This window comes from Cupriavidus basilensis, from assembly GCF_029335485.1.
GTDB classification, from domain to species: Bacteria; Pseudomonadota; Gammaproteobacteria; order Burkholderiales; family Burkholderiaceae; genus Cupriavidus; species Cupriavidus basilensis_E.
This window is the reverse complement of the sequence record NZ_JARJLM010000464.1, coordinates 57,672-115,342: the sequence shown is the minus strand read 5'-3', so window position 1 is coordinate 115,342 and position 57,671 is coordinate 57,672. Positions and strand designations below refer to the sequence as shown.

The following is a 57,671-nucleotide window of genomic DNA, read 5'->3' as shown; positions in this document are numbered from 1 at the left end:
CGGTATGAAACTGTTGCACGTGCCTGCCGGCATTGCGCTGACGGCATACACTTCCCAGTTCCCGGCGGCGTTCTCGCCATGGAACGCGTAGCTGCCGAGACCATAGTTCTTCACTTCCGGGACCCCCGTGCCGTAATAGCTGTTGTAGGGGACGGCGAGCGCGGATATCGTGCCGGAGGGCGATCTGACAAAGAATCCAACGCTGCCGATGCAGATCGAGCCGCTCAGCCTGAGCTGGAGGGCATCGACCTTGTCGCTGCCGCTGACGGTGAACTGCCCCAGCTTCTGGACCGATCCATACCTGAGTTGCGCGTTGTCGGCAAAGGCCTTGGTAAAGGCGGGAATGGACAGGGCTGCCGCCTTGTAGCTGCTGTACGTCTTAGCCATCCGGACCGCGGCCGCGGCGTCGGCGAGGCCGAAGCCGTACCAGTTGGAGTAGTCATTGCCCGCCGCATTCCTTTGCCAGCCAAAGTCCAGCCGCGCGGTCGGGCTGCCATCCGCGAGGCCGGCATCCTGGCTGGCGGTCAGTGTTCCCGTCCTCAGGTCGACCCGGAGATTGCGGCTGTCGCGTGACCCGTAATCCGGATCGATCCTGCGCGCGGTCAGCCGCAGGATGTCGCGGACATCCCGCCAAGTCAGGTTCGGGTTGGCTGCCAGCATCAGGGAAACGACCCCGGTAATGGTGGGAGTCGCCGCCGAGGTGCCGTTCATGCTGGCGTAGTCGCAGTTCGCGTTCTCTTTCTTGTTGGTCGCGGTGCCGCCAATGGAGAATGCATTGGTCAGCTCGAGGAAATTGCGGCTATAGCCCCTGGCGCAACCAGTCAGGTCGGTCGAGAAGATCTTTGGCCCGGAACCGGTTTCCCCGTATTGCCCCTGGTCGCCGCGTTCACCGCCGAGTCCCGTGATCCAGTTCACCGCCCCGGCATTGGAATAGCTTGCCTTGATGCCCTTTGCATTGGCCGCGCCCGCCACGATGACCCCGGGTTCGAGTGCTTCCGTGTCGTTGGCGGGATTCTCGCAACTGACGATTCCCGCGATGCCGCCGATGGCAGGACAAAACCTGCTTGCTTTGTCATAGACGTATTCGTACTCGTTGCCGGATGCCTTCACCATCACCAGGCCCTTGCCGTTTCTCAGGTTGGGGAAGGCCCGGATCACGGACTGCTGCCCGGTTTCCGTATCGTATTCGTTGGGCTCAGGGGGATTCTCACCGTAGGATGCATTGATGACATGGGCATGCTTCGACCAGTCGGCGCCACCGTAGGCCTTCACCGTATCCGCATTGGCCGCGCCGATGTAACGCGCGCCACCCAGGGTGCTGCGGGGGGCGATGCCAATCACGCCCCTGCCGTTCTGCGCCGCGCCGATGATGCCGGCGACATGCGTGCCATGCGCCTCGTCGATATTGGCCGGGACATCGGCGGGCGTGGGATTGCTGGTGCCGTCGTCGAAGTTGTAAGTCATCGACCGGTTCACATTGGCGGCCAGGTCTTCATTGTCGATATCGACGCCGTCGTCGAGCACCAGGACGTTGACGCCCTGGCCCTTGACGCCCGCGGCGTGGACGGCCTCGACGTTGAGATCGGTGGCGCCATCCGCCACGCCGGAGAATGACTTGAAGAAGCTGGTGGCTTGCTTGAGCGCCCACTGGTAGGCGTAGAGCGGCTCGGTGGCGCCGGTCTGGCAGGCAAACTTCGCATCGACGCCGGTTTCGGCGCAGGTGGATGCGGTGGGCGCGGGAGATGGCGTGGCGGGCGTCTGGGCGCTCGTGCCCGCGTTCTCCGGGCTGTCGCCTCCGCACGCGGCGAGCGCGGCCGTGGCCAGCAGCGCCAGCGAGATGGATCTTGTTCCTGTTTTCAGCATGACTTCCCCGGTTTCGAAATCGAGTTATTCGAGTTATGGCTTTCGCCGGACACGAGCTTTGCAGCGCTGTTGTTATCGGGACCCCTCGGGGTGATCCGGTCTTGCGCGGCCGGCGCCGGCAAGCGTCCCATGCCTGCCATCCGGACGTACTGTCCGCGCGGGCCCGGGAATGCGCGCTTCCTGACGCGTGAGCGCATGCCCGCAGCCTGCCCGGAATTCTTGCAGGGTTATCGTTTCGTCACTTGACGCTGCGTCTCAGAAAATACGGCGCTCCGTCTCACGGCGAAGGCAGGGCAATCCACCCGAGCCAGGTTGGCCCAATGACATTGAAGACAAGCTGCGCCCCAGCATGCGATCATCGGTACCCCGGATGTCACGCAAAGCCACGTGCCACGCCAGCGGCATGCAGCGGTGTTTACCCTGCTGCCAATCCCCCAACGCCAGCGAAGGAAGACTCGCGCTCATGACGCAACAAACCACTTTCAGCCTCGAACCCAATCCGAACGCGCTCGACGCGGCCACCCGGGATGCACTGATGCGCGACCCCGCATTCGGCCGCGTCTTCACCGACCATATGGTGACGATCACCTGGCGCGAAGGACAGGGTTGGCAGGACGCCAAGGTGACCGCACGCAAGCCGTTCTCGATCGATCCGGCGTGCTCGGTGCTCCACTATGGCCAGGAGATCTTCGAGGGCATGAAGGCCTTTCGCGGCGCGGATGGCGCCGTGACGCTGTTCCGCCCGCTCGAGAATGCGCGCCGCTTCCAGGCGTCGGCCAAGCGTATGGCCATGCCGGCGTTGCCGGAATCTCTCTTCCTGGAAGCGATCGAGCAGCTGGTGCGCGTCGACCAGGCGTGGGTGCCGCACGGCTCGGGCAGTCTCTACCTGCGTCCCTTCATGTTTGCGAACGAGGTGTTCCTCGGCATCAAGCCCGCCTCCGAGTTCATTTTCTGTGTGATCGCCTGCCCGGTGGGCCCGTATTTCAAGGGCGGCGACAAAGCCGTCTCCGTCTGGGTATCCGAGAACTACACGCGCGCGGCGCCCGGTGGCACCGGCGAGGCGAAGTGCGGCGGCAACTATGCCGGCAGCCTGGTCGCGCAGAGCGAGGCTACCGCGAACGGATGCGACCAGGTGGTCTTCCTGGATGCCGCGGAGCACCGCTGGGTGGAGGAACTCGGTGGCATGAATATCTTTTTCGTGATGGACGATGGCACGCTGGTCACGCCTCCCCTTAGCGGCTCGATTCTTCCGGGCATCACCCGGGCTTCCGTGATCGAACTGGCCAGGGAGATGGGCATGACGGTGGAAGAGCGCCGGTACTCGTACCCCGAGTGGGAGGCGGATGCCCACAGCGGACGCCTGGCCGAGGCCTTTGTCTGCGGAACGGCGGCGACGCTGGTGGCCATCGGCGAAGTACGGTCCGCGCGCACGCGCTTTGCGATCGGGGACGGGGCCGCCGGCCACACCGTCAAGGTGCTGAGGGAGCGGCTGGTGGAGATTCAGCGCAACCAGGCCGCTGGCCCTGCCGGCTGGGTCCATCACGTCGATTTGTGAGCGTTCCCCGCGCAGGCCGCCCGCCGTCATGCTTATTCCTCGCCGTCGTCCACCCCGCATGACACGCTGATCCTCTCGATCAGACCGAGCAGCAGCGGCGCATAGCGCGCCACGTCACGTGGTTTTTCGCTGGGCTTGTGCGGGAAGCTGATGTTCAGTCCATACCACTGGTGGTCCGGCCCGCGGAACGCCGCGCCGACGGCGGTGAGGTGGCCCGGCTGGTAGTTGGCGGTGCAATAACCTTGCGCCTGGGCCTGGGCTATGCCACGCGACAGTTCCTTGTGCACGGCCGGCCACTCGTCGCCGGCCCTTGCCTCGATCCGCGCGAGGAAATGGTCGCGCAAGCCCGCTGGCACCGCGGCCAGCCACGCCATGCCGATCGAGGTCAGTTCCATCGGAATCCGCGTGCCGGGCGCCACGCGCCGGGTGCGCGACACGCTGTCGCCGCTGTGGCGCACCGCGGCCAGGTAGACCATGGCTGTCTGGTCGGGCACGGCCAGCCCGACATTGACCTTCTCCGCCTCGGCGATCTCGCGCATCAACGGCAGCGCGATATTGGGCACGGCGGTGGATTGGTGGAAGGCGTCCGCCAGGCTCACCACCACGGCCGCCAGCCGGTAGGCGCGCTCGGTGGTGTCATAGCGCAGGAAGCCGCTGTCCACCAGCGAGCGCGTCAGGCGGCTGACCGTGGGACGCGGCAGGCCGGTGCGAGCGGCCAGCTCGGCATTGGTCAGGCTGGAAGAGCCGACGCGAAACGCGCGCAGCAGCAGCAGGCCGCGTTCGAGCGACTGACTGCCTTCGGTCTGGCGCGTAAAGCGGCCGGTACTGTGGGTGAGCTCGCGGGTCGAAGGCATGTTGGTGCTGGAATCCGGTTGGAAGGCCAGGCGGGGATCGGCGCCAGAGCGGGGTTGGGAATCAGGCAAGCGGTTGGCGGCAGTCTCGCCGGTCTGGCCGGGCAGCGCAGCATAATTTCGGTATTCGAAATTGTAGTGTAGCGCGGCAACGCACGTCGGCGAATACTGGGTGCCTTTCCATTTCCCGGAGCCGGTCGCCATGACCTCCGCATCCTCCCCTGAAATCGTCCTGACACGCGACCAGCATGTCGCGCAGATCGAGATCTCCCGCCCGCCCCATAACTTTGTCGACGCCGACGTCATGCGCCGGCTGGCCGAAGCGCTGCTGCAACTCGACGACGACGACAGCTGCCGCGCCGTGGTGCTGTCGTCGGGTGTGGGCGCCTTCTGCGCCGGGGCCGATTTCAGCGGCGCCGGCCAGGGCAGCGTCTCGCGCGATCCATCGGCCTTCTACGCGCAGGCCATGAAGCTGTACCGCAACCGCAAGCCCATCGTGGCGGCTGTTGCAGGTGCCGCGATCGGCGCGGGGCTGGGCCTGGCGCTGGTGGCGGATTTTCGCGTCACATGCCGCGAAGCGCGCTTCAGCGCCAGCTTCAACCGGCTCGGCTTCCACCCCGGCTTTGGCATGAGCGTGACGCTACCGCGCCTGGTGGGAGAGCAGCAGGCCGCGCTGCTGCTGTACACGGGCCGGCGCATCGACGGCGAAGACGCCGTGCGCATCGGCCTTGCCGACGAACTGGTGGCGAAGGCCGAGGTGCGTGCCCGCGCGCTCGCGCTCGCGCACGATATCGCGGCCTCCGCGCCGCTGGCTGTCGAAAGCACGCGCGAGACGCTGCGCCTGGGTCTGGCCGACCGCATCGTGGCGGCCAACCAGCGTGAACTGGCCATCCAGCGCGTGCAATTCGCCACCGCGGATTTCCGCGAGGGCGTCGCGGCCATGGCCGAGCGCCGCGCGCCGGTCTTCCAGCGCCGCTGAGGGGGGCTGCATGCAACAACAGACACCCATCTGCGCTGGCCCGCTCGAGGGCATTCGCGTGCTCGACCTGACTTCGGTGGTGCTGGGCCCCCTGGCCACGCAATCGCTGGCCGACCTGGGCGCGGACGTCATCAAGATCGAAGGGCCGGAAGGCGATCTCATGCGCGCCAACGGCGTGTCGCGCAACGCCGGCATGAGTTCGATCTACCTGGCGCTCAACCGCAACAAGCGCTCCGTGGTGCTGGACCTGAAGACGCCCGCGGGTGGGGCGGCGCTGCGCCGCCTGATCGCCGGCGCCGATGTGCTGATCCACAATATGCGCGTGGCCGCCATCGAGCGGCTGGGTTTCGGCTATGCCGCGGTGGCATCGCTGAACCCGCGCATCGTCTACTGCGTGGCCACCGGCTTCGGCCAGGACGGCCCGCACCGCGACAAGCCGGCCTTCGACGATATCATCCAGGCCGCTTGCGGGCTGGTGTCGCTGGGCTCCGCCGCCGGCGGCCGGCCCGAATACGTACCCAGCCTGATCGCCGACAAGACCACCGGGATGGCGCTGGCCAACGCGGTGATGGCCGCGCTGCTGCATCGCGAGCGCCACGGTAGCGGGCAAGCGGTGGAGGTGCCGATGCTGGAAACCATGGCCAGCTTCGTCATGGCCGAGCACCTGGCCGGGCTGACCTTCGAGCCCGCCACCGGCGCAGCCGGCTATGCGCGCCTGCTGCAGGGCGGGCGGCGGCCGGCGCAGACCGCGGACGGATGGATCTGCGCGCTTCCATACACCGACCGCCACTGGAAAGCTTTTTTCCACGCCGTGGGCCGCGACGACCTCGCCGACAAGTACAACATCGCCAGCCGCGCGCAGCGCAATGCCCATATCCGCGCCTTGTATCAGCATCTCGCGCAGATCACGCCGAGCCGCACCACGGCGGCGTGGATGGCGCTGTTCGAGACGCTGGATATTCCCGCCACGCCAATCTACACGCCGGACGAATTGCCGGCGCATCCGCACCTGGAAGCGGTCGGGCTGTTCCAGCAGACCGAGCATCCCACCGAGGGCCCGTTGCGCGAGATGCGGCCCACGGCGCGCTTCTCCGCCACACCGCTGTCGCTGCGCCGCCACGCGCCCACGCTGGGCGAGCACACCGCCGAAGTATTGCGCGAAGCCGGGCTGGCCCCTGAAGAAATCGCCCAGGTAGCGGGCAGCCGTGACGCCGGCTGACGCGGCACGCAGACAATAAAGGAGACATTGCATGAACTTCGTACTGGAACAAGAGCACCAGATGCTCAAGGACCTGGTGGGGCGCTTTGTGCGCGAGCAGTTGATCCCGCTCGAAGCGGGCGTACTGGCCCGCGAGGCGGAGGGCGGCCAGCTCACGCTGCTGCCGCCGGAGCAGGACAAGCTGGACACCCTATCGCGCGAGCTGGGCCTGTGGGGCCTGGACGCGCCGGCCGAGATGGACGGCGCCGACCTGCCGGTGGTGGCCATGGTCGGCGTCAACGAGGAATTGGGCAAGACCATCACGCCCTACGATCTGCCGCCCGATTCGCCCAACCTGCGCATGCTGCTCAAGACCGCCGACGCGGCCCAGCGTGCGCGCTACCTGGAGCCGTATGCGCGTGGCGAGACCATTTCCGCGATCGCCATTTCCGAGCCCGGCGCCGGCGGCGATCCCGCCATGATGACCACCCGCGCCGAACGCGACGGCGACGACTGGGTGCTCAACGGCCGCAAGATCTGGATCAGCCGCGCTGCCCGCGCCGACTGGACCATCGTGATGGCCGTGACCGACAAGACGCGCGGCGCGCGCGGCGGCATCTCCGCGTTCCTGGTCGACCGCGGCACGCCCGGTTTCAAGGTGGAGCGGCGCATCCCCATGATCGGCGGCGCCTCCACCTACGAGGTGGTGCTGGAAGACTGCCGCATTGCGCACACGCAGATGCTCGGGGCGCAAGGGCAGGGCTTCGCGCCGATGCAGGCACGGCTGTCCAGCCGGCGCGTGCAGATGGCGGCCTGGTGCATTGGCCGCGCCCAGCGCGCGCTCGACATGCTGTGTGAGTACGCGCCGCAGCGCCGCACCTTCGGCGCCGCGCTGGCGGACCGGCAGGCCATCCAGTGGTGGGTGGCGGATGCCGCCACCCGCATCCATGCATGCCGGCTGATGACCTACGAGGCCGCGGCGCGCATCGACGCCGGCGAGGAGGCGCGCACCCAAGTCTCGATGATCAAGGTGTTCGCCACGGAAATGGCCTGGGACGTGATCGACCACGCCATGCAGGCCTTTGGCGCGATGGGCATGACAAAGGAAATGCCCCTGCAGCAGATGGCCAACGAGACGCGGCTGATGCGCATCTACGAAGGCCCGTCCGAAGTGCACCGATGGGTCATCGCGCGGGATCTGCTCGGTCTCAAGCGCTAGCCCGCTGCGAAAGCGGATGACGAAATCCCTGAATTCCTGAATCCCTGAACCACTGACGCACCCGGACTGGCGGAACCCACTGCCAGGCGGAAGACCAAGGAGACAACATGACCCGACCCGTGAACCGTTCCCGGCGCCGCTTCGCCATCCTTACCGGCGCAGCCGCGGCTAGCCTGGCAAGCGTTCCGTTCGCCGCGTGGGCGCAGCCGCAAGCCTTTCCCAGCCGGCCGATCCGCTTTATCGTGCCGTTCCCGTCCGGCAGCGGTACCGACATGACGGCCCGCATGTTCGCCAAGAAGATAGGCGAGCTGACAGGGCAGGGCGTAGTGGTGGAGAACAAGCCGGGTGGCAACGGCTTCATCGGCGTGCAGACCCTGCTCAGCGCGCCAGCCGACGGCTACACGGTGTTTATCGGCAGCAACTCCACGCTTTCCACCAATGCGGCCACCTTCCGCAAGCTGCCCTACGACCCGCTGACCGACTTCACTCCCATCACGCTGCTGTCGCGCGGGCCATGCCTGATCATCGTGCCGGCCAACTCGCCCTACCACACGCTCACGGCGCTGGTGGAGGATGCGCGCAAGCGGCCCGGCGCGCTCAACTACGGCACCGGCTCGGTGTCATACACGCTTTACAGCGAATGGCTGAACGAACAAAGCCGCATGAAGACCACGGGCGTGCCGTACAAGGGCGCGGGCGACGCGATCAACGGCGTCATGGCCGCCAGCGTGGACTTCGCCGTGGTGGACGCCAGCGGTGCGATCGAACTGGTCAAGGGCGGAAGGGTACGCGCACTGGCCTACACGGCGCCCCAGCGCTCGCCGCTGCTGCCGGGCGTGCCAAGCGCGGCCGAGGCCGGCGTGCCGGACTTCCTGGCCTATAACTGGGTGGCGGCGGCGGTCTCCGCCAAGACACCTGCGCCCATCGCACAACGCCTTGGCGAGCTGTTCGCCCGGGCCGGGGCCGCCGACGACGTCAAGGAGTACTATCAGCGCCAGTCCACCTCGCTGATCCTGTCCACGCCAGCGGAACTTCGCGACTATCAGAAGGAGGAGATAGCGCGCTGGAAGCGGCTGGCGGCGATCGCGAAGATCGAGTTGCAGTAGCACCGGACCAGGCGCTGCCAGCCGCAGCCCTGTTGCCTTATGGCCTTATTGCCTTATTGCATCGACTTCAGGTCGCCGATGCGGATCAGCATCTCGGTGAACATCTGCATGTCCAGGCCGAGGTCGGCGACTTCCTTGTACTCCTTGGCGTTGTGCGCGGTGTACTTCTTGCCGGGCATGGCCGGGCCGAAGTTGATGGCGTTCGGCATCAGCTTGGCCGTGGTGCTGCCCGCGGTGGGCACCGGCCTGGATTCCAGCCCGGTGGTGTCGCCGAAGATATTGAGCAGCGTGGACAGCCAGGCGCCCTTGGGGTCGCGCGCCATCCAGTCGCCCTGTTCATGGCTGATGGTCACCGTCTCGTGGTTGGCGCTGGCCCAGGCGCCGATCTTGTCGGCCACTGCCCTGGTGAGCGCCTGCGGCGTGCTGCCGCGCGGCATGCGTACATTGGCGGTGACTTCCAGCTGGCCGTCCTTCTCGCGGACCAGGTTGGGAGACATGGTGAGCGGACCCATGAAATCGTCCTTGTAGGCAACGCCCATTTTCTCGCCCAGGTAGCCGGTGCCGTACAGGTCGTTCAGGTACTTCACCGCCCGGGCGTAGTGGTTGTCCGCCAGCGCCACGCCGGACTCCTGCAGGAACAGCGCCAGGCGCGGCAGCGGGTTGACGCCTTCCTCGGGGCGCGAGCCATGGGCGGAGGTGCCGGTGACCTTCACCTGCAGGCTGTCGGCGCTGGCGCCCTGGCCGATATCGATGGCGAACCTGCCTTGCGGCGCGTACCTGGCGATGAAGGCCGCGCGTGCGGCCTCCAGCCGGGCGCGCACGGCGCCCAGGTCGCCGCCCTTGAGCTGCGCGGCCGCGCTCTGCGGCACGGCATTGGCGGCTGCGGCGCCGCTCAGGGCGACGATGGCGGTGGTCTTGCCATCGGTGGCCTGTACCGGGAAGAACACCTTCAGGCTGCCCGAGCCTTTCTCGGCCACCACGGCGGGGTATTTGCTGTCCAGCACGATGTTGTACTCGGGCAGCGTGGTGTGCTCGCGATAGTATTTCATGCCGTCACCGCCGGTTTCCTCGGTGGTCTCGATCATCAGGCGGATGGTGCGGTCGAGCTGCAGGCCGCTGTCCTTCACGGTTTTCATCGCATACAGCACGGTGGCGATCGAGCCCTTGTCGTCGATGGTGCCACGGCCGTAGAGATAATCGCCCACGCGCGTGACCTTGAACGGATCGAGCCGCGTGCCGTCGTCCAGCACCCATTCTTCCGCAGTCGCGGGCACCACGTCGGCGTGGGTCAGCAGGCCGAACTCATCCTTGCCCCGGCCCGGCAGCGTGACCTCGAACACCCGGTTATCCACGTTGCGGAACGTGAGGCCGAAGTCCTTTGCCATGCCTTCCACCAGCTTGCCGAAGGCGATGATGGCGGGGTTCTCGTGCTGGGGAATCCTGTCGTCGCGCACGGTGCGCAAGGCCACCATCCGTTCGATGGCGGAGATTGCCGCCTGCTGGTTGTGCAGACGGTTGTACACGCCGAGCAGGCGGCCGATATTGGTGAGATCGTCGCCGCTCAGCGCGGCGTGCCGGCGATACGCGTCGACACTGCCCGCGAGCGACGGGTTTGCCTTGACCGCAGCGTTCAGGAAGGCGCCGAAGCCGGCGGGCGGATTGGCCGCGCCGGAGGCGACGAGCGCGTCGAGTTCAGGCTTCTTCAGCGTGCTTGCGGCCGCCGGCTGGCTCAGGATCAGCGAGAGCAGGAGTAGCGGTGCGGCCAGTGATGCGCGTTTCATGGGCGATGCCCCCAAAAAAACAGGCGATGTTCGCACGAGTCGGGGGGCTGGCGCAATTCCGTGGATGCGCGGGTTTGCCCGGGTTACGACACGGTCGAACTCATGCCCGCCGGTGAGGCCCCATTCTTGTCGAAATGGCAGGCGCGCACCAGTATGCGCATCTTGCCCCAGGTTCGCACCGTCCCGTCGCTAATGGCTGGCGGCGGGGCCGCGCGGGCGCTAGAGCATCTTTGTCATGAAGACCCGGCTGGTACCCGGCGGGTCGCAGGGGATCTCGCCAAAGCTGCGCCAGCCATTGCGCGCGTAGAACGCCGGCGCCTGAAAGCTGATGGTGTAGAGCACGGCGGAACGGCAGCCGCGCCGTCGCCCTTCGTCTTCGAACGCCTTCAGTATCCGCGTGCCAAGGCCGGAGCCGCGCAGCGATTCCGGCAGGTAGAACAGATCGAGGAAAAGCAGGCCCAGCGACGAGCGGCCTGCCGCGCCACCGAGCGTCCGTCCGCTGAGCGGATCCTTGACGACCACCGCCAGCGGCCGCCTGTCTCCATATCCGGCGCGCATTTCATTGAAGCGATCGAGGCCGCTGGCAATCACCGCCTCCATCTCTTCGTCGATCCGGTCGGTCACGACGATTTCAGGCTTGCTCCTATCCATTTTCCGCTCCGGGGCCGGGAAGTGCTGGCGAGACTCTAGCATCGAAACCGCACGCTGCCATGGGGGAGGGAGGGGAGATGACGAGCTGGATGGCGGACTATCGCTTTGGGCTGGCCGGCGGCTGGTTGAGCGGTACGCTTTGACGCGTGCCTGCGACGGGGGCGATACTATTCGGCTCACGCCAGTTCCGGCCATGCCGGAGCGCATTGACCCGCATTGACCCGCATTGACCTGCATTGACCTGCACCAGCTTGCCATGACCCAACCCGATATCCATGACCACGCCTCCCTGATCAGCGCTTTCCGGCGAGGCCTGCGGCCCGCCTACCTGTTCTTCTGGGGGCACAGGGGCAAGGCCGGCGCCGCGGTGGGCAAGGAATGCCTGTCGCAGTGGTGGCCTGCGCGGTTCAGCGTGGATGGGCAGGCGTTCGCCAGCGCGGAGCATTTCATGATGGCTGGCAAGGCGCGGCTGTTCGGCGATGAGCCGGCCCTGGCGCGGATCCTGGCGGCGCCTTCTCCCGCCGCCGCGAAGCAGGTGGGCCGCGAGGTGCGCGGCTTCGACGAGGCGCGCTGGAATGCAGCGTGCCTTGGCCTGGTGACACAGGGCAATATCGAAAAATTCCGCCAGAACCCGGCGCTTGCCGATTACCTGCTCGGCACCGGGCGGCGCGTGCTGGTGGAGGCCAGCCCGGTGGACCGCGTCTGGGGCATCGGGCTGGCCGCCGACGATCCCCGCGCGGAAAACCCCGAGCAATGGCGGGGGCCCAACCTGCTCGGGTTTGCGTTGATGGCCGCGCGCGAAACGCTCAGGCGTGGCCCGGCACGCTAGCGCGCAGCGTCCCGGTCAGTCCTCGGCGACGAAGCCGGTCGCCTCCACGATGGGCTTCCAGGCGGCGCGCTCCACCTGGATGCGGTGCCGTGCCTCCTGTCCCGGCCTGGCGGCCACTTCAAGCCCAAGGACCTCCAGCTTGGCGGCGGTCGAGGCATTGCCCGAGGCTGCGATGAACATCTTCTCCACCTTGGCGACCACATCCGGCGGCGTGCCGGCGGGCAGGAAGGCGCCGTACCAGCTCGTCGCGAACTCGTACTGGCTGAAGCCCTGCTCCTTCATGGTCGGCACTTCCGGCAGGGCCTTGGCGCGCCGCGTGCCGCTGACGCCGAGGAACTGCAGCTTGCCGCCCTTGTACAGCGACATCATGCTGGCCACCGCATCCCAGCCGATCGATACCGTGCCGCTGATGACGTCCACCAGCATCGGCGACGCGCCCCGATAGGCCGCGGGCGTGATGGGAACGCCGACGGCCTTGCCCAGCGCCACCGTGCCGAGATGCCCGGCGCTGCCGATGGTCGCCAGGCCCAGGCTGGCGCTGTTGGGATTGCGCCTGGCCCATTCGACGTACTCCTTCATATTCTTGTACGGCTGCTGCACGCCGGCCGCGACCGCGGTGGGCACATCGGTCAGCACCGCGGCGGGCACCAGGTCCTTGTCCGCGTCATAGCCCAGCTTCTTGTAGGTCAGCGGAAAGATGGTGAACAGCGGCGAGGGCCCGATAAAGACGGTCTTGCCGTCCGGTTTGGCGCGCTTGACGTAGTCCAGCGCCAGCCGCGCCGACGCGCCTGGCCGGTTTTCCACGATGACGGTGCCGTGCCCGTCCTGGCGCAACTGCTCGGCGTAGATCCGCGCGAGGCTGTCCGCCGCGCCGCCGGGCGCGTAGCCCACGATGATATGCATCGGGGCATCCGGGTCCGCCGCCGCTGCCGGCCGGGGCAGGGCGAGGACCGCCACGGCGCAGGCCGATAGCGCCAGGGTGTTGAGCACGAGTTTGCGGCGGGATGCGTGGGTCATGGCGGATGCGGTTACGGTCGATGAAAGAGGGGAGGCCGGATCACGGCGAAGCACGGTGTCGAAACAGGGTTGCGCCATCAAAGCTGCGGCCACTGGTCAAGCAGCCCGTGCGCGGCCTCGAACAGCGCCGACACGCGGAGCAGTTCGGCGTCGCCGCGGAACTGCCCCACCAGCTGGAAGCCGATCGGCAGCCCGTCGCCGTCAAAGCCGCAGGGCAGGCTGATGGCGGGATGGCCGGTCATATTGAACGGCATGGTCCACGGGAACCAGTGCGCGCGCACGTTTTCGAAGGACTGGCCGTCGATGTCGATGGTGCCGAACAGGTCCTGCCCGATCGGCAGCGCCGTGCGTGTCAGCGTCGGCATGGCAAGAAGGTCGCCGCGCTGCAGCAGGGCCTGCACGCGCAGGAACAGCTTCGAGCGATCGAACATCGCCTGCTGGTATTCCACGCCGCTGACCTGGGCGGCGGACGCCACCTGCTTCAGGAAGGTGGCGCTGAGCTGGTCGCCGTGTTCCGCCGCGACGGCGGCAAAGCGCGCGCGCCACACCGTATGGTTGATGGCGCGCCAGATGGGCTCCACGTCGAAGCCGTCGCCGGAGAATTCTTCCAGCTCCGCGCCCAGCCCGGCCAGCTTCGACAGGCTGGCCTGGAAGGCCCGTGCCACTTCGGCCGAGACCGGGCGCCCCGGCGGGGCCAGGCAATAGAGGATGCGCTTGCCGCGCAGATCGCCTTGCGGGCGCGCCGCGCCGGCGTAGTCCTGCTTCGGCAGGCCGATCGACCACGGGTCGCAGGCATGCTCGCCGGCCATGACCTGCATCATCAGGCCGGTATCCGCGACCGTGCGCGTGGTGGGCGTGACATAGGTCTGGTTGCCGAACAGGTCCTGCGCCTGGCTATGGGGGATGACGCCGTTGCTCTGCTTGATGCCGACCACGCCATTGCATGCCGCCGGGATCCGCGTGGACCCGCCGCCGTCGGTGGCGACCGCCAGCGGCGCGATGCCGCTGGCCACGGCAACCGCCGCGCCGCCGCTCGACCCGCCGCTGGTGCGCTCGCCGCTCCACGCATTGCGCGTGCGGCCAAACAGGGGGGAATCGGTCAGGCACTTGGAGCCGAACTCCGGCGTGGTGGTCTTGCCGATCAGGATGGCGCCGTGCTCGCGCAGGCGCGCGACGGACACCGCATCGTGGTCCGGCACATTGTCCCGGTACGGCGCCACGCCGAAGGTGGTGCGCACGCCCTTGGTGTTGACCAGGTCCTTGGCGGTGAACGGGATGCCGTGCAGCAGGCCGAGCGGCTTGCCCGCCATCACCGCCTGTTCCGCCTCGCGCGCCGCGGCCATGGCTTCATCCGCGCACAGCGTGATGAAGCAGTTCAGCGCCGGCTGCAGCCGCGCGGCCCGGTCGAGCACGGCTTGCGTGATCTCCACGGGCGAGATTTCCTTGCGCGCGATACGGGCGTGAAGCTCGGCGGCGGACAGAAAGCACAACGCATCGCTCATGGGCGGGCGTCTCCGGAAAAACGTATCGGGGGCTGGGTGCGGCGCCTTGCAAGTCACTCGGCGTCGTCCGGTGCAGATTTGGTTTCTGGATCCAGAATCCAGTGTTTGCGGCTATAGTAGACCCGAGGGCAGCCCTTGTAAACTGCGCCAACCTACCGGGATTACCCTGCGCTCATAGGGGAGGGGCGAAAGGCAAATGACAGAAACATTCGAATGGCAGGGACGGGTGCGGCTGGTCGAGGAAGTCGCGCAGGTGCTGCGCCAGCGCATCTACCGCGGCGTCTATCCGCCGGGCAAGCCGCTGCGGCAGGTCGAGATATCCGAGGACCTGAAGATCAGCCGCACGCCGCTGCGGGAGGCCTTGCGCATTCTCGAGCGGGAAGGCCTGGTGAGCGCGGAGACCGCGCGCGGCGTCACCGTGGTCAGCGCGGACTTCAGGCAACTGATGGACGCCTACGAGCTGCGCGAGGTGATCGACGGCCTGGCCGCCCGCCTGGCCGCGTCGCGCGCCAGCGAACTGGCCGGCGCGCCGCTGCGCGCGGTGATCGACACCCAGCGGGGCAGCCTCGAGCCCTGGCTGCCCGAGGTCTATACGGCGGCCAATGTAGAGTTCCATACCGCCATCATCGGCCTGGCGGCCAACGAGTACCTGGCGCGGCAGGTGCCTATCGTGCACATGACGTCCCAGGTGTTCGCGCCGCGGATCCTGTTCGCCAAGGACCGCGCCCTTGCCGCCATCGGGGAGCACGAGCAGATCGTGGCGGCCATCGAGCGCGCGGATGCCGACCAGGCGGAGCATCTTGCCCGCCTGCATATCCGGAACTCGATGGCCCGGCTCAGGACCCTGGCGCAGTCGGCCACCGGCGACGCCGCGGCAATCGCCAGCGCCTGAGCCGGGGGCAGGGTGCCGTGCGCATCACTGGCACGCCGCGCCTGCCCCGTTCTGTGCGCTGGCGCGCGCGCAAATGCGCCGCACGTGCAGTCTCGGCTTTACTTCCGGCACACCCTGATGGCACACTCGCAACACTGTTGCAACTGTAGATAACCGGGCCGTCGACGGCCCCCGGTCCTTGTCCTCGCAGCCATCTCATGTGGCGCCGCTCCCTAGCCCTTCTGCTTAGTGCTTTCCTGCTCTTCGGTCAGGCGGCGGGAGCTATTCATTCGCTGTCGCACCTCCATGCGCAGCCGGCGGAGAACCCTTGCGCGGCGCCAGCGGATACGGAGCAGTGCGGGCCGGGCCACGATGCCTGCCTGCAATGCCTGGCCTTCGCCGCCGCCGCGGTGGCGATACCGGCGCTGGCCTGCTGCTGGCTGGTGCTCGCCAGCGGACGGCGCTGGCATTACCCGCTGCTCGCCGAGCGGCATGTCTGTCCGGTCTTCTCGCCGCCGCCCCGCAGCCGTGGCCCCCCTCTGGCCAGTGGCTTACCCGCTTGAAGGCGCCGTCCGGATGCGCCTGGCGTCGTGACGCGGCCTTGCCGGTGACTTCCACCGGCGGCTGCCGCGCGATCCGCCGGGACCGCTTCGTCTCCTCCTGACGGCGCCTTGCGCGTGCATTGGCGCGGGCCACCGTGTCCCGATACGTTCCGATACGTCCGATACGTTCCGATACGTTCCGATACGTCCCGCGCGACACCACAAGAACAGTCAGAGGCATTGCCATGTCCAGTTTCAAGCTTCGAGCCATTGCGGCCGGCGCCGCGTCGGCGCTCGCCGTTTCCGTCCACGCGCAATCGTCCGCGCCGGACACCTCTTCCTCCCCGCCGGCGCAATCCGCGCAACCGGCGCCGTCAGGCGACACCAAGGCGCTGAACGCCGTCGTGGTGACCGCCAAGCGTCTCGACACGGTGCGCAATGCCCTGTCGCCCGATACCGGCAGTTCGGTCTACCGTTTCGACAGCGACGACATCAAGGCGCTGCCCCAGGGGGAGAACACGCCGCTCAACCAGGTCCTGCTGCAGGCGCCGGGCGTGGTGCAGGACTCCTTCGGCCAACTGCACGTGCGCGGCGATCATGCCAACCTGCAGTACCGCATCAACGGCGTCATCATTCCCGAGCCCATCAGCGGCTTCGGCCAGATGCTCGATACGCGCTTCGCCGACGAAATCAAGCTGATCACCGGCGCGCTGCCGGCGCAGTACGGCTTCCGCACGGCGGGCATCATCGACATACGCACCAAGGGCGCGGCCACGGACGAGGAGGGCGAACCGAAGGCCTTCGGCGGCGAGATCGGGACGGTGTTCGGCAGCCATGCCGACCACGAGGCGAATGGCTATGTGCAGGGGGCGAAAGGGCCGTGGAGCTATTTCCTGAGCGGCTCCTTCACCGAGAACAACCTCGGCATCGAAAACCCGGCATCCGGGCGCAATGCCATCCACGACCATACCGACCAGGGCAAGGCCTTCGGCATGCTGTCGTACCTGATCAATGCGGATAGCCGGCTCAGCTTCATGTTCGGCAGCGCCGACAACCGCTTCCAGATTCCGAACCGGCCAGGGCTCACGCCCTCGTTCACCATCGACGGCGTGGCCACGCCCGCGTCGGATGCGCTCAACGCGAGCCAGCGCGAGAAGACCGACTTCCAGATCCTCTCGTTCCAGAACAAGGTATCGGCCGCGTTCGACTACCAGGTGTCGCTGTTCCACCGCACCAGCCGCGTCGACTACATGCCCGATCCCATCGGCGACCTGGCCTACAACGGCGTGGCGGCTAGGATCACGCGCCGGAACGAAGCCTACGGCGTGCAGGCCGATGGCAGCTATATACTCAACGCCAGCCATACGCTGCGCTCCGGCCTGTTTATGCAGCGCGAGCGCTACGGCGTCGACAATACCTCCAGCGTGCTGCCCGCCGATGCCAACGGCAACCAGACCAGCGGCGTGCCGTTCTCCATCGTGGACAACACCAGCAATACGGGCACGACGCTGGGCTTTTACCTGCAAGACGAGTGGAAGGCCACCGACAAGCTGACGGTCAACTACGGCGCGCGCTATGACCACGTCAATACGGTGGTCAGCGAGCAGCAGTTGAGCCCGCGCCTGGGTCTGACCTACGAGCTGAGCAACGTCACGCGCCTTCACGCGGGCTATGCGCGGTATTTCACGCCGCCGGCCACCGAGAAGATCGACACCACATCGGTGACCAGCTTCGCCGGCACCACCAACGCCCTGCCTTCGAACGCCAACACCGCGGTGCGCTCGGAGCGCTCGGACTATTTCGATCTCGGCGTCTCTCACCAGGCCACGCGCAACCTGACCCTGGGCCTCGACGCCTACTATCGCAAGGTGCGCCACCTGCAGGACGAAGGCCAGTTCGGCAATGCGCTGATCTTTTCCTCGTTCAACTACGACCAGGGCAGGATCTATGGCCTGGAAGGCACGGCCAACTACCGGCAGGGCAGCTTCGCCGCCTATGCCAACGTGGGCGTTTCGCGGGCCCTGGCCAAGGGCGTCGAAACCGGCCAGTTCCACTTCGGCGCGGACGAGCTGGCCTATATCGCCAGCAACTGGGTCCATCTCGACCACGACCAGACCGTGGCCGCCTCGGTGGGCACCTCCTACCTGTGGCGCGGCACGCTGCTCAGCGCCGATGCGCTGTTCGGCAGCGGCCTGCGCAATGGCTTCGCCAATACCCAGCACCTGCCGGCCTACTTCCAGGTCAATGTTGGCGTGGGCCGCACCTTCGATACGCCGGTCATCGGCAAATTCAAGGTGCGCCTCACGGTGATCAACCTGTTCGACCGCAACTACCAGCTGCGCGACGGCACCGGCATCGGCGTGGGCGCGCCGCAGTACGCACCGCGGCGCAGCTTCTACGTGGCGTTGTCCAAGCCGTTCTGAAGGTTGAAGGCTTGCGCTTATGGGTTCAGCGTGGACAGCGACTTGCCCGCGGCGAACAACGCCTTTACCTCCCTGGCATCGATCTCGCGCGACCAGAAGGCCAGGTCGTTATACTCCGGCGCCACCGCCGTCGGCGTGGTATAGCCGGGGTAGGCGCCGCCGGTCGCGTCCTCGTTGAACACCAGGCGGTTCGCCCGCAGCGCGGCCATGTTCAGCGCGCTCAGGCTGATCGCCGCGCTGCGGATACCCAGCACGGGGTCGGCGATATAGCCGGTCGCCTTCTTCGCGACAGTATCGACAGTCAGCGCCACGTACACCCACTGGTTGGCGGTGAAGGCCATGAAGGCATCCGCGCGGTTGGAGCCGTCGCCGAAGTTGAAGGTCATGGTGCCGACCGAAGACTGCCCGATGATGAAGCCCCGGTTAGCGCCGGAGTTCCAGTCCTTGTTGGTCAGCACCGGCAGCCAAGCCTGCTGTGCATCCGACTTGTACCAGAAGCCAATGGAGAACCGTGCTTGCGCGGGCACGTCGCTTACCAGGTCATAGCTGGTTTTGGCCGGGTTGATCACCAGCGACTTCCCGCCCAAGCCGTCATTGCCGAACAGCGGCGCCGGCGGCGGGGTCTTCATCGCCCGTAGCGTGTCCGTGCTCTTGCTGTCGGTCAGGCCGTTGTCGAAGGAGAAGAAGTGCATCAGGCGATCGAGCAGCGTGGGCAGCAGCACAACCGGGGGCACATAGCTGATCGCTGCGCGGTAGGCAACCGGCACCGCACCGGCCACGACGACATAGTCGAAGCTATAGGTACCTTCTTCCTTGCCTGCCAGGCCGACGTCCGTATCGACATATTCGCTGGCGTCCCCGGCCAGCGAGGCGATCTTCGTCCCGTTGCGGAAGATTTCGATCTGCGCAGGCTGCGGCGCTTCTTGTCCCAGCTTCCAGTTCAGGCGAATGCTGCCCGCATCCCGGCCGGCGCTGGCGCGCAATTGCTGCACGCCCGGCGTACCGAGCAGCGACTGTCCCTCGATCCCATACTGCGCCGGGCTTGCCGGCAGCGCGCCGAGAAAGCCCAACACCGTCGGCGCCACGTCGGCCGTGCTCGGGCGCGTGTAGAGCTCAGCCTTGGACGCCGGCATCGCGTCCTTCGCCGCGGCGGTGAAGACCGCATTGCCGGTGTGGTTGAGCCCGATGAAGCTGGTGTCTTCGATCGCCGCTGCATCGGAGGCGTAATCTTTCGGCTGCATCGGACGGCTGGTGGTGGCAACCACCAGCCAGTCTTCGCCCGGGTTGAGCTTGCTGCTTGCCTGCAGCGCCGACATCAACTGCCCCACCTGCTTGTCCAGGGCGGCAAGCGCGCGCCGGTAGTCGCTATCCATGCCACCGGCCGCGATGGCCGGTGCATGGAAGTTGGCCACCACTACGCCATAGCTGCGGTCGGCCACGGCGCGCAAGGCGGCATCGGTCACGCAAGCGTCCACGCCGGCGCAGTCCACCAGCTGGTCGACCCGATCGGCCCGGACGTCCGCGCTCAACTGCCGCGCGAGCGGGCCCCAGCTCGCCGCCACGGCAATCTTGCCGCCGGCCCCTGCCTGCTTGAGGCGGGAGAACAGGGTATCCGCCCGCATGACATGATCTCCCTGGTCGGACGTGACGCCGTGCCGGTTGGACCAGGCGCCGGTGAGCAAGGTCGCCCAGCCGGGACCGGCCAGTGTTTCCTGCTGCGTGACGGTGCCGCTGACGCCGCCGGTGTAGGCCGGGGCCAGCGTCAGTTGCGCCAGCGCGGGAGCCTGCTTCTGCGTCACCAGGGCGCTCAGTTCGGGGTAATTGACCCCATCCATGCCGATCAGCAGCACCCGGCGTGTACCGGTGCCAGGCTGGCCATCCGCCGGCGGTATCGTGCCGGCAGCCGGTGCCGAGCCGTCTCCACCGCAGCCGCCAAGCAGTCCTGCCAGCGCCACGGCGCCGGCTGCAAGTTTGCGCATTGCGCTCGCTCCAATTCTTTGCATGTGGGTTCCTGTACTGGTGCGCCTCAAAGCATGTCCACTGCCGGACCGCCGATACGCGGATCGGTCAGGCTGTGGCGGCCGGTCTCAACGTGACCGGAGAAGCGGCGCAGGAACCCGTCGCCGGCATCGGTTGTCACGCGCACGTCAAACCACTGGCTGGTTGCGGCAAGGTTCCAGGTATCCTGGTGCGAAGCGCCTGGAGCGAGTCGGAAGGTGCGGGTGTCGTCGCTGTCGTAGCCGTTGGCGGCATACATCACGCATGCCTGCTTGCCCCGGTTGACCAGGGTCAGCAGCAGCTTGCCGTTGCTGATGTCGTAGCAGGCGGCAACCTCCGGACCCGGGGCGGCGACATTGCCCCTGAACTGGTTCAGGAAGCCGTTCGGGCCGTAGACCGATAAGTCATAGCTGCCGTCCTGTGCGCCCGCTTGCTGCGGCTTCCAGGAGTCGGACAAGGTCTTGCCCGCTTCCACCGTGTACTGCCACACGCCGTTGCGGCTGTTGAGCGCATCGAAGGACATGGGCGGGAACACCGTGTCGTCCTGGTCGTGCGGCTTGTCCAGTTCCGAATAGGTGGTGTTGCCGTTGGCATAGACCAGGAAGCCCGCGCCCGCGGTGCCGGTGTTGGCGAAGTCGATCCAGAAACGCTTGCCTTCGGTGTCTACGCGGCCATGCGCGAACAGCTCGTAAGGCAGGGCGCGCGCGCGGCGCTGGCCAAGTTCCTGCACGGGACGCGTGGGATGTGCCGGCACCGCGGGGCCCGGACGGCTCTTGGCAGCGTCGGCTTCCGCCTTGTAGTAGGTGGTGTTCGGCAGGTCCTCCGGCACATCGGCGTTAGGCCTGGTGAAGTCGAAGGCGGAGGTCAGGTCGCCGCAAACTGCGCGGCGCCACGGCGAAATATAGTCGCATTGCACACCGAAGCGGGTTTCGATGAAGCGCAGTACCGATGTATGGTCGAACACCTGCGAGCAGACCCAGCCTCCCTTGCTCCACGGCGACACCACGATCATTGGTACGCGCGGTCCCAGCCCGATCGGCACACCGTTGTAGTTTTCCTCGTCCACCGAGACCGTGCTCAGGCCCTGGTAGCCATACATGCTGGTGTTGACCGGCGGCACATAGGCCGGCATGTGGTCGAAGAAGCCGTCGTTCTCGTCGTAGTTGATGATGAACACGGTCTTGGCCCACACCTTCGGGTTCGAGGTCAGCGCACGCAGCAACTTGTCGACCAGCGCCTGGCCGGCCGCCGGCGATGCGTCCGGGTGCTCGCAGTAGGCGTCCGGGCAGATGATCCAGGACACCTGCGGCAGCGTGTCGTTCCTGACGTCCTCGGCAATGGCGTCGGCCAGCACCTGATCGTAGGCTTCCTCGTTGGAGGCCAGCTTCTGGCCGGCATAGGCACGCCCGCGGCGGTATTCATCGGACTGCTTGTCCAGTTTGCGGAACGCCTTGTGATAGGCCAATGAATTGCAGCCATAGTTGGAATACGCCTGGTAGACCCGCCAGTCGATCTTCTTTTCCTGCAGACGCTCGGCATAGCTCTTCCAGGCCAGTCCTTCCCAGGACTGGTCGAGATCCATGTTGGCGGTCCAGTTGCTGTCCAACTCCTGGCCCTTGAGGCGCTTCTTGCTGCCGGCCGCGTAGCCGCTCATCGTGTAGACGCTGGCGCCGCTGGTGTAGTACTGGCGATTAGGCTCGGTGTTGGCGAAGATCGAACAGTGATTGGCGTCGCAGATAGTGAAGGCGTTGGCCAGCTGGTAGTAGAAAGGCAGGTCCTTGCGGGAATCGTAATAGCCCATGGACATGCGGCTCTTCAAGGGTACCCAGGCATCCCAGTGTTTCCAGATGCCTTGCTCGAGCTTCCAGTTATGGTCGGTACCGCCAAGGTGCTGTGCATTGGTGGTGGTGGTATCCAGCCGGAAAGGCAGCACGTACTTCTGCTGGGCTTGCAGCACCGGGTTGTCCTCGTACCACTGGCTTGTCCTGGGCCAGTTGGCATAGCCCACGTTGGCATAGCCGGTGCGTGCATCGGCATTGCGGCCAACGGGCTGGTACCACACCGGCTTGCCGCTGCGCAGCGGCACCGGCTTCGGATCGCCAAAGCCGCGCACGCCGCTCATGGTGCCGAAGTAATGATCGAACGACCGGTTCTCCTGCATCAGCACCACGATGTGCTCCACATCCTCGATCGTGCCGGTGCGGCGGTTGGCCGACACCGCGAGGGCATCGCGGATGCTTTGCGGCAATACCATCGACGTGGCGGCGACGCCGGCGGAGGCGACCCCGAACTTCAGAAACTGACGACGACTCTTGAGAGGCATGATACGGCGATAGGGTGAGATGATTTACTTGGAGCCGGCGGCGGGCGCGCAGCGGATCACTGCCTCGCCTGCCGGCACCTGCGGCGGCTGCGGTGAGGGCGAGGGGACAGCACCCGCACTCGTGTTGTCATCGCCGCCACAGGCGGTCAGGACGAGCAGTGGCACCAGCAATACAAGCAGATTCTTTGTCATGAGAGGGAGTGGCACAGCCAGTGCCGAACGGGAAAATGCCGGTGGCAACAGGAGGACGCGGGAAACCGGATGGGGTCGAATTGTGGGGTGGTTGTGTGACAACGCTGTTACTTAATGTCCACAATTGAAGATATGGCCGGACCTGAAAACCTCGAACCGCGGGTCCGGCCTGGCTGACACGCGGTGGATTGAATGGATTGACGCATGCGGACAGAAGCCGACCGGCTCTGCGCCGGGCGAATCGAGCCACGGCAGTGAGCAGCATCGGGACGCATGAAAAATCGTCTCGCGCGGCTCACGGCGTGACGGAGCACTTTCGCTGTTGCAGTGGTGTCTGGAGCGACGCTCTCAGCAGGCGCGCTGGCCGCAGGCGTGGGCTCGGCCTCTCAAGATCCGAGGATTGCGGGCGCTGTGCTACCCCTCATCGCGATAGCGCCTCGGGGTCGTCTTGTAAATCTTGTGGAATGCTGTCGAGAAATGGGAGCCGCTCCTGAAGCCGGTCAGGCCCGCAATCTCCGCAATCGTCAACTCCCGGCGGCTGCGCAGCATCTGCCCCGCGCGCGCCAGCCTCAATGTCAGCAAATACCGGTACGGCGTCTGGCCCACCATGTTCCTGAAAGCCCTGACGAAATGGTCTTTCGACATGCAGGCAATGGTCGCCAGGTCTTGCAATTGGATCGGTTGCGAATAGCTCGCCTCGATGTGGCCGATAACCTGACTCAGCCGGTTCGTACTCAGCCGAGCTCTCGCCCCGGCGCATTCGAACGCAGCAAGCCGGTTCGACTGCAGGTTCGAATAGCGCAGGACAAGATGGCGAATCAGCGCATGCTGAAGCTGGTCGAGCAAGAAGGGTTCACTGCTGCCCAAAGGTAACCCGCCGGACTCCAGCTCATCGCGCAGCATCAAGAAAAATCCTGCCAGCCACCGATCGTCGGCAGCGAAAAACGGCCTGATTTCCGGTGTTGCATCTAGTCCGATTTCTTCTGAAGCGAAATCATGCAGCACTGCTTGCGGCAGATATAGATGCATCACTTGCGCCTGACTGCCGATGTGCCAGTCGGTTTCGTGATGGCAGGAGACAAAGGTTGAACTGCCGATCTTCGAGTGTGTTCCCGTCACCCGTCCTTGGCATCTCCGTTCGATCCGCGTACTTCCGCTCAAATGGTGCACCAACACGTGCTCTGCCATGTGGCGGGTAGACAGTTCACATGCCGGATGCTGCCACCGGGCACCGGACAAGCTGCCGTGCTTGCTTTTGAACGTGTAATCGGGCGCGTTCTGCAGTGCACGTGCGATCAGTATTGGCGTTTCAATCAAGGCTGTCATGTCTCCCCCGCGGCCCGATCACGCTTTACCGACAAAGGACAGCCAAAGGTCGGCCCAGCTGTGCGTACAGCCCTGTTCATATTGCCGCTGTCCAAGGCGGGCAGCGCAGGCGCGTGGAGCAATGATGGCCTGCCGATGCAGGATAGCAGATCGATTTCACCCTGGCGACACCGATCCGGTAGATGGAAACCCCATCTTTGATAGCCTTGGCGTCACGCTCGGAAATCAACGACAGCGCGCGTTGCATGCAGATCGTGAGGCTCAGATATCAGTTCACTATTTCAAAAAAACCAGCGTACTTTTGGTAAATCGAGTTTTCATGCGGCAACAAGGAGCAATCTCAAGCCTGCCTGCCTAGAATCTCCGACACGCCCGCGTTGTGGTGCGCATCTCAAGGAGGAGACATGCAGGGATTGCTGAAAAACAAGGTGACGCTGATCACCGGAGCCGGCTCCGGCATCGGCCGTGCCGCCGCGATGCTGTCAGGGCGGGAGGGGGCTCATGTGATTGTCGCTGACATCCAGATGGAGCAGGCCGAAGCCGTAGCGGCAGAGATCGTGCATGCAGGCGGCAAGGCCGTCGCCAGACATATCGACGTGGCACAACGCGACCGGCATGAAGCGCTGGTCGATCAGGTCGTGTCCACGCATGGGCGACTTGATGCCGCCTTCAACAATGCAGGTATTCCGGGTCCGGTTGCTCCGCTGCTCAACTACGACGACGAAGCGTTCTTGCGCGTAATCGACGTCAATCTGAAAGGTGTCTGGTACGGCATGAAGGCACAAATCAGGCAGATGCTTGTACAAGGAGGCGGTGCGCTGGTCAACAACGCCTCGATCGGAGGCGTGGTCGGAAAGGCCGGCATCTGCGGCTACAGCGCGGCCAAGCACGGCGTGCTCGGTCTGACCAAGAGCGCCGCACTGGAATACGCCAGCCAGGGGGTTCGGATCAATGCGGTTTGTCCCGGCATCATCAAGACGCCGCTGTACGACGGCGTCATCCAGGGTGACCCGGCCACCGAACAATACTTCCAGACCCTGCAGCCCGTCGGGCGCTGGGGCCGCCCGGAGGAAGTTGCCGAAGCGGTGGTCTGGCTGCTGTCGGATCGTGCTTCACTTGTGCACGGGCATGGCATGGTTGTGGACGGCGGATTCACCGCCGCCTGAATCTTGCCGGCCATGCACGCTGCGCCCGGCAATGAGCGGTGCCGCACCGGAATTCCTCCGGAGCGGGAAGGCAAGCGCTGGCCAGATCGGCCATCGATAACCACCTGGAGATCAATATGAACGCGACCATCGACACCGCATGGAAAGGCCCTTCGCTAACACCCAAGGGCGCACGCAAGGAATTCATCGATACCGGCGCGATTCCATGGACGCCGTGGATCATGCCAGGGACCTGGTTCAAACTGTTCTATGTCGATGAGGCCTCCGGCCGATTCACGTTCCTGTTGAAAGTCGATCCAGGCACCGAGGCACCAGTGCACTGGCATTTGGGCACCGCCGAGGCTTACATTCTGGAAGGGGGCTTCTACTACTTTGAAGATGATCAGGGCTTTCCGGGCGCTTACACGGCAGAAATGCCCGGCGCCATCCACCAGCCGATGTCGCCGAACGGTTGCGTGATGTTTGCGGTGGCGCATGGTCCGCTGTCGGGCTTCAATCCGGACGGCAGCATCGGCGGCATCTGCGACGCCAAGCTTATGTATCAGTTGGCGCAGCAGGGAAATGCCGCAGCGCACGTGGTCCGAATGGGCTTTGTCGGCGAGCATTGACGCTGTCGCGCATGACCGCAGGCGCGTATGAGCAAGAGGCGGCTTTGCGCAGCCGGAGCTGCTGTACAGAGCTTTCCTGCGTCTCGTCGAGCGTGAGCGTAACCCGTCCCTTGGGTTCGTGCGTTTCACACGCCAGCGCGATCAACTGTAGCCGCACGTCGCGCGTGATGTGTGGTGGCCGGCCACTGCGCTCGCCCTCGCGAATGCCTTTGGCACCTCGCTGGGCAATGCGCTTGCGCCACAGACAGGCCGTTTGCGCCGATACCCCCCCCAATTCTTGCGCAATGACCGTATTGGCGTGGCCCTCGCGGACCCACAACCCGATTCTCGCGCGCTCGACATCTCGCTGCGCAGCCGTCTTCCTCTCGACCAGCGATAGCAGTTCCCATCTTGCTTTGTTCGCCGGTTTCACTGGCGTTGCACGGCAGCCTCGGCTCATCCCGTCGCGATATCCGGGGCGATCAATTATTCGATCTGTTTGAGGGATGTCGTACCGGGCCTGCAGGGCAGTGGTGGCCTGCTCGGGCGCCACTACCGGTCCCCGCTTCGTCGCGCCGGGCTTCCGCCCCGCAACGCCTCCTGCGCATCTCCGATGCTGTTGGCCCTTAAGGGCATAAAAAAGCACAAAACGATGTGCAAAAAATTGCCTTTGACACTTTAGTTTCATACGTATACATTTATGAAACTAGTGTTTCAGACAAAAGCGACCTGACCCGATGGCCTCTCCCCTACAAGATAAGATCCTCGAACTGCATGACCAGTTGACGGAGAGCGAGCGACGGCTCGCGCAGGTAACCCTTGAGTGTCTCGGCAACCTCGCCGCGTACTCCGCTACGGAGTTGGCGCAGAAGGCGGGTGTTTCCAAGGCAACCGCAGGACGCTTCTTCCGTCGATTGGGATACGAGAATTTCAATGAGGTGCGCGCGCTGGTGCGCGACGAGGGTGACCGTGGCTCGCCCCTGTACGAGCTTGCGGGCGTGCAGCCGCCAGCGTCCTCGGACATGCCCTTTGCGCGGCACCTGGCCAATGACCTGCAAAACCTGGCGCAGACCTTCGAACGCCTTGATCCGGCCGACGTCGAGCGCGCGATCTCCCTGTGCGTTGGCGCCAGCCGTATCTGCATTGCGGGTTTTCGCAATGGCCGCGTGCTGGCGCAGTACGCGTGGGCCCTGCTGACGCAACTACGCGGCGGCATCACGCTGGTGCCCGGCGCCGGACTGAATCTCGCCGAAGATCTTGCTGACCTTGGCGATAGCGATGTGCTTCTGGTCATGGATTTCCGCCGCCGGGTCACGCTGCTGCGACCAATGGTGGAGCACGCCAATCGCGTTGGCGCGAAGGTCATCATCCTGACCGATCCCAGTGCGACGGAACTGCCCGCTCGCTCTGACGTTGTCCTGCGCTGCGTCAACCATGGCGCAGCCGGATTTGACTCCTATGTCGCGGCGATCAGCCTGATCAACCATCTCGGCACCAGTCTTGCGCTGGCATTGGGAGACGCTGCGCGCCACCGGCTGGAGGAGATCGAATCTCTGCATGACCACTACGGCGACCTCCACCAGTAAAGGGCCGCCGAACCGAGCGTATGTACACGTCCGTTTCCTGTTCCATGGGAGCGGGCTCCCACTTTTTCGAGGAGACTGTCTTGATTTCCCTGCTTCCCAACCTTCGCCTGCAATGTACTGCCAATCCGTCGGTGCAACCGGACGCCGAATATAGCGAGCGACAGCAAGCGATCCTCGGCGGGCAAGCCTATCTGTGTGCGGAACAGCAGATCAAGCGCTGGCCGGGCTATGCAGCCACGCCGCTGTGCGACCTCAAAGGCCTGGCCAAGGCTGCTGGCGTTGCGCAGATACTGTACAAGGACGAGGCCGACCGCTTCGGCCTCGGCAGCTTCAAGGCGCTGGGCGGCGCCTACGCCGTCAGCCGCTTGCTGCTCCGCGAAATCGAAGCGCGCACCGGCCGTACCGATGTATCGGTCGACGATCTGCTCTCGGGCCTTTATCGCGATATCGCGTGCGATATCACCGTGACCTGCGCAACGGACGGCAATCACGGCCGCTCGGTGGCGTGGGGCGCCCAGCGCTTCGGCTGCCAGTGCGTGATCTACATCCACGCGACCGTGAGCGAAGGGCGCAAGCAGGCCATCGAACACTATGGCGCGCAGGTGGTGCGCACGAGCGGGAACTACGACGACTCCGTACGGCAAGCCGCCGAGGATGCCGCGCGGCTAGGCCGCTTCGTGGTATCCGACACGTCCTATGAAGGCTACATGGATGTGCCGAAGGACGTAATGCAAGGCTACGCCGTGATGGCCGATGAAGCGCTGCAACAACTGCCGGCCGGGCAAGTACCAACGCACGTGTTCCTGCAGGGCGGCGTGGGCGGTCTCGCGGCGGCGGTATGCGCGCATTTTTGGGAGCAGCTCGGTGCATCCCGCCCGCGCTTTGTCGTGGTGGAACCCGACAAAGCGGCCTGCCTGTACGAGAGTACCCGTGCCGGCAAGCCGGTCGCCGTGCATGGCGATCTCGACACCGTCATGGCCGGCCTGGCCTGTGGCGAGGTGTCGCTGCTGGCGTGGGAGATCCTTCATCCCGGCGCGCACGCTTTCCTGACCATCGACGATGAATCGGCGCTGGAGACGGTACGGCTGCTGGCCGCCGGCTGTTACGGCGACGCGCCGCTGGTGGCCGGTGAATCAGCCGTCGCCGGCCTGGCCGGCTGCCTCGGCGCGCTTGGCGATGCACAAGTGCGCGCACAGCTTGGCCTCGACGCCAGCAGCCGCATCCTGGTATTCGGCAGCGAGGGCGCCACCGATGCGGCGCTTTACCAGCGCATCGTTGGCAAGTCGCCCGAGCAAGTCAGGATGGCGGCTTGAAGATGACCATGACCATGACAACGAATCGAACTGCCGCGCCCCGCATCGACTTGCCCCGCCTGCTGGGCCGGATCGCGGCGCTGGCGCAGGTCGGTGCGATCGACGGCGGCGGTGTCAGCCGGCTCGCGCTGACCGACGAGGATGGCCTGGGGCGCGACCTGGTGGTGCGCTGGATGCGCGAGCTTGGGCTGGTGGTGAGCATCGACGCGATAGGAAATGTGGTCGGCGTGCGGCGTGGGCGGGAGGATCTCGCACCAGTCATGACGGGTTCGCACATCGATACGGTCCGTACTGGCGGGCGCTATGACGGCAACCTTGGCGTGCTCGCCGGCCTTGAAGTGATGGCCGCCTTGAACGATGCCGGCGTCGCCACGCGGCGGCCCCTGGCGGTCGCTTTCTTTACCAACGAGGAGGGCGCGCGTTTCGCGCCGGACATGATGGGCAGCCTGGTATTCCAGGGCGACCTCCCGCTGCAGCAAGCGCTCGATACCAAGGGCATAGATGGCAGTACGGTCGGAGAGAACCTGCGGCGCATCGGCTATGCTGGCACGCATCCGGTAGGTACGAACCAGCTGCACGCCTTTGTCGAACTGCATGTGGAGCAGGGGCCAGTGCTGGAGCATGAGGGCGTCACGATCGGCGCCGTCACCGGCGTGCAGGGGATTCACTGGACGGAATTCACTGTCGAAGGCACGTCGAATCACGCCGGCACCACGCCGATGCGCCTGCGGCATGACGCGGGCCTGGTTGCGGCACGCATCGCCTGCTTTGCGCGGGACCTGACACGTGAGTTGGGAGGCGGCCAGTTGGCAACGGTGGGACATGTCAAGCTCTCGCCGAACCTGGTCAATGTGATCCCGAACCTGGCCGTGTTCACGCTGGACCTGCGCAATACCGATGAGACGGTCCTGGCCGAAGCCGTGCGCCGCACGTTCGACTTTGCGCACGAACTGGCGCGCGCCGAGGGGGTAAAGCTGTCCTATCGATCGCTTGCTGACTTTGCCCCCGTTGCCTTCGACAACCAGATCATCGGCCGGGTGGAAACGATCGCCCGCCGGCACGGCCACAGTGTGCAGCGCATTGCGAGCGGCGCGGGTCACGACGCACAGATCCTGGCACGTATGTGTCCTGCGGGCATGATCTTCGTACCCAGTGTCGGCGGCCTGTCCCACAACGTGGCCGAGTTTACCAATGACCGCGATATCGAGGCGGGCGCCAGCGTCCTGCTCGATTTGCTGCTCGAACTTGCCGAACAATAGAAATTGGAGTCCGATTCATGCCACGCTTTATCAATGTCGCCGCCGCCCAGCTTGGGCCAATTCAACGTGCCGATTCCCGCCGGGACGTCGTCGAGCGCTTGCTGGCGCATCTTCACCAAGCGCATGCCATGGGCTGCCAGCTGGTTGTATTTCCGGAACTTGCACTGACCACCTTCTTTCCGCGCTGGTATCTGGAAGATCCGGCCGAACTCGACGCTTTCTACGAGCGCGAGATGCCCGGTGCGGAAACCCGCGTGCTGTTCGAGACCGCGGCCAGGCTGGGAGTCGGCTTCTATCTCGGCTATGCCGAGCTTGCGCTGGAACAGGGTGCCGCAAGGCGCTATAACACGTCGATTCTGGTCGGGCAGGACGGCGCCATCATCGGGAAATACCGCAAAGTGCATCTTCCCGGGCATGCCGAGCATGAACCCTGGCGCGACTTCCAGCATCTCGAAAAGCGCTACTTTGAACCGGGACCGGGATTCGATGTGTGGCGTGCCTACGGCGGTGTGATTGGCATGGCCCTGTGCAATGACAGGCGCTGGTCGGAAACCTACCGGGTGATGGGACTGCAGGGCGCGGAAATGATCCTGCTGGGATACAACACCCCGGTGCACAACCCGCCCGCGCCAGAGCACGACGATCTGTCGATGTTTCACAACCACCTTGTCATGCAAGCCGGTGCCTACCAGAACGGCACCTGGGTGGTCGGCGTTGCCAAGGGCGGCAAGGAAGAAGGCTGCGAGATGATCGGCGGCACCTGCATCATTGCGCCGTCGGGTGAGATCGTGGCGGCCTGCTCGACCAAGGGCGACGAACTGGCAATTGCTCGCTGCGACCTGGATCTCTGCCACTCCTACAAGACTACGACGTTCAATTTCGACCGTCACCGCCGCCCGGATGCCTACGGGCTGATCACCTCGCGCCGGGGCGCCATCGAGCCAGAGCATCTGGCGGCCTGACCGGGCAACCTTACCAAGCTTCCCAGAACAATAATTTCAGCGAGCGCCTTGCGGCGCCCGCAGGGGAGCGTTTGGCCTTAAAAAACCAAAGGAGGAACAAAATGAGTGATTCCCTGCAAACGGCAGGCGGCGTAAAGCCCGCCTCGCGCGTTGAGGAAAGCGCGCCGTCCGCTCGCGACGACGCCTTGTACAGCAAAGTGGCGTGGCGGCTGCTGCCATTTCTGATGGTCTGCTATATCGCTGCATTCCTGGACCGCGTCAACGTCGGCTTTGCCAAGCTGCAGATGCTCGACGACCTGAAGTTCAGCGAAACGGTCTATGGTCTCGGGGCCGGTGTTTTCTTTATCGGATATTTTTTGTTTGAAGTGCCGAGCAATGTCCTGATGCACCGCATCGGCGCCCGAAAAACGCTGGCTCGCATCATGATCCTGTGGGGTCTCATCTCCGCAGCGATGGCAATGACGCAGACGCCCACCCAGTTCTACGTGATGCGCTTCCTGCTCGGTGCCGCTGAGGCTGGCTTTTATCCAGGCATTATCCTGTACCTGACCTATTGGTTCCCATCGAACCGGCGCGGCCAGATCATTGCCGTATTCATGACGGCGGTGCCCTTTGCCGGCATTCTCGGCGGACCACTGTCTGGCGGGATAATGGAAGGCCTGCACAGCCATGGCGGTTTTGCCGGCTGGCAATGGATGTTCATCATCGAGGCCGTTCCGTCAATCCTCCTCGGCCTGGCCGTGCTCTGGTACCTGGACGATCGCATCAGCGACGCGGCCTGGCTCGATGCCGGCGAAAAGGCGCGCCTTGTCGAGAACCTGGCGGCGGAGAAGGCAGTCAAGGTCGAACATGTCTCCCTGTGGAAACTGCTGAAGGACCGGCGGGTTGTTCATATGGCGTTGATCTGCTACTGCACGGTCTCCAGTTTGTCCGGCCTTGCCTTCTGGATTCCGTCAGTCATCAAATCCACCGGTGTCGTGTCCCTTCTGGAGATCGGGTTCCTGACCGCGATTCCCAATGCCTGTGCCGTGGTATCCATGGTGCTGGTGTGCCGCCACTCGGATGCGACCCGCGAGCGCCGCTGGCACATGATCATTCCGTTTCTCGTCGGCGGCACCGGCCTCGCCCTGAGTACACTGTTCAGCCACAACCCGACACTCGCCGTTGCCATGCTGTCGATTGCGGCGGCCGGCTGCATGGTCTGCTCGCCGCTGTTCTGGAGCTTGCCGACCGCCTTCCTGGAAGGGAAGAGCGCCGCCGCCGGCATTGCCGCGATCAATGCGTTCGCCGGTCTGGCTGCCTTTGCCAGCCCATACACGATTGGCTGGATCAAGGATCTCACCGGCTCGACCAACTGGGGTATGTACTTCCTCGCCTCTTTCACGGTGACCGGCGCCATCCTCGTCTATCGCGTGCCGAAGGCACTGGTGAACCGCTAACCGGCTTTGTGGGGATGCCCGGCGTCCCTTCTCCCCCCCAAATTGGAGTCCAGCATGACAACCGATGTCATTACCCTGACGCAGGAAATGATCCGCATTCCCAGCCTTTCCGGAAAGGAGGGCGATATGGCAGCGCTGATGGTACGGCGCATGCGCGAGTTCGGCTTTAGTTCCGTGACCACGGACCGTAACGGGTCGGTGCTGGGCCTGATCGGCCCGGAAGACGCCGAGGTGGCGCTGCTGTTCGACGGCCACATGGACGTCGTGCCCGTGACCGGTAGCTGGCGCTTCGATCCCTACGGCGGGACCCTTCATGAGGGCCGGATCTACGGCCGCGGCAGCACCGATATGAAAGGTGGTATCGCGGCGGCAATCTGCGGAGTTGCCGCCGCCGCACGCGAGCGCCGCCTGACGCGGCGTGTGGCGGTATCCGCCAGCGTTCTCGAGGAGGTGATCGAAGGCTACGCGCTTTCCTCGGTTCTCGATGCATGCGCGCCCGCCGCGGTTGTCATCTGCGAGCCGTCAAAGCTCCAGGTCAAGGCCGCGCAAAAGGGCCGGCTGGAAATCCAGCTTACCTTCCACGGCAAGCCAGCGCATGCCGCTACGCCGCATCTTGGCGTGAATCCGCTGCATGCGGCTGCCCGTGCATTGCTTGCATTGGAAAACCTGGTGTTGCCCAGCGATTCGCGCCTGGGCCAAGCATTGCTGGTGCCGACCGATATCATCTCGTCGCCGCATCCTTCGATCTCGATGATTCCGCTTTCCACCACCATTCGCTTCGACCGTCGTACCCTGAGCGGCGAAACCCGGGAGGATGTCCTTGGAAGCATCAGCACCTGCTTGGAAGCCGCGGGATTGAAGGACTTTACGCTAGCGGTAAGCGAAGATCAGGTGGAGACGTTCACCGGCGAACGAGCCAGCCCTTCGCGCTGGCTGCCCGCATGGCAACAAGGCGCCGAACATCCGCTGGTGCGCGCCGCCGTGGAGGCAGTAACGCGCTCCGGCATCGAACCCCGCGTAGGCAGTTGGGCGTTCTGCACCAATGGCTCCGAGTCCGCCGGACGCCGTGGCATTCCTACCATTGGCCTGGGACCTGGCGCCGAAGAAGACGCTCATACAATAGATGAGTCCATTGCCGTGGATCAATTGGAGGCGGCATGCGTCGTCTACAAACACCTTGCACTGATTGCTGCCACGTAAGGTACGCATCGCTTGCTTGGGCTCTGGCAATGATCTAGCGGGCCTTCCTCCGGTCGCGCAGAAGCGACCGGGGTAGACCGACTCGACGCACAGGAGGCCCGACATGAACAAGCTTGGCGGAAGGGCCTGCACTCAAACAACACTGTGTGGGCGTGGTCAGTGATGAGGGATGGCCCCGGGTCCCCCGTCAAGTAGGCCACGGGTGCGGATTGGAGGCGCCTGTTGTCTCATGCCCAGAACAGCGCCAATCGCAGCCCACCCGATGCGCCAGCACCGTCTCTCAGGCCGCCGCCTTCACGGCCCCCCTGGCGAAGAAGCTCTGCAGGTTCTCGAAGACCAGGTCCGCCATCGCGTTGCGGGTCTCGTGCGTGGCGCTGGCGATATGCGGAAGCAGCACGACGTTGTCCAGCGCGAACAGCGCCTCGGGTACCTGAGGCTCGTTTTCAAAGACGTCCAGGCCGGCGCCGGCAATGCGCCGGTGCACCAGCGCGTCCACCAGCGCGGCTTCATCCACCACGGTGCCGCGCGCGATATTGACCAGGAAGCCCTGCGGGCCGAGCGCCTCGAGCACGGCGGCGCTGACCAGGTGCCGGGTTTCCGGCCCGCCGGCCGTGGCGATGACGAGGAAATCCGCCCACTTCGCCAGTTCGGTCAGGGAGGATTCGTGACGGTAGTCCACGTCCGCCACGGGGCGGCGGCTGTGATAGCGGACCTCCATGTCGAAGCCGGAGCCGCGGCGGGCAATCACACGGCCGATACGCCCCATGCCGATGATGCCGAGGCGCTTGCCGCTGACGCGGGTGGTCATCGGGAACTGCGCCTTCGGCCATTCGCCGCGCCTGACAAAACGATCGGCCGCGCTGAAGCCGCGCGCCACATCCATCAGCAGCCCAAAGGCGGTATCGGCCACGCAGTCGTTGAGCACGTCCGGCGTATAGCCGACGGCGATGCCGCGCCCACGCGCCGCCTCGAGATCGATCTTGTCGAGGCCGACGCCAAAGCTCGAAATGACCTTCAGCGCCGGCATGGCCGCGATCGTCGCGGCATCGACGCCGATCGCGGCGCGCGTGGTCAGCGCGGCGAACTCGCCGCCGCGGCTGGCGAGGAAGGCCGCGGGATCGGGCTCGGCCCACAGCGGATGGACGTCGTAGTGTTCGGCCAGGCTGGCTTCAAGGGGGGCCGGCAAGCGTCCGTGCTGGAGGAGGCGGTGTTTCATCGGGAGAGATCCGGTCGATGGTGCGGAAGTGGAGGGCGGTAGTGCAGTGGTGCAGTGGTGCAGCGGTGCGGTAGTGCGGTAGTGGGCTCCGGCGCTGCCGGTTTCAGTCCGCGCTGAGCTTGTTGTCCAGGATGATTTTCGCGTAGCGCTTGCGGTCGGTGGCGATCAGCTCCGCGAACTGCGCCGGGGTGCTGCCAACGGGAATCGCGCCCTGCGCCACCAGTTGCTCGCGCACCGCCGGCATGGCTACGACTTCCTTCACGCCCGCGGCGATCTTGTCGACGATTTCTTTCGGCGTGCCCGCCGGCGCCAGCAAGCCTACCCACGATCCTGACTCCGCGCCGGCGATGCCGGCCTCCGCCAGAGTCGGCACATCCGGCATGGCGGGCGAGCGGACCTTGCTGGTCACGGCCAGGGCGCGCAGCTTGCCCGCTTTCACATGGCCGGCGGTTTCCAGGATGGAGGCGAACAGCACATCGACGTTGCCCGCCATCAGGTCCGTCATGGCGGCGCCGCCGCCCTTGTAGGGCACGTGCAGCATATCGGTGCCGGTGGCAATCTTGAAGATCTCGGCCGACAGGTGCGGCGAGCCGCCGCTGCCGGAGCTGGCAAAGCTCAGCTTGCCCGGTTGCGCCTTGGCCAGCGCCACCAGTTCCTTGGGCGTCCTGGCCGGCAGGCCGGGCGTGACCACCAGGGCGAAGGGCAGCTCCGCCATCAGGCTGACGGGCACGAAGGCTGCCGGGTTATAGCTGAGCTTCTTGTAGAGCGTGGGATTGATGGACTGCGTGCCCACGTTGCCCGCCACCAGGGTGTAGCCATCGGGCCTGGCGCGGGACACCAGGTCCAGCCCCACGTTGCCGGCCGCGCCGGGCCGGTTGTCCACCAGTACCGGCTGGCTCCACAGCTGCGACAGCCGCAGCGCGACCAGGCGGGTGCCCACATCCGTGCCGCCGCCCGGGGCGAACGGCAGGATGATGGTCACCGGCCTGGCCGGCCACGCCACGCCCGGCTGGGCCTGCGCGGTGGCTACCCAGGCACCGGCGGCCAGGGCGATCAGTGCCGCGCGGCGGCGCAGCGACGGGATATGGAACGAGCGCATAGTGTCTCTCCAGGAATACGGTTCAATGGGCGGCCGCCGGGGATCGCCGGCACGCACCGGGCAGCGCTTGCCGCGCCAGGACTTCTCTGCTGGTAAAGCGCCAATCGAGGCCGACGCGATGCGCCAGCGCCGCCTGACAAGCCCGATGGCTGTCAAACCATCACGCGTGCCGCATCAGTTGGCCGTCGCTCCCGACTTCTTCACCAGCTCGGCCCAGCGCGGGATCTCCTTGCCCATGAACGCCGCCAGCTCGGCCGGGCTGCTGCCCACCACTTCCATGCCGAGCTGCTGCGTCATCCGTTGCTGCACGGCGGGCAGTTTCAGCGCGCGCACCACTTCCGCGTTGAGGCGCTGCACCACTTCCCTGGGCGTGCCGCGCGGCGCGTACAGCGCCTGCCACGACACCATTTCAAAGCCGGGCACGCCAGCTTCGGCCATGGTCGGCACGTTCGGCGCCAGCGTGGAGCGCCTGGGCGAGGTCACCGCGAGCGCGCGCAGCTTGCCGGCCTTGATCATCGCGTCGCCCGCGGTCAGCTGGTCGAAGAGAAAGGGAACAAGACCCGCGGCCACATCCTGTATCGCCTGCGGGCTGCCCTTGTACGGCACGTGGGTCATCGGCACCTTGATGGTCTCGGCGAACAGCTCGCCGGCCAGATGCGTCGAGGTGCCCGCGCCGGAGGAGGCAAAGCTCAGCCTGCCCGGCTGCTTCCTGGCATAGGCGATCAGCTCCTGCACGTTGTTGACCGGCAGCTTGGCATCGACCATCAGCACATTGGGCACATAGGCGATCAGGCAGACCGGCTCGAAGTCCTTCACCGGGTCGTACGAGAGATTCTTGTACAGGCTGGGGTTGATGGCATGCGTGCTGATGGTGCCGCCGAACAGCGTGTAGCCATCCGGCCTGGCCCGCGCCACATAGCCGGCGCCCACCGCGCCGGCCGCGCCGGGGCGGTTCTCCACCACCACCGGCTGGCCCAACGCCTTGGAAATCTCCTGGCCGATGGTGCGGGCGACGATGTCGGTCGAGCCGCCCGCCGCGAATGGCACCACCCAGGTGATCGGGCGCGACGGCCATTTGTCCTGGGCCAGCGCGCCGGCGCTGAAGGTGGCGAGGGTGGCGAGTGCGGTGCCGGTGGCCAGCAGGCCGAGTGCGGCCACGCCGCGCAGTGCGCGTCGCTTCGAGTGATGCATATTGTCTCCATCGGTGGCCGCCTTGCCCTCGCGAATCGCGAGGGCAGGCGGTCTTGTGTGTCTGTCGTGCCCGTTGTTCCTGCCGTGGGCGTCGTGGGCGCTTGCGCCCGCCACACAGCTGCCTGGTTGCTGCCTAGCGGCCCTTGGCCTCGCGCCACGCGGCAAAGTCCTGCCGGCTTTGCTCCTGCGTCGGCGGGTACAGGCCGATGATGGAGCGGCCTTTCATGACCTCCTCGGTGACGAAGTCCTCGAAGGCGGTCATCTCCACCGCTTCCGCCGCGATCTCCTCGGCAAGGTGGCGCGGAACGACGATCACGCCTTCCGCATCGCCCACCATCACGTCGCCCGGAAACACCGCGACATCGCCGCAGCCGATCGGCCCGTTGATCTCGATCGCCTGGTGCAGCGTCAGGTTGGTGGGCGCGGAAGGGCGATGGTGATAGGCCGGCATGGCGAGGCGGGCAATCTCCGGCGAGTCGCGGAAGCCGCCGTCGGTGACCACGCCGGCCGCGCCGCGCTGCATCAGGCGCGTGATCAGGATCGAGCCGGCGGACGCCGCGCGCGCGTCCTTGCGGCTGTCGATCACCAGCACCGCGCCCGGCGGGCATTGCTCCACCGCCTGGCGTTGCGGATGGTTCGGGTCCTGGAACACCGTGATCGGGTTCAGGTCTTCGCGCGCCGGGATATAGCGCAGCGTGAAAGCCTCGCCGACCATATTGCCGCGCTCCGGGTCGAGCGGATGCACGTCCTGGATAAACTGGTTGCGCAGGCCGCGCTTGAACAGCGCGGTGCACAGGGTGGCGGTGCTGACGGTCTTGAGCTGGTCGATGGTCTGCTGGCTGAGCTGGCTGGCTTGGGTCATGGCGGGTCCGCGGTAGGAATTCGAATGATCGGGTGATCGAAGGATCGGGTGATCAGTAGATGCTGGGCTCGCCGGTGGGCGCGCCGAAGTCGGTTTGCAGGAAGTCGAAGTCGCAGCCGTCATTGGCTTGCCGGATGTGCTTGGAGAACATCCAGCCATAGCCACGCTCGAAGCGCGGCGGCGGCGGCGTCCACTCCGCCTGGCGGCGCGCCAGCTCCTGGTCGGACACTTCCAGGTGGATGCTGCGGCGGTCGATATCGACGGAGATCATGTCGCCGGTGCGCACCAGCGCGAACGGGCCGCCGATATAGGCCTCGGGCGAAACGTGCAGGATGCAGGCGCCGTAGCTGGTGCCGCTCATGCGCGCGTCGGACATGCGCAGCATGTCCCGCACGCCTTGCTTCACCAGCTTCTTGGGAATGGGCAGCATGCCCCATTCGGGCATGCCCGGGCCGCCTTGCGGGCCGGCGTTGCGCAGGATCAGGATGTGGTCGGCGGTTACGTCGAGGTCATCGCGCTCCACCGCTTCCTTCATCGACGGATAGTCGTCGAACACCAGCGCCGGGCCGGTGTGCCTGAAGAACCGCTTCTCGCAGGCGCTCGGCTTGATCACGCAGCCGTCCGGCGCGATATTGCCCTTGAGCACGGCCAGCGCGCCCTCCTGGTAGAGCGCGTTCTCCGTGGTGCGGATCACGTCGTCGTTGTAGACCTCGGCGCCGGCGATGTTCTCGCCCAGCGTGCGGCCGGTGACGGTCAGGGTATCGAGGTGCAGCTTGTCGCTGATGCGGTTCATCAGCGCCGGCAGCCCGCCGGCGTAGAAAAAATCCTCCATCAGGTACTTGTCGCCGCTGGGCCGGATATTGGCGATCACCGGCACCCGGCGGCTGGCCGCGTCGAAATCCGCCAGCCCGATGTCGTGGCCGGCACGGCGCGCCATGGCGATCACGTGGATGATGGCGTTGGTGGAGCAGCCCATCGCCATCGCCACGGCAATGGCGTTCTCGAACGAGGCGCGCGTCTGGATCTGCTGCGGGGTCAGGTCCTCCCACACCATGCCGACGATGCGCCGCCCGGCCTCGGAGCACATGCGGATATGGTTGGCGTCAGCCGCGGGAATGGACGAGGCGCCCGGCAGCGTCATGCCGATGGCCTCGGCAATGGCCGTCATGGTGCTGGCGGTGCCCATCGTCATGCAGGTGCCGTGGCTGCGGGCAATGCCGCCCTCGATGCCGATCCACTCGGTCTTGCTGATATTGCCGGCGCGGCGCTCGTCCCAGAACTTCCAGGCATCGGACCCGGAGCCCAGCACATTGCCCTTCCAGTTGCCGCGCAGCATCGGGCCCGCCGGCACATAGATGGCCGGCACGCCCGCGCTGGACGCCCCCATCAGCAGGCCGGGCGTGGTCTTGTCGCAGCCGCCCATCAGCACCGCGCCGTCGATGGGGTGGGAGCGGATCAGTTCTTCGGCTTCCATCGCCAGCATGTTCCGGTACAGCATGGTGGTCGGCTTGACCGCGCTTTCCGACAGCGAGATGGCAGGGAGCTCGATGGGGAAGCCGCCGGCCTGCAGGATGCCGCGCTTGACGTCGTCCACGCGCTGCTTGAAGTGGGAGTGACAGGGGTTGATGTCGGACCACGTATTGATGATCGCGATGATCGGGCGGTCCAGCCACTCGTCGGGCGAGTAGCCCATCTGCATGATGCGCGAGCGGTGCCCGGAAGAGCGCAGGTCGTCAGGGGCAAACCAGCGCGCGCTGCGCAGCGTTTCGGGCGTCTTCTTTCGGGACGTCATTGTCTCTTCCATGGATGTTGTTATCGGGCCAGGCGCCGGTGCCGGCGTCGGCTTCGTCTGGGTCTAGATGTACGACAACCGATATCGTGAACGGAATTAAAGCACTAATATATTAGTGTGTCAAACCGTAAAAGTTTCCACTAAAATGCCTGCATGCGTGGCTGTGGCGCGGAGTCCACGGCCGTTCACGCCGCAGCCGGCAGGCTGCCGGAGGTTGCGCGGCCGTGTCTGGTGTCTGGTATAAGGCATGCGCAACCGGGTAGTCCACGCATTCCACGCATTCAATGCATTCACGCCACACGACCGGCGACAACGAAAGACCCCAAGCCCCAATGGAAGCCACCTTGTCCCCTCCGCGGATCCAGTTTCAGTTCGACCGCACCCGGCATGCCGCGCCGCAGGTCTTCGAGCATATGCGGGACATGATCATCTCGATGACGCTGACGCCCGGCACGGTGCTGTCGCGTACCGACCTGGCCGCGCAGTACGGCATCAGCCAGACGCCGGTGCGCGACGCGCTGATGCGCTTGAGCGAGGAAGGCCTGGTCGACATCTTCCCGCAGCACGCCACGGTGGTCAGTCCCATCAGCATCGCGCTGGCCCAGCAGGCGCATTTCCTGCGGCGCTCGGTGGAAGTGGAGATCGTCCGCACGCTGGCGCAAGCGCCGGATGCGGCCCTGGTGGAGCGCCTGCGCCTGAGCGTGGCGCGGCAGCAGGCCCTGCTCGCAGCCCGGGATTTCGCGGAACTCTCCCTGTTCGACCAGGCTTTTCACCGCCAGATGTACGACGCCGCCGGCGTGCCGGACCTGTGGCTGCTGGTGCGCCGCCAGAGCGGCCACCTGGACCGCCTGCGCCGCCTGCACCTGCCGATCCCGGGCAAGGCGAACGCGGTCATCGCCGATCACACCGCCATCGTCGACGCCATCGCCCGGGGCGATGCCGACGCGGCGCAGGCCTGCCTGCGCCGGCATCTCTCGGGCACCCTGGCCAACCTCGACGAGATCCGCGCCCGCTTCGAAAACTACCTGCACTGACATCCCCTCCGCCCTCGGCCTTCGGCTGCCGCGCCGCGCTTCCTGCGGCACCCGGCAGCGGCGTCGCGTTGATCACGTGGGTGATGTAGCCGGCGCATACCACGCCATAGCCGCCATGGATCCGCAATACATGTGTTAAGTTGCTGAAACAATAGGCACTCCGAGGGGATTGGCTGCAGCAAGCCGGTTTGCGGGGAGCAAGGGTCCTGTTATCCACAGTAATTGTGGATAACAGGACCCATAAATAGGGCGGCGATGCACAGCTTCGCTTGCATTGTCAAGCTTTTTGCCGGCCCCGCTTTCCAGTCTGGCGGTTCCTCGTCCGCGGCCAGCTGGTGCGCAAGGGGCTGGCCGACGTCAAGGCCACCGAATACTTTGGCCGTACCGGTGGCGAGCCCGCGCCATCGACGCCGGACGAACTCGCCACCTTCGTCCGCAGCGAAACCCTGAAGTGGGCAAAGGTGATCAAGGCAGCGGGGATCGAGCCGGAGTGAAGGGCGGCGGTGCGGTGGATTGGCCCATGCTGAAGTGCGATGAAACGTTCAGCGGGGCCACGCCAGACAAGGTTTGGCGCGCATGCTCGCGATGGGTGGCGCGTGCCGCTTGACCCCTGCCTTCGGTGGTCGATCTTGGTATCTATCTTGATGGATACCAAGCTTTGATATATATTTTGATATATATCAAAGGAGTCCGCTATGCCAGTGACCGCCAAAGTCTTTACTACCGGCCGCAGCCAGGCTGTGCGCTTGCCGCAGGAATTCCGCTTTGCCGAACGCGAGGTGTACGTGCGTCGAGATCCCGTGACTGGAGATGTAATCCTCTCCCGCAAGCCGGAAAACTGGGACAGCTTCCTGGTCGCGATCCAGGGCGAGGCCGTGCCGCCGGACTTTCTGGCCGAGCGTGAGCAAGGCATCCAGACACGCGACCCGTTGGCAGGCTTGGAATGACGCGATACATGCTCGACACCAACATCGTGAGTCACCTGCTGCGGGCCAATCCAGTGGTGGTGGCTCGCGTGACCAGCGCGCCCATGAGCGCGTTGTGCATGTCGGCCATTACCGGTGCCGAGCTGATGTACGGCTTGGCCCGGCGGCCCGAGGCCGTTCGGCTGGCCCGTGCCGTCAACGAACTGATGGCGCGCGTCGAGGTCTTGCCCTGGGCTCCGTCAGCCATGCCTGGCTACGGGCAAGTGCGCGCCTTGCTGGAAGGAAAAGGGCAGCCGATGGGGGCATCGGACATGCTGATTGCCGGGCACGCGCTGGATGTCGGCGCCGTGCTTGTGACGAATGATCAAGCGTTCACCCGTGTGCCGGGCTTGTCAGTCGAAGACTGGTCGATGCCGACGGGGAACTGAACAATGAAGCCGATGCCCCTTGAAGAATCCGAACCTGCCTGGCGTAATCATCCGGCATCGCGCAGGCTGCACCGCCAATGCGGTCTGGTCCTCTCCTGAAAATTGGACTGATGAAGCAGTCCAGATGAGGGCTAAGCTATCGATCTTCAATCCTGGTATGGAAGAGCGCAATGGACAACGATCAGAGTTCGGTGATAGTACGAGAAGTTCAAGGCAGCGACTATGAGCAATGGCTGCAGCTTTGGCTGGCCTATCAGAATTTCTACGAAGTGAATCTGGAGGAAAGCACCACGAGGTCGACGTTCAACCGGTTCCTCGATCCAGATGAACCTGTTTATTCTTCCGTTGCCGTCAAAGGCAACCAGATTATTGGCCTGGTCAATTCGGTGCTGCATCGCTCCACATGGTCAGTGGCCGATTACTGCTACCTCGAGGATCTCTATGTCGCGCCGACGATTCGCGGTGCAGGCACGGGAAAATTGCTGATCGAATGGGTGCAAAACTTCGCGCAGCAACGCCAATGCGCGCGATTGTATTGGCATACGCACGCAACCAATAAACGTGCTCAAAAGCTATACAACTGGGTTGCTCAAGATTCCGGTTTTATCGAGTATCGCATGGCGTTATAAGATCTCCGGCCGCGCGGGCAACTCAGCGTTACTGGTCAAGGCAGTGTCCGGGATCATGCCCGGACACTGTGTCGGCAAGGCGCGAGAGGCTGCCGCGTGGTGACGGCACGGGGCAGGCCTGTCTGGTGACGTCCGGTCGATTCAGGCAGAATTCACCGCTCCATCGATGGATTTACCAAATATTGGCAGGCCGCATCATGCTCAGCATCGAGCTGGAAACGCTCAAGATCCACATTGCCGATCCGAAGCTGGCCTCGCTGGAACTGCGTGTCCGCGTGCAACGCGCGCTGCGTCAACTGATACTGAATGGCGTCCTCGCCCCCGGCTGCCGCCTGCCTGCAACCCGCACACTCTCGCAATCATTGAGCGTGTCGCGGGATACCGTGGAGATGGCCTACGTCCAATTGCAGCTGGACGGCTATATCTGCCGGCGCGAAGGCTCCGGCAGCTTCGTCTCGGACAAGCTTGGAGCGGGCTTGCTGGGGACGCGCAAGAGACATGGCAGCCTGCCCGCAGCGCTGCGTCCGAAGGCCGCCCAACCCGCGGCGCTCAGTGGAAGAGGCGCGGATATCCTTGCCAACGGCGGCGTGTCGGATCAGCAGGTGGTCAAGGCCTTCGCCACGGGACTGCCCGAAACCCGCACGTTTCCCGTGGAAACCTGGGAGCGGCTGCAGCGCCAGGCCTCCAAGGACTGCCGCTCCAGCGTCCTTCTGCACGGCGACCCGCAAGGCGCCGAGCCGCTGCGCCAGGCCATCGCGGACTATCTCAATCTGGAGCGCGGGGCCAGGGTGACGGCGGATCAGGTGCTGGTGCTGACCAGCACCCGTCAGGCACTCTTCCTGTGCGCCCAGGTACTGGCCGATGCCAACCAGCCCATCCTCATGGAGGACCCTGGCTATTTCGGTGCGCGCAAGGCGTTTGAGATGGCGCAACTCAAGATCGTGCCGGTCCCCGTGGACGAAAAGGGGCTGCGCACGGATCGCCTGCGCGCGGACAGGAGCGGCGCCAATACCATCTACGTCACCCCCTCGCATCAGTACCCCACGGGTGCCACGCTCGCGTTGGAGCGTCGCCTCGAGCTGACGGCCTGGGCGGCCGAGCGGCAGGGCTGGATCATCGAAGACGACTACGACAGCCAGTTTCACTACGAAGGCTTGCCGACCGCTTGCGTGCAAGGGCTGGATACGTTTCAGAGGACAATCTACCTGGGCACATTCAGCAAGTCCTTGTACCCCGGTTTGCGCATGGGCTACATGGTGCTGCCGCATGAACTGGTCAAACCAATGACCTATGCCAGAAGCATCCTGGACGGTCACACCCCGCAGATCGCCCAGTTGACATTGGCGCGCTTCATGGATGCCGGCCATTTCGGTGCCCACGTCCGCTCCATGCGAAAAATCTATGCGGTGCGGCGTGAAGCGATGGCCCATGCCGTTCAGCGGCACCTGTCCGGCATCGTGACGGCCCACTTGCCCCCGGGCGGATTGCAGATGCCCTGCCTGCTGGCCGAGGGCTGGTCAGAGCAGGACACCATCAGGCAAGCGGCACGGGCCGGCATCCAGCTACCCGGACTCAGCCGTCTCTATGCCAGGCCCCCCGCCGCCGCCGGATGGTTGCTCGGATTTGCCGCGCTCACTCCCCACGAGATCGATACCGCCACCCGGCGTCTGGCCAAAGCCATTGCGCAGCCGTTCGCCGCGTAGTTGTTCGATGGTGGACGGACGCATCGGACCACACGGCCAATGCGGTCTGGTCTTCTCCCAAAAACTGGACTGATGAAACAGTCCGGATGAAGGCTAAGCTACCCCTCTTCGAGATCAGGGGAGGGCAGCGCTTTCCTCCCTGAAACCGCAACCCCATCAGGAAGGACCGGCCCGCGTGAACAGATCAACAGCAAGACTACGGCTCGCCGACTTCGCGGCACCGGCAATCGCCGCACTGATTTCGGTCATCGTCAACTACGGCGGCACCTTCGTCCTGGTTTTTCAGGCCGCCCAGCTTGCCCGGCTCAGCCCGGCGCAAACAGCCTCCTGGGTCTGGTCGGTGAGCATCGGCGTCGGCTTGACCGGAGCCTGGTTGAGCTACCGCTATCGCGAACCGATCATCACAGCCTGGTCCACACCCGGCGTCGCCTTCCTGGCAACGGTCATGCCGTACACACCCTATGGCGAAGTGATCGGGGCTTACGTCATCTCGGCTATCGGCTTCATCCTGCTCGGCATGTCCGGCGCCTTCGAGCGCCTGGTGCGGTTGATTCCCGGCGGCATTGCCGCTGGATTGCTTGCCGGCATCCTCTTGCAGTTCGGCGTGAATGCGTTCGGCGGCGCAAGCGCCGATCCGCTGCTGGTCGTCGTGCTGGTGGTGTCCTACGCCGCGCTGCGCCGCTTCACCTCGCGCTTCGCCGTGGTCGGAATCCTGGTCATCGGCATGGCCATGCTCATTGCGCAGGACAGGATCGACGTGCAGCGCATTCACCTGAGCCTGGCCGCCCCCGTTTTTGAAATGCCGCAATTCTCCGTAGGCTCCCTGCTGGGCGTGGCGCTACCCCTGTTCGTCATCACGCTGACCGGACAGTACATGCCCGGCATGCTGGTGCTGCGCAACGACGGCTTCAAGACCAGCGCCAACCCGATTCTCGCCGTGACCGGGCTCGGCTCGCTCATCATGGCCCCGTTCGGCGCGCACGCCTTCAATGTGGCGGCCATCACCGCGGCGATCTGCACCGGCAAGGACGCACACCAGGATCCGTCCAAACGCTACCTCGCCGGACTGGTGTGCGGCATCCTCTACGTCACGGTCGGCATCTTCGGCGTCACGCTGGCCACCTTGTTCATGGTGCTGCCGCGCACCTTCATCACGACCCTGGCGGGGCTGGCCTTGCTCGGCGCCATCGGCGGCAGCCTGGCCAATGCCATGGCCGATGCCCGCACACGCGAGACGGCGCTGATTACCTTCCTGGCAACGGCAGCCAACGTGACCTTGCTGGGCGTAGGCGGCGCGTTCTGGGGGCTCGTGGCAGGCCTGGTGGCGCATCTGCTGATCCACGGTGGCCGCAAGACCCTGATCGAAGCGGCCGTGGCCAAGTGAACGCAGGTTTTCACGCCACGGCTTCGCGCTGCCGTCACGTATCTGTGGGCAGGGAGCCGCCGGTGGCGTCGCGGTCAGACGCGAACCTGCGTAAATAGAGCCAATAGAGCCAGCAGAAGGAGACAACCCCCGGCCACATTCCACAAGGACCGCAGCCTCCTCCTTCCGGGCTCACCCGTGCAAACCTACACCGGCTTCCGATACACCACGAACCCCGATTTCTCCGCCACCTTGTCATAGAGCTTCATCGCCGTCGCATTGGTCTCATGCGTCTGCCAGTAGACCCGCTTGGCACCGGCGGCTTCGGCGCGCTGGTAGACCGCCTCGATCAGCGCCCGGCCCACGCCGGTGCCGCGCGCCGCTTCGGTAGTGAACAGGTCTTGCAGGTAGCAGCTGGGGCCGATCTGGATGGTGCTGCGGTGGTAGAGAAAGTGCACCAGGCCCAGCAACGCTCCGCCGCGCTCGGCCACCAGGGCGTGCATGGGCTCGTAGGCGTCGAAGAAGCGCGACCATGTCATCCGGGTGATTTCAGCCGGCAGGGCGGTCTGCTCCTTGCGGCCATAGAAGGCGTTGTAGCCATCCCAGAGTACCTTCCAGGCTTCGAAATCCTGCGGCTCGGCTGGGCGGATCTGGATCGGGGCGGTGGTCATGGGTGCGTCCTCGGTGTGATGGGTTGGGAGGCTGGCAGGCGTTGCCAGTGGCATTCCGATGTGCGGTGCCAGCCGCAATTGTGACCGATCGCGACGTATCCTGGTAGCCGTGCGGCGGGCGCCGGCTGCCATCGGCTACGCGTATCCGCTACGCGCGCCTGCTTGACGTTGGCGGCGTGGTTGGCGGCGTAGCCGGCGGCGAATACCGGGCCTTGCCGGCGCGCTTGGCTTCGTAAAGCGCCATGTCGGCGCGCATGAACAGCTCGTTGGCGGTCTGGCCATCGTCGGGGTAATGCACGGCCATGCCCACGCTGGCCGTCGCCACGAAGGTATGGCCCTCGATGAAATGCGGGCGCTTCGACGCCGCCACGATGTCCTGCGCGATGCGCTCCAGCGCCGCCAGGTTGGCGGCATCGTCCAGCACGATGCCGAATTCGTCCCCGCCGATGCGCGCCACCGCATCGCTGGTGCGCACGCAGGCGCAAAGGCGCTCGCCGAACGCCGCCAGGAACTGGTCGCCAACCGCGTGTCCGTAGGTATCGTTGACGGCCTTGAAGTCGTCCACATCCACCAGCAGCAGGGCGGCGCTTTGATGGTTCGCGACGGCCCGGCTCATGACCTCGGACATGCGCAGGTCGAACCCCTTGCGGTTCAGCAGCCGCGTCAGGTGGTCCGTCAGCGTCTGCGCTTCCAGGGTTCGCATCTTCTCGCGCTCGCTGGTCACGTTGCGCGCGAATATATACAGCCCCTGCACGGTATCGTTGCTGTCGTTCCAGGCGGGCTGGTATGTCACTTCCATGCATTCGGCGCCATCCTTGCCTTCCAGGCTGAAGGTGACGGGCATTCCTTGGTAGGCCTGCTCCAGGTAAGGCTTGGATGCCATATAGACGGGCATACCCAACAGCTCGCGCACCGTAAGCCCGACGATCTGCCGCGCCGGCAGCTTGAACCGCTTCGCGTAGGCCTCGTTGACGAAGACATAGCGTTCGTTCGCGTCAATGAAGGACACCGGATCGGGCACGTGATTGGCGATGGCCTCGATGCGCTTCTCGCTCTCGGCGGCGCAGTCCTTGGCGGCGCTGAGCGCGGCTTCCCGTTCGGAAAGCTGCCGCATGACCGTGCTGAAGGTGCTGGCCAACTCGCCGATCTCATCATTGCTCCCGGTTGGCAGCGAGGCCAGCACGGCCGGGTTCTGCGGCGCTTCGCCGACCACGCGATGCAGCAACTCCAGCGGCGCCAGCATGCGCCGTATCGCCAGCCACATCATCAGGGCCGCCAGCGCCAGCGAAAAGCCCGCGGTCTCGATGGTCTTGCGCCGCACATCCACCAGGGGGGCAAAAGCCTCGCTGGCGGGCAGGACCGACACCACTTCCCAGCCATTGGATTCAAGCAGGTAGCGCGCCACGATGGGCTGCGTGGGTTGCAGGATTTCCCAGGGGGAGGGCGCGGTTTCGAGGCCGCACGTCTCGCCATGCGCCTTGGCCGGGGTCATGACCTTGGACGCGCCCGGGTGCATCGCGTAGCGCGGATTGGTGCCGGACGAAACCAGGCAGAAGCTGCCGGTCAGCCCGACCCGGCTGTGCGCGATCTGGCCCAGGAAATTGCTGGCCGAGAGATTCAACGCACCACCCACCACGGCCAGCAATTGCCCGTCCGGCCCGCGCAGGGGAACCGCCAGGATCACGCCTGGCGAGTTGGTCAGCCTTCCCCGCAGCAGGTCGGAAACGGCAAAATCCGAGCCACGGACAATCTGCTGGAAGTAGTCGCGATCGGAAATATGGAGGCGCTGCCCGTCGGGCACCGCAGTACTGAACGCGATGTCCCCGTCGGGCCAGGCCAGGAACACCGCGTTGAAGTTTTGCGGTATGGCCACGGCATCGGCCGCGAAGCGCTTCATGTCCGCCGGCGCCTGGCCGAGCATGGGAGCAAGCTGGCGCGCCAGGCGCTGCAGGGCGATCGCCCGGTTCTCGAACTTCTCGTCCAGCTGTTCGGCAACCAGCTTCACAAGCGTATCCTGCTGCGCCTGGCGCAAGGCCTGGAGGCCCTGGAACGCGTAATACTGAGCAAACAATGCCCGCGCGACGATGATCAATGTCACCACCAGCGCGGTGGCCACCGCCATCCTGTATTTTAAGGAATGCCGCATCATTATCTTATTGTTCGAATTTGCGGATCATGACCGTTTGACCTGGCTTGCGCTATTCTCGAAAAACCGCCCCCTGCGAGCGACCGACCCGAGTCGTAGGTTAGCAGAAGGAAAGGGGCCGCCCCACCAATGCCAACGCCTTCACTCGGCATTGTGTGTCTTATCGGTCGCTTTGCTCGCATGCTGAAGGCCGGCGAGGGCTAGAATGCGGCATTCCCCCAACAGTGGCGCCAGCGCCTGGGCGCGCGCCGGCCCGCCAGGGCTGACCGGAACGGCGGATTCACCGGCGCCGCGTCAATGCAGTGCTGCGCCTTAATCTAGACTTTCAGGCAACTTTCCCCTGTGATCATGGACCCCTTGCTCCACTTCCTGCATATCGCCAGCGTTGCCCTGTGGGTGGGCGGCATGTTCTTCGCCTATGTCTGCCTGCGCCCCGCGGCGGGCACGCTGCTGGAGCCGCCGCAGCGGCTGCGCCTGTGGCGCGGCGTGTTCGCGCGCTTTCTTGCCTGGGTCTGGGGCGCCGTCGTGCTGATCGCCGTCAGCGGTGTTGCCATGCTGGCCAGGGTGGGGTTTGCCGCGGCACCGCTCAACTGGCATGCGATGCTCGGTCTCGGCCTGGTCATGATCGCCATCTTCATCTATGTGTACTTTGGCCCCTACGGCGCGCTCCGCCGCGCCGTGGATGCGCAGGACTGGAAGGCGGCCGGTGCCGCGCTGGGCCGCATCCGGCAGGCCGTGGGCCTGAACCTGCTGCTTGGCGCGCTCACCATCGCGGTGGCCACGCTAGGCCAGCTGGCTGCATGATTTTCGCGCCAATGTAGCGCCTGCGCCACATTCTGGTCGCCGCTTCCCGGCGTAGCCGCGTCATCGGCCAAAGCGCGTTCCCGAACAGGTCAGGCCGCCTCCATCACCCCTTCCACCCGGTTCCTGCCGGCGCTCTTGGCCCGGTAGAGCGCCCGGTCCGCGCGGCCGATGGCGGTATCCAGGCGGGCATCCGCCTTGTCCACGCAGGCCACGCCGATGCTGATGGTCAGGTCGGCAACGCGCCTGCCGAAGTACCGGGAAGAGGTGGCCCTCAGGCGCTCCGCAAGGCCAAGCGCGGCGCCCATGCCGGTGTGGGGCAGCAGCACCAGGAACTCCTCGCCGCCAAAGCGGCCGGGGTAGGCATTGGCGGGCAGCTCGCGCTTGAGCATGGCCGAGAAATCCGTCAGCACCCGGTCGCCTTCCGCATGCCCCAGGCTATCGTTGATGCGCTTGAAATGATCGAGGTCGATCAACAGCAGCGTCATCTCGTCCCCGTGGTCATGCATGCGCGCCAGCTCAACCTTGCCGGCATCGTACAGGGCACGGCGATTGAGCAACTGCGTCAGCGGATCGGTTCTGGACAGCGTCTCGAGTCCCAGATGCACGCGCCGCGTCACCACCAGCATGAAGGCAACCGACAGCGCCAGGTCCATGAACGTGTATGTGTGCAGAATTATGGCCCGGATGAAGCCGTCCGCGGCAACGAACTCGCTTATTTTGGGCCGCCGAAGTGCTTGTAGGTACCGTTTTGACTGACTGGCCGCTCCCGGAGGTGCTTGCGTGCGACCTTCCACAGGAAATTTGACAAATTTCCCCAGAAAATCAAAATGCTTCAACAATGCGATTAACATTGACATGGCATCTTCAATTAATCCGTGCTTCATGTTAAATGGTTGAAGTTGCTCCTGAAAATCTATGAGCATCGTGTGAGCATAAGCATTCTATTAAAAAATAATCTGAAAATGGCCTGATAGGAACTACACAAGCATGCGGAAATCGTCGATAATATGCCGTATATGCCCAGGTATCGAGGGGCCAAGCATTGAAAGGTGCCGACCTTAACGGCAGTGGTATTCAAAATCTCAGCACGTAGCACGGTCCAGCAAGACCCTGAGCAGCTACCTCGATCAGCCGTCCTTGGCTGATGGCGCAAACTAACGCCGGGATCATATGGTGGCGGGCTTCTTCCGTTCTTGGCATGCCTACAATTGCCAATACTGAGGACGCCGGACATGTGGCAGTGTTTGGCTTTGCGGGCGGTTTTGGCCTATGCCGCTCGATGAGACACAGTTTATCCGGACACGGACCCTCCAAAGGCACACCTAATAGCCAAACATCCCGATCGCCAGGAGGCGAGGACACCGATCACGAAGCCCAATACACTGCGGTGGGATAACCGGGTCATGCGGGGTGGCCGCATACGTATTACCAGCGGTTCAGCCGACAGGACAGGCCTGTGGCAGCCTGCACAAGAATGCCAAAACAGAATCCACGGCCAGAGCTAGGGTGCGTGGGCGCAGCGACGGAAACGTTGCAGCGATGGTCAGGTTGCGTCTGCTCCACGCACCAGGCTAGTCGGCGAAATCGCTAAAGGACGGAGCGGTTGGGCATATTCGGTTGGATGCCGAATGTGATTGGATTTCGAGCTGTATTCGGATGGGGCGCACCTAGGATTTCGTTGTATAAATATTGGGTGGCGTACGAATTCGACGCACTAGGCGGGGGTAGTGGAAATGCACGCTCTTAGAGGCTTGGGAAGGGAGGTTTGCTATGGACGGAGAGGTTTTTGACGCGTTGGAGAATGGGTAGCGGAAACGGACGCAGGACATCGTCCAATTCATGTATCAGGAGCATGAGGTCCGTACGCTGATCGACAGAGACGGGCAGTCTGCCGCACTGGACGTGTGCACGGTATCTTGGATACGCGAATCCATATACAGCCATAGCGAACCACTGTGACGAGGAGGAGGGGGCTCCTCAGAAAGGAGGTCCCCACAGCAAGCGGTGTACGGGGGCCTTGTTGCATAATCGAGTTTGAAGACAAAGGTCCCGCTCTGATCTTGAATTCATGCGATACGGACGGAATGAGGGCGGGCGAGCGCCGTCACGCAATTGAGCACGCCCACGCGGATTGCCACCTCGGTCGCCCGGGAGCCGACCTTGCGCGCCCATAGGCAATTGCCCGTAAGCGTCTTGAGGCGGTACAGCAAGGTCTCAACGAGCGAGCGCCAGTGATAGCTGCTGGACTTCTTCTATTCGCGCCTGCTGCTTTTTGCAATGGCGCCAATGGCCTCGTTGCGCCATGCCGCACCGAACGTGCTCTCCGGCCATGGGAGCGTTTGCCGACGCGCAGTTGAAGATCCAGAAACTCGAAGCATTGACGAACAAGCTGATGCCGCCGGTCAATGCGATCAAGGCGAATCCCTGGCAACCGCGCAAGGTCTTCAACATGCTTACCCCTAGAGGGGCTTGTCGGTGTCTCTAGTAGAGACACCTATCCTTGGGCGCCATCGCCGCGCATATCTGGCCGGCCTTCGCGTCCATCGCCAGATGCATCTTGCGTCAGGTGCGCAGCGTCGATAGCCGTGCTTGCGTACCCTCCACTCGCCCTCGCCGAATACCTTCAGGCCCGTGCTGTCGATGACCAGATGCAGTGACTCACCGGGTGCGCTGCACGGGCAACACCGCTTCCAATCCCTGCGCGCGGCGACTCAGTGTTGTGTCATTCGGCACTGGCAAGTCGGCGAAGGCGAGCCGGAGAGTGCTGTGGGAAAAGCCCTGAAGGGCGCGCATCGGCAGGCGAAACACCTGCTTGAATCCGAGGAGCATCTGAATCGCCGCGTCCGAGTAAGCGCGCGGCCGGCCACGCTTTGGCGATCCTGTCTCGGGCGACGCTTGCAGTACGCCTTCTTCGATCCACATCGTCACGTCACCTCTCGCGATCAAGGCCGCGTTGCACTTTGCCCAGTTCCTGACGCGGTAGATCTGCACGTTCATGCCCTCCATATTGAGGAGCACCGCAACCTCCGCCTCCAGCCCGTTGAGCCGGAGCGTGCTGCTGCCGCTTATCACAAACAACGGCGCCCGCGTGGGCCAGTTATTGTTGAGAAAATCACTCAACCTTGCACCGCCATTCATGTGCGGTTTTACATCGTCGCTAACAGCAGGGGGGCTCACGCAAGTTTCGTTGATGGCAGCACCGCGCCGGCGCTGCAGGCCAGCCGGGGGCAGGCGCCAGAGGTTGCCCAGCGTGTGGCATGCCGCCCAGACCTCCGCAGCCAATTGTCAGAATTTGAGGCGCGGCCCTAAACTTTTCCCCAAATCTCCTGAGAACTTGCATTGAAGGGGGGCTTTCCCCGTATGGACTATTGCAAGTTATTTGGAGATCACATGGTCGCGATCGTAACGGGCAACGGATTGGGCTTGCAGACGGGGTCTGGGTATGTGCTGGGCTCGCGGGGGCAAATCGGGGATGCCGGCCTTGGACGGGGCGGAGAACGCGTCTATGTGAATGCGACTACCGGCAATCTCTATATCCAGCACCTGGACCAGTTCCTGGTGGGACGCGGCCCGGACATTGGGCTGACGCGGACGTACAACAGTCAGGGGCAGCTGAGCGACGGTACGGGGCCCAGTTGGCGACCGGGCCAGTACCGCTACGTGAGTCTCCTCTTTGGCACGATTGGCGCGGCCGGCAGCACGGTCAGGCGTGTGGACTGGGACGGCTCCGAGGCAGTGTTCACGTGGGATGCTGCTCGCAGTAAATACGTCAGCACAGACGGCGCGGGTGCTTACGACTTGCTCGCCTACGATGGAGCGAGCAAGCAATGGACGTGGACAGACGGCGACACTGGCTTGGTAGAGCGGTACGACGGCAACAACGGCGGTCGGATCGTCAGCCAAGCCGACGTCAGCAGCAATACGGTCGGCTATAGCTACGACGCCGCGGGCAACCTGGTGCGGGTGCAGAGCGCAAGCGGCGAGAGTGTCTACCTGGACTACACCGGCAATCTGCTGACTCAGGTGCGCAGCGAGTACAAGGACAGCGCGGGCACCCTGGTGGCGCGTCCCACGGTACGGTACAGCTACGACACCTCGAGCCGGCTGTCGCGGATGGGCATCGATCTCACGCCAGAAGACGGCGTGGTCACCGACGGCAAGGAATACTGGACCAGCTACACCTACAACGGCAGCAGCCAGCGGATCGCCTCCATCACGCAGAGCGACGGCAGCAAGCTCGAGTTCACCTACGTCGCCAGCGGCAACACATATCGCATTAGCACCCTCAAGCAGACGATGGACGGCGTGGCGCGGACCACCTCGCTCAGCTACGACAGTGCCACGCAGACCACGATTACCGACGCGCTGGGCCAAAAGACGGTGCTCGGCTACGACGCGCGCGGTCGGCTGATCCAGATCAAGACCCCGGCCGTCGGCGGTGTGATCCAGACCGTCACGTACGGCTACGACAACGCGGACAACCTCATCAGCATACAAAGCCAGGCTGGAAGTGAGCCGGCACAGACCATCACGTACCAGTACGACGGCAACGGCAATTTGATCCTGCAGCGCGATGACGCAGGCAATACCGTCATGCGCACCTACGACGCCGGCAATCGGGTGCTGACCGAAACCACCTACGTTGTGCCTGACCCGGACGGCGCCGGGGCGCAGCAGCCCTCGCAAGCCCTCACCACACGCTACATCTACGACAGCAAGGAACGGCTGCGTTTCACAGTCAGCGCCGAAGGGCGGGTCAACGAACTAAAGTACGATGTCTACGGCCAAGTGGTCAATACCACCAGCTATAACGCCGGATTTTACGCGGTGGCGGGACTGGCAGCCACCACCACCCTGAGCGAATCACAGCTGCAGACCTGGACGGACACGCAGCCCAAGGAGCAACGCGGGGTTATTGACAATACCTACGACTTCCGCGGCGGTATCACCAGTACCACCAAGTACGGCGCACTGTATGCATCCGGTAGCGGCTACGGCGCCAGCGGGTTCGAAGTCGACCGGATCAACTACTGGTACAACCAGGAAGGGCGGCTCATCAAGCGCAACGCCTACTTCACAGACGGCACCAAGGGCGAGGTCTTCACCTACGATGGACTGGGGCGCATGGCCAGTGCCACTGACATGCTGGGCGCCGTCACGCTCTACCAGTACGACGACGCCAACCGCAAAACCACCGTGACGCTCGCCAACGGTCTGGTGCGCGTCTCTATCTACAGCCAGGCCGGCGAACTGCTCGCAGTGACCGAGAGCGGGGCCGGCGTCAGCGCGGCCACGCGCAAGACCTACTACGACAGCCTAGGGCGCATCCGCATGACCGAAGATGAAACCGGCGTGCGTGTCCACACCCTATACGACGAAGCTGGACGGCAGATTGCCACGGTGGACGGCAACGGCACGCTGGTCGAACGCGTCTACGATGGCCTGGGGCGGCAGATCCGCACCATCACCTACGCCGCCACGCTCACCGCTGCGCAACTCGCCAGCCTGGTCGATGCCGCGGGCAAGCCCAAACTGCTCTCCGGCACGGCCATGCTGACGCTGGAGAACGCCAGCATCCGTCCGACCCGGGATACCACGAAGGACCGCGCCGATTACCGCTTCTATGACAGCGCCAACCGGCTCATCAAGAGCGTGAGCAGCGCCGGCGCCGTTACCGATTACAGTTACGATGGTCTGTCGCGGCTGGTGGGAACCACCGCACGCGCGAAGCCGGTGGATCCGGCCACCCTGGCCATAACCCCGACGCTGACCAACGCCACCGTCACGGCCGATGCGGCCGACCGCACGCAGCGCAGCTTCTACGACGGCGACGGCAAGCTCACCGGGCTGCTCGACGCTGAAGGCTATCTTACCGAATACCGCTACGACGCTGCCGGCAACCGCACACAGACCATCCGCTACAGCACCCGCACGGATACAACCAAGCGGGTCACCGGCACGCTGATCGAGTTGCGCCCGAACAATGCCTCAAGCGACATTCGCCAGTACGCATGGTACGACATGCGCGGCAACGTGATCGCCGAAGTCGATGGCGAAGGGTATCTGACCACCTACTTGTACGACATCCGAGGCAACGTCGCCCGCAAGCTCGAAGGCTCCAGGCTTGATCCGGCCACGCTCACCTCCCCGCAAGCCGTGCCAGTCACCTTCCAGGCCAAGGGCACCGTGGCCGGTGGCGTCTGGCCGGCGGTGGAAGTGTGGGTCGACGGCGTCAAGGCCGGCAGCGTCACCGTCAACAGCACCGACTTCGCTACCTACACGGTCAATGTTGCCAATATCGTACCGGTCGGACCGCATCGGATCAGTCTGGTTTACACCAACGATGCCACAATCGGCACCGAAGATCGCAACCTGTGGGTCAGGAACGGCAAGTTCGGTACGCGCACCTTTGTGGACGGCCCCGAGATCCAGTACTTCGACGCCGGCGTCGGCAATGCTGCCTTCGACGGGCAGAGCCTCACCTACACCCCTAGCCCGATCCCGGCGGAGAAACAATTTTCCGCCAGCGGGGCCATCACCTGGACCCTTAGCACGCAGTGGACGGCCATGGCGTTCGCCACGCCCGGCGCCAATCCGCGGCGCACCGATTACAGCTACGACTACAACAATCGCCTGAACAAGGAGACCCGCTACCTGGCCAGCGGCACTGAATCCACCGACTACGCCTATGATACGGTCGGCAACCGGATCTCGGTCAAGGACGTCAGCCGGCAGCTCCAGTATCGCTACGACGCCCGCGGGCGGATGACGCAGGAACTAAATGGGGAAGGCAGCGTCGCACTGGCCGCGCTCGGCGCCAGCCCCACTCAGGCGCAGATCGACGCCGTTTGGGCGACCTGGGCCACACAATACGCCTACGACGCTGCTGGGCGGCGCATCTCCAGTACCGCGCCGGACGGTCGTAAGACCTTCTACTACTACAACAATGACAGCCAGCTCACCTATGTCGCCACCTCCGCCGGCGAAGTGGTGCAATACGGCTACAGTGCCTTTGGCGAACGCGAATCGACCACCGTCTTCGCCGCTCGCGTCACAGACCAGACCGTACTCGCTGCACTCGTTGGCGGCCTGGAGACCACCGCCTTCACCAGCAAGGTGATACGCAACGCCAGCGCCGACATCGTCACCTCCGTCACCTATGACCAGGCCGGCCGCGTCAAGACTAGCACCGACGGCCGCAAGTCAGTCGCCACCAACACCTACACCGCCTTCGGAGAACTCGATACCCGGCTCACGCCGATCGCTAATGGGGTCACCGCGCTCCTGAGCAACACCTACGATCGCCGCGGCTTGCTTGTAAGCAGCATCCAGGACAAGGGGGGGCTCAACTTCATCGGCAGCACTGCCTACGACGCCTTTGGCCGCATCACGCAGACCACTGACGCCAGCGGCGCCATCCGAAGCCAGAGCTACGACAGGGCCGGCCGCATCGTCACCGTCACCGACGCGTTGGGCGACGTGGCCCGCATAAGCTATGACGCGTTCGGCAACGTCCTCACCCGCACCGATCGTACTGGCAAGACGACAACCTATGCCTACTCCGCCCTTGAGCGGCAGGTGACCATGACTACGCCCGAAGGCCTGGTTACGGTCACCCGGCGCAACGCCTGGGGGCAGACCATCGACGTGGTCGACCCGCGTGGCAACAAGACCGAATATAGCTACGACGCCAACGGCCAGTTGCTCGGCACCAAAACCGCCTCGGGCACACTGAACCTGACCAGCGGCAGCCGATACGACACTGCCGGACGGATAGCGGAGACCACCGACGCTAACGGCAACAAGGCCACCTACCAGTACGATGCCGCCGGCCGGGTATTGACCCGTACCGTGGATCCGGGCGGTTTGGCGCTCAAGACCACCTACGAATACGACACCAGCGGACGAACGATTCGGGTGATGGATGCTAACCAGGTGGTGACCGAAACGCAGTACGACGAGAACGGCCAGAAGGTGCTGGTGACGGTGGACAAGGGTGTCGGCACGCTGGAACTGAAGACCAAGTTCGAATACGACGCGGCAGGCAACACGCTGAAGGTGACCGAAGG

44 protein-coding genes and 1 pseudogene (2 of these 45 cut by a window edge) are annotated in these 57,671 nt (G+C 64.8%); 26 read left to right on the top strand and 19 right to left on the bottom strand.

All coding sequences use genetic code 11. From position 1 onward, the window contains the following. Positions 1 to 1,863, bottom strand: the 5' portion of a protein-coding gene (locus tag P3W85_RS28645; RefSeq protein WP_276267232.1) for a S8 family peptidase. 72 nt of this gene lie to the left of the window's left edge; only the first 1,863 of its 1,935 coding nucleotides appear in the window; it begins with the start codon at positions 1,861 to 1,863; its stop codon lies off the left edge, out of view. A 463-nt stretch (positions 1,864 to 2,326) separates the two neighbouring features. Here P3W85_RS28645 and P3W85_RS28640 point away from each other — a divergent pair, with 463 nt between their 5' ends. Then, complete coding sequence (locus P3W85_RS28640) at positions 2,327 to 3,418, top strand: branched-chain amino acid aminotransferase (RefSeq protein WP_276267231.1); 1,092 nt, start codon at positions 2,327 to 2,329, stop codon at positions 3,416 to 3,418. 32 nt (positions 3,419 to 3,450) lie between these two features. Here the strand turns inward: P3W85_RS28640 and P3W85_RS28635 are convergent, their stop codons facing one another. Continuing rightward, positions 3,451 to 4,473, bottom strand: a complete 1,023-nt coding sequence (locus P3W85_RS28635; RefSeq protein ID WP_276267230.1) for an IclR family transcriptional regulator — start codon at positions 4,471 to 4,473, stop codon at positions 3,451 to 3,453. On the opposite strand from P3W85_RS28635, the gene P3W85_RS28630 reads away from it, so the two are divergent. From P3W85_RS28630 to P3W85_RS28615, 4 genes are all read left to right on the top strand, one after another. Continuing rightward, positions 4,472 to 5,248 (top strand): enoyl-CoA hydratase/isomerase family protein, encoded by a 777-nt coding sequence (locus tag P3W85_RS28630; protein ID WP_276267229.1) that lies wholly within the window; start codon positions 4,472 to 4,474, stop codon positions 5,246 to 5,248. The two genes, P3W85_RS28635 and P3W85_RS28630, sit on opposite strands and share 2 nt — an antisense overlap. Before the next feature lie 10 nt (positions 5,249 to 5,258). Further along, on the top strand, positions 5,259 to 6,467 hold the full coding sequence (locus P3W85_RS28625) for a CaiB/BaiF CoA transferase family protein (protein WP_017231224.1): 1,209 nt from the start codon (positions 5,259 to 5,261) through the stop codon (positions 6,465 to 6,467). A 31-nt stretch (positions 6,468 to 6,498) separates the two neighbouring features. Beyond that, positions 6,499 to 7,665, top strand: coding sequence for an acyl-CoA dehydrogenase family protein (locus P3W85_RS28620; RefSeq protein WP_276267228.1), 1,167 nt, complete (start codon positions 6,499 to 6,501; stop codon positions 7,663 to 7,665). A gap of 107 nt (positions 7,666 to 7,772) precedes the next feature. Further along, positions 7,773 to 8,771 (top strand): Bug family tripartite tricarboxylate transporter substrate binding protein, encoded by a 999-nt coding sequence (locus P3W85_RS28615; protein ID WP_017231222.1) that lies wholly within the window; start codon positions 7,773 to 7,775, stop codon positions 8,769 to 8,771. Between the two features lie 53 nt (positions 8,772 to 8,824). On the opposite strand, the gene P3W85_RS28610 is transcribed toward P3W85_RS28615, so the two are convergent. Next, positions 8,825 to 10,552 carry a dipeptidase gene (locus tag P3W85_RS28610; RefSeq protein ID WP_276267227.1) on the bottom strand — a complete coding sequence of 576 codons (1,728 nt, stop codon included), beginning with the start codon at positions 10,550 to 10,552 and terminating at the stop codon, positions 8,825 to 8,827. A 219-nt stretch (positions 10,553 to 10,771) separates the two neighbouring features. Continuing rightward, the gene (locus tag P3W85_RS28605; protein WP_017228747.1) at positions 10,772 to 11,203 is read right to left on the bottom strand and encodes a GNAT family N-acetyltransferase; all 432 of its coding nucleotides are present in this window, start codon (positions 11,201 to 11,203) and stop codon (positions 10,772 to 10,774) included. A gap of 256 nt (positions 11,204 to 11,459) precedes the next feature. Between P3W85_RS28605 and P3W85_RS28600 the strand changes: the two genes are divergently transcribed. Beyond that, positions 11,460 to 12,032 (top strand): NADAR family protein, encoded by a 573-nt coding sequence (locus P3W85_RS28600; protein ID WP_276267226.1) that lies wholly within the window; start codon positions 11,460 to 11,462, stop codon positions 12,030 to 12,032. A gap of 15 nt (positions 12,033 to 12,047) precedes the next feature. Here the strand turns inward: P3W85_RS28600 and P3W85_RS28595 are convergent, their stop codons facing one another. Both P3W85_RS28595 and P3W85_RS28590 read right to left on the bottom strand, forming a co-directional pair. Further along, entirely contained in the window at positions 12,048 to 13,049 is a 1,002-nt protein-coding gene (locus tag P3W85_RS28595) for a tripartite tricarboxylate transporter substrate-binding protein (protein ID WP_017228745.1), read from the bottom strand. Positions 13,050 to 13,126: 77 nt separating this feature from the next. Next, entirely contained in the window at positions 13,127 to 14,551 is a 1,425-nt protein-coding gene (locus P3W85_RS28590; RefSeq protein WP_276267225.1) for an amidase, read from the bottom strand. 196 nt (positions 14,552 to 14,747) lie between these two features. Between P3W85_RS28590 and P3W85_RS28585 the strand changes: the two genes are divergently transcribed. The 3 genes from P3W85_RS28585 (at position 14,748) to P3W85_RS28575 (ending at position 18,387) form a co-directional block, all read left to right on the top strand. After that, on the top strand, positions 14,748 to 15,443 hold the full coding sequence (locus P3W85_RS28585; RefSeq protein ID WP_276267224.1) for a GntR family transcriptional regulator: 696 nt from the start codon (positions 14,748 to 14,750) through the stop codon (positions 15,441 to 15,443). Between the two features lie 197 nt (positions 15,444 to 15,640). After that, positions 15,641 to 15,985 carry a hypothetical protein gene (locus tag P3W85_RS28580; protein ID WP_276267223.1) on the top strand — a complete coding sequence of 115 codons (345 nt, stop codon included), beginning with the start codon at positions 15,641 to 15,643 and terminating at the stop codon, positions 15,983 to 15,985. 224 nt (positions 15,986 to 16,209) lie between these two features. Then, entirely contained in the window at positions 16,210 to 18,387 is a 2,178-nt protein-coding gene (locus P3W85_RS28575) for a TonB-dependent receptor (RefSeq protein WP_276267222.1), read from the top strand. A gap of 17 nt (positions 18,388 to 18,404) precedes the next feature. Here the strand turns inward: P3W85_RS28575 and P3W85_RS28570 are convergent, their stop codons facing one another. The 4 genes from P3W85_RS28570 to P3W85_RS28555 all read right to left on the bottom strand — a co-directional run bounded on the left by P3W85_RS28570 (position 18,405) and on the right by P3W85_RS28555 (position 24,226). After that, positions 18,405 to 20,366, bottom strand: coding sequence for a LamG-like jellyroll fold domain-containing protein (locus P3W85_RS28570; RefSeq protein WP_276267221.1), 1,962 nt, complete (start codon positions 20,364 to 20,366; stop codon positions 18,405 to 18,407). 47 nt (positions 20,367 to 20,413) lie between these two features. Beyond that, positions 20,414 to 22,708, bottom strand: a complete 2,295-nt coding sequence (locus P3W85_RS28565; protein WP_276267220.1) for a phosphocholine-specific phospholipase C — start codon at positions 22,706 to 22,708, stop codon at positions 20,414 to 20,416. 24 nt (positions 22,709 to 22,732) lie between these two features. Beyond that, positions 22,733 to 22,900, bottom strand: coding sequence for a hypothetical protein (locus tag P3W85_RS28560; RefSeq protein ID WP_276267219.1), 168 nt, complete (start codon positions 22,898 to 22,900; stop codon positions 22,733 to 22,735). 414 nt (positions 22,901 to 23,314) lie between these two features. Continuing rightward, complete coding sequence (locus P3W85_RS28555; RefSeq protein ID WP_276267218.1) at positions 23,315 to 24,226, bottom strand: AraC family transcriptional regulator; 912 nt, start codon at positions 24,224 to 24,226, stop codon at positions 23,315 to 23,317. Between the two features lie 404 nt (positions 24,227 to 24,630). Between P3W85_RS28555 and P3W85_RS28550 the strand changes: the two genes are divergently transcribed. From P3W85_RS28550 to P3W85_RS28515, 8 genes are all read left to right on the top strand, one after another. Beyond that, complete coding sequence (locus P3W85_RS28550) at positions 24,631 to 25,392, top strand: glucose 1-dehydrogenase (RefSeq protein WP_346430297.1); 762 nt, start codon at positions 24,631 to 24,633, stop codon at positions 25,390 to 25,392. Positions 25,393 to 25,508: 116 nt separating this feature from the next. Continuing rightward, entirely contained in the window at positions 25,509 to 26,000 is a 492-nt protein-coding gene (locus tag P3W85_RS28545) for a 2,4'-dihydroxyacetophenone dioxygenase family protein (protein WP_276267217.1), read from the top strand. Between the two features lie 716 nt (positions 26,001 to 26,716). Further along, positions 26,717 to 27,565, top strand: coding sequence for a MurR/RpiR family transcriptional regulator (locus P3W85_RS28540; RefSeq protein ID WP_276267216.1), 849 nt, complete (start codon positions 26,717 to 26,719; stop codon positions 27,563 to 27,565). A gap of 83 nt (positions 27,566 to 27,648) precedes the next feature. Next, complete coding sequence (locus P3W85_RS28535) at positions 27,649 to 28,878, top strand: diaminopropionate ammonia-lyase (RefSeq protein WP_430869634.1); 1,230 nt, start codon at positions 27,649 to 27,651, stop codon at positions 28,876 to 28,878. An 8-nt stretch (positions 28,879 to 28,886) separates the two neighbouring features. Then, positions 28,887 to 30,137 carry a Zn-dependent hydrolase gene (locus tag P3W85_RS28530; protein ID WP_276267214.1) on the top strand — a complete coding sequence of 417 codons (1,251 nt, stop codon included), beginning with the start codon at positions 28,887 to 28,889 and terminating at the stop codon, positions 30,135 to 30,137. Positions 30,138 to 30,154: 17 nt separating this feature from the next. Then, complete coding sequence (locus tag P3W85_RS28525; RefSeq protein WP_017228731.1) at positions 30,155 to 31,099, top strand: N-carbamoyl-D-amino-acid hydrolase; 945 nt, start codon at positions 30,155 to 30,157, stop codon at positions 31,097 to 31,099. Between the two features lie 101 nt (positions 31,100 to 31,200). Next, on the top strand, positions 31,201 to 32,538 hold the full coding sequence (locus tag P3W85_RS28520) for an MFS transporter (protein ID WP_017228730.1): 1,338 nt from the start codon (positions 31,201 to 31,203) through the stop codon (positions 32,536 to 32,538). A 54-nt stretch (positions 32,539 to 32,592) separates the two neighbouring features. Further along, positions 32,593 to 33,738: a YgeY family selenium metabolism-linked hydrolase gene (locus P3W85_RS28515; protein WP_276267235.1), complete on the top strand. Its 1,146-nt coding sequence runs from the start codon at positions 32,593 to 32,595 to the stop codon at positions 33,736 to 33,738. Positions 33,739 to 34,018: 280 nt separating this feature from the next. On the opposite strand, the gene P3W85_RS28510 is transcribed toward P3W85_RS28515, so the two are convergent. From P3W85_RS28510 to araD, 5 genes are all read right to left on the bottom strand, one after another. Then, complete coding sequence (locus tag P3W85_RS28510; RefSeq protein WP_276267213.1) at positions 34,019 to 34,954, bottom strand: 2-hydroxyacid dehydrogenase; 936 nt, start codon at positions 34,952 to 34,954, stop codon at positions 34,019 to 34,021. A gap of 103 nt (positions 34,955 to 35,057) precedes the next feature. Continuing rightward, entirely contained in the window at positions 35,058 to 36,053 is a 996-nt protein-coding gene (locus P3W85_RS28505; RefSeq protein ID WP_276267212.1) for a Bug family tripartite tricarboxylate transporter substrate binding protein, read from the bottom strand. A 174-nt stretch (positions 36,054 to 36,227) separates the two neighbouring features. Beyond that, positions 36,228 to 37,244: a Bug family tripartite tricarboxylate transporter substrate binding protein gene (locus tag P3W85_RS28500; RefSeq protein WP_017228080.1), complete on the bottom strand. Its 1,017-nt coding sequence runs from the start codon at positions 37,242 to 37,244 to the stop codon at positions 36,228 to 36,230. A 133-nt stretch (positions 37,245 to 37,377) separates the two neighbouring features. Further along, complete coding sequence (locus P3W85_RS28495) at positions 37,378 to 38,106, bottom strand: ribonuclease activity regulator RraA (protein ID WP_017228081.1); 729 nt, start codon at positions 38,104 to 38,106, stop codon at positions 37,378 to 37,380. A 52-nt stretch (positions 38,107 to 38,158) separates the two neighbouring features. Then, positions 38,159 to 39,898, bottom strand: coding sequence for an L-arabinonate dehydratase (araD, locus tag P3W85_RS28490; protein ID WP_017228082.1), 1,740 nt, complete (start codon positions 39,896 to 39,898; stop codon positions 38,159 to 38,161). 332 nt (positions 39,899 to 40,230) lie between these two features. On the opposite strand from araD, the gene P3W85_RS28485 reads away from it, so the two are divergent. The 7 genes from P3W85_RS28485 to P3W85_RS28455 all read left to right on the top strand — a co-directional run bounded on the left by P3W85_RS28485 (position 40,231) and on the right by P3W85_RS28455 (position 46,002). Further along, a complete protein-coding gene (locus P3W85_RS28485) occupies positions 40,231 to 40,932 on the top strand; it encodes a GntR family transcriptional regulator (RefSeq protein ID WP_017228083.1) in 702 nt (233 codons plus the stop codon). A gap of 335 nt (positions 40,933 to 41,267) precedes the next feature. Beyond that, entirely contained in the window at positions 41,268 to 41,426 is a 159-nt protein-coding gene (locus tag P3W85_RS28480; RefSeq protein ID WP_276267211.1) for a hypothetical protein, read from the top strand. A gap of 201 nt (positions 41,427 to 41,627) precedes the next feature. Next, complete coding sequence (locus P3W85_RS28475) at positions 41,628 to 41,879, top strand: antitoxin (protein ID WP_017228084.1); 252 nt, start codon at positions 41,628 to 41,630, stop codon at positions 41,877 to 41,879. A gap of 8 nt (positions 41,880 to 41,887) precedes the next feature. Continuing rightward, a complete protein-coding gene (locus tag P3W85_RS28470) occupies positions 41,888 to 42,286 on the top strand; it encodes a type II toxin-antitoxin system VapC family toxin (RefSeq protein ID WP_276267210.1) in 399 nt (132 codons plus the stop codon). A 170-nt stretch (positions 42,287 to 42,456) separates the two neighbouring features. Then, positions 42,457 to 42,915 carry a GNAT family N-acetyltransferase gene (locus P3W85_RS28465; RefSeq protein ID WP_276267209.1) on the top strand — a complete coding sequence of 153 codons (459 nt, stop codon included), beginning with the start codon at positions 42,457 to 42,459 and terminating at the stop codon, positions 42,913 to 42,915. Between the two features lie 197 nt (positions 42,916 to 43,112). Continuing rightward, entirely contained in the window at positions 43,113 to 44,618 is a 1,506-nt protein-coding gene (locus P3W85_RS28460; protein ID WP_276267208.1) for a PLP-dependent aminotransferase family protein, read from the top strand. 175 nt (positions 44,619 to 44,793) lie between these two features. Then, positions 44,794 to 46,002 carry a benzoate/H(+) symporter BenE family transporter gene (locus tag P3W85_RS28455; RefSeq protein WP_017228088.1) on the top strand — a complete coding sequence of 403 codons (1,209 nt, stop codon included), beginning with the start codon at positions 44,794 to 44,796 and terminating at the stop codon, positions 46,000 to 46,002. A gap of 185 nt (positions 46,003 to 46,187) precedes the next feature. Here the strand turns inward: P3W85_RS28455 and P3W85_RS28450 are convergent, their stop codons facing one another. Together P3W85_RS28450 and P3W85_RS28445 are read right to left on the bottom strand one after the other, a co-directional pair. Continuing rightward, entirely contained in the window at positions 46,188 to 46,652 is a 465-nt protein-coding gene (locus P3W85_RS28450) for a GNAT family N-acetyltransferase (RefSeq protein WP_276267207.1), read from the bottom strand. Between the two features lie 148 nt (positions 46,653 to 46,800). After that, positions 46,801 to 48,774 carry a sensor domain-containing diguanylate cyclase gene (locus tag P3W85_RS28445; protein ID WP_276267206.1) on the bottom strand — a complete coding sequence of 658 codons (1,974 nt, stop codon included), beginning with the start codon at positions 48,772 to 48,774 and terminating at the stop codon, positions 46,801 to 46,803. Between the two features lie 372 nt (positions 48,775 to 49,146). Between P3W85_RS28445 and P3W85_RS28440 the strand changes: the two genes are divergently transcribed. Continuing rightward, entirely contained in the window at positions 49,147 to 49,602 is a 456-nt protein-coding gene (locus P3W85_RS28440) for a CopD family protein (protein ID WP_430869633.1), read from the top strand. Between the two features lie 89 nt (positions 49,603 to 49,691). Here the strand turns inward: P3W85_RS28440 and P3W85_RS28435 are convergent, their stop codons facing one another. Together P3W85_RS28435 and P3W85_RS28430 are read right to left on the bottom strand one after the other, a co-directional pair. After that, positions 49,692 to 50,255 carry a GGDEF domain-containing protein gene (locus P3W85_RS28435; protein WP_276267204.1) on the bottom strand — a complete coding sequence of 188 codons (564 nt, stop codon included), beginning with the start codon at positions 50,253 to 50,255 and terminating at the stop codon, positions 49,692 to 49,694. A 1,413-nt stretch (positions 50,256 to 51,668) separates the two neighbouring features. Continuing rightward, positions 51,669 to 52,608: pseudogene (locus tag P3W85_RS28430) on the bottom strand (IS5 family transposase). Positions 52,609 to 52,992: 384 nt separating this feature from the next. On the opposite strand from P3W85_RS28430, the gene P3W85_RS28425 reads away from it, so the two are divergent. After that, positions 52,993 to 57,671: the 5' portion of a carbohydrate-binding domain-containing protein gene (locus tag P3W85_RS28425; protein ID WP_276267203.1), read on the top strand. The gene runs 11,356 nt beyond the window's last position; only the first 4,679 of its 16,035 coding nucleotides appear in the window; the start codon lies at positions 52,993 to 52,995; its stop codon lies off the right edge, out of view.

Bases quoted from the DNA above. Each gene is read 5' to 3' on its own strand.
- P3W85_RS28640 (WP_276267231.1), top strand. From the start codon at position 2,327: ATGACGCAACAAACCACTTTCAGCCTCGAACCCAATCCGAACGCGCTC.
- P3W85_RS28630 (WP_276267229.1), top strand. From the start codon at position 4,472: ATGACCTCCGCATCCTCCCCTGAAATCGTCCTGACACGCGACCAGCAT.
- P3W85_RS28635 (WP_276267230.1), bottom strand. From the start codon at position 4,473: ATGGCGACCGGCTCCGGGAAATGGAAAGGCACCCAGTATTCGCCGACG.
- P3W85_RS28625 (WP_017231224.1), top strand. From the start codon at position 5,259: ATGCAACAACAGACACCCATCTGCGCTGGCCCGCTCGAGGGCATTCGC.
- P3W85_RS28620 (WP_276267228.1), top strand. From the start codon at position 6,499: ATGAACTTCGTACTGGAACAAGAGCACCAGATGCTCAAGGACCTGGTG.
- P3W85_RS28615 (WP_017231222.1), top strand. From the start codon at position 7,773: ATGACCCGACCCGTGAACCGTTCCCGGCGCCGCTTCGCCATCCTTACC.
- P3W85_RS28610 (WP_276267227.1), bottom strand. From the start codon at position 10,552: ATGAAACGCGCATCACTGGCCGCACCGCTACTCCTGCTCTCGCTGATC.
- P3W85_RS28605 (WP_017228747.1), bottom strand. From the start codon at position 11,203: ATGGATAGGAGCAAGCCTGAAATCGTCGTGACCGACCGGATCGACGAA.
- P3W85_RS28600 (WP_276267226.1), top strand. From the start codon at position 11,460: ATGACCCAACCCGATATCCATGACCACGCCTCCCTGATCAGCGCTTTC.
- P3W85_RS28595 (WP_017228745.1), bottom strand. From the start codon at position 13,049: ATGACCCACGCATCCCGCCGCAAACTCGTGCTCAACACCCTGGCGCTA.
- P3W85_RS28590 (WP_276267225.1), bottom strand. From the start codon at position 14,551: ATGAGCGATGCGTTGTGCTTTCTGTCCGCCGCCGAGCTTCACGCCCGT.
- P3W85_RS28585 (WP_276267224.1), top strand. From the start codon at position 14,748: ATGACAGAAACATTCGAATGGCAGGGACGGGTGCGGCTGGTCGAGGAA.
- P3W85_RS28580 (WP_276267223.1), top strand. From the start codon at position 15,641: ATGTGGCGCCGCTCCCTAGCCCTTCTGCTTAGTGCTTTCCTGCTCTTC.
- P3W85_RS28575 (WP_276267222.1), top strand. From the start codon at position 16,210: ATGTCCAGTTTCAAGCTTCGAGCCATTGCGGCCGGCGCCGCGTCGGCG.
- P3W85_RS28570 (WP_276267221.1), bottom strand. From the start codon at position 20,366: ATGCGCAAACTTGCAGCCGGCGCCGTGGCGCTGGCAGGACTGCTTGGC.
- P3W85_RS28565 (WP_276267220.1), bottom strand. From the start codon at position 22,708: ATGCCTCTCAAGAGTCGTCGTCAGTTTCTGAAGTTCGGGGTCGCCTCC.
- P3W85_RS28560 (WP_276267219.1), bottom strand. From the start codon at position 22,900: ATGACAAAGAATCTGCTTGTATTGCTGGTGCCACTGCTCGTCCTGACC.
- P3W85_RS28555 (WP_276267218.1), bottom strand. From the start codon at position 24,226: ATGACAGCCTTGATTGAAACGCCAATACTGATCGCACGTGCACTGCAG.
- P3W85_RS28550 (WP_346430297.1), top strand. From the start codon at position 24,631: ATGCAGGGATTGCTGAAAAACAAGGTGACGCTGATCACCGGAGCCGGC.
- P3W85_RS28545 (WP_276267217.1), top strand. From the start codon at position 25,509: ATGAACGCGACCATCGACACCGCATGGAAAGGCCCTTCGCTAACACCC.
- P3W85_RS28540 (WP_276267216.1), top strand. From the start codon at position 26,717: ATGGCCTCTCCCCTACAAGATAAGATCCTCGAACTGCATGACCAGTTG.
- P3W85_RS28530 (WP_276267214.1), top strand. From the start codon at position 28,887: ATGACCATGACAACGAATCGAACTGCCGCGCCCCGCATCGACTTGCCC.
- P3W85_RS28525 (WP_017228731.1), top strand. From the start codon at position 30,155: ATGCCACGCTTTATCAATGTCGCCGCCGCCCAGCTTGGGCCAATTCAA.
- P3W85_RS28520 (WP_017228730.1), top strand. From the start codon at position 31,201: ATGAGTGATTCCCTGCAAACGGCAGGCGGCGTAAAGCCCGCCTCGCGC.
- P3W85_RS28515 (WP_276267235.1), top strand. From the start codon at position 32,593: ATGACAACCGATGTCATTACCCTGACGCAGGAAATGATCCGCATTCCC.
- P3W85_RS28510 (WP_276267213.1), bottom strand. From the start codon at position 34,954: ATGAAACACCGCCTCCTCCAGCACGGACGCTTGCCGGCCCCCCTTGAA.
- P3W85_RS28505 (WP_276267212.1), bottom strand. From the start codon at position 36,053: ATGCGCTCGTTCCATATCCCGTCGCTGCGCCGCCGCGCGGCACTGATC.
- P3W85_RS28500 (WP_017228080.1), bottom strand. From the start codon at position 37,244: ATGCATCACTCGAAGCGACGCGCACTGCGCGGCGTGGCCGCACTCGGC.
- P3W85_RS28495 (WP_017228081.1), bottom strand. From the start codon at position 38,106: ATGACCCAAGCCAGCCAGCTCAGCCAGCAGACCATCGACCAGCTCAAG.
- araD (WP_017228082.1), bottom strand. From the start codon at position 39,898: ATGACGTCCCGAAAGAAGACGCCCGAAACGCTGCGCAGCGCGCGCTGG.
- P3W85_RS28485 (WP_017228083.1), top strand. From the start codon at position 40,231: ATGGAAGCCACCTTGTCCCCTCCGCGGATCCAGTTTCAGTTCGACCGC.
- P3W85_RS28475 (WP_017228084.1), top strand. From the start codon at position 41,628: ATGCCAGTGACCGCCAAAGTCTTTACTACCGGCCGCAGCCAGGCTGTG.
- P3W85_RS28470 (WP_276267210.1), top strand. From the start codon at position 41,888: ATGCTCGACACCAACATCGTGAGTCACCTGCTGCGGGCCAATCCAGTG.
- P3W85_RS28465 (WP_276267209.1), top strand. From the start codon at position 42,457: ATGGACAACGATCAGAGTTCGGTGATAGTACGAGAAGTTCAAGGCAGC.
- P3W85_RS28460 (WP_276267208.1), top strand. From the start codon at position 43,113: ATGCTCAGCATCGAGCTGGAAACGCTCAAGATCCACATTGCCGATCCG.
- P3W85_RS28450 (WP_276267207.1), bottom strand. From the start codon at position 46,652: ATGACCACCGCCCCGATCCAGATCCGCCCAGCCGAGCCGCAGGATTTC.
- P3W85_RS28445 (WP_276267206.1), bottom strand. From the start codon at position 48,774: ATGGCGGTGGCCACCGCGCTGGTGGTGACATTGATCATCGTCGCGCGG.
- P3W85_RS28440 (WP_430869633.1), top strand. From the start codon at position 49,147: ATGGACCCCTTGCTCCACTTCCTGCATATCGCCAGCGTTGCCCTGTGG.
- P3W85_RS28435 (WP_276267204.1), bottom strand. From the start codon at position 50,255: ATGGACCTGGCGCTGTCGGTTGCCTTCATGCTGGTGGTGACGCGGCGC.